36 protein-coding genes are annotated in these 43,038 nt (G+C 73.5%); 16 read left to right on the top strand and 20 right to left on the bottom strand.

The genetic code is table 11. The features are described from left to right. Positions 1-414: 414 nt before the first annotated feature. The 10 genes from pssA to SYYSPA8_RS36470 all read right to left on the bottom strand — a co-directional run bounded on the left by pssA (position 415) and on the right by SYYSPA8_RS36470 (position 14,838). On the bottom strand, positions 415-1,269 hold the full coding sequence (gene pssA / locus SYYSPA8_RS36515; protein WP_323451778.1) for a CDP-diacylglycerol--serine O-phosphatidyltransferase: 855 nt from the start codon (positions 1,267-1,269) through the stop codon (positions 415-417). Continuing rightward, on the bottom strand, positions 1,262-1,918 hold the full coding sequence (locus SYYSPA8_RS36510; protein ID WP_323451777.1) for a phosphatidylserine decarboxylase: 657 nt from the start codon (positions 1,916-1,918) through the stop codon (positions 1,262-1,264). The genes pssA and SYYSPA8_RS36510 overlap by 8 nt, the downstream gene beginning before the upstream one ends. Positions 1,919-2,087: 169 nt before the next feature. Continuing rightward, positions 2,088-3,293: an acyl-CoA dehydrogenase family protein gene (locus SYYSPA8_RS36505; RefSeq protein WP_323451776.1), complete on the bottom strand. Its 1,206-nt coding sequence runs from the start codon at positions 3,291-3,293 to the stop codon at positions 2,088-2,090. Positions 3,294-3,295: 2 nt separating this feature from the next. Then, a complete protein-coding gene (locus SYYSPA8_RS36500) occupies positions 3,296-3,871 on the bottom strand; it encodes a MaoC family dehydratase (protein ID WP_323451775.1) in 576 nt (191 codons plus the stop codon). Positions 3,872-3,876: 5 nt separating this feature from the next. Next, positions 3,877-4,845 carry an HpcH/HpaI aldolase/citrate lyase family protein gene (locus tag SYYSPA8_RS36495; RefSeq protein ID WP_323451774.1) on the bottom strand — a complete coding sequence of 323 codons (969 nt, stop codon included), beginning with the start codon at positions 4,843-4,845 and terminating at the stop codon, positions 3,877-3,879. Beyond that, the gene (locus tag SYYSPA8_RS36490; protein ID WP_323451773.1) at positions 4,842-6,866 is read right to left on the bottom strand and encodes a protein meaA; all 2,025 of its coding nucleotides are present in this window, start codon (positions 6,864-6,866) and stop codon (positions 4,842-4,844) included. The genes SYYSPA8_RS36495 and SYYSPA8_RS36490 overlap by 4 nt, the downstream gene beginning before the upstream one ends. Before the next feature lie 10 nt (positions 6,867-6,876). Then, positions 6,877-8,214 carry a crotonyl-CoA carboxylase/reductase gene (gene ccrA / locus SYYSPA8_RS36485; protein WP_323451772.1) on the bottom strand — a complete coding sequence of 446 codons (1,338 nt, stop codon included), beginning with the start codon at positions 8,212-8,214 and terminating at the stop codon, positions 6,877-6,879. Between the two features lie 365 nt (positions 8,215-8,579). Beyond that, positions 8,580-11,333, bottom strand: a complete 2,754-nt coding sequence (locus SYYSPA8_RS36480; protein ID WP_323451780.1) for a glycosyl hydrolase family 95 catalytic domain-containing protein — start codon at positions 11,331-11,333, stop codon at positions 8,580-8,582. Positions 11,334-11,720: 387 nt separating this feature from the next. After that, entirely contained in the window at positions 11,721-12,653 is a 933-nt protein-coding gene (locus tag SYYSPA8_RS36475; RefSeq protein ID WP_323451771.1) for a TetR family transcriptional regulator, read from the bottom strand. A 403-nt stretch (positions 12,654-13,056) separates the two neighbouring features. After that, positions 13,057-14,838, bottom strand: coding sequence for a 3-hydroxyacyl-CoA dehydrogenase family protein (locus SYYSPA8_RS36470; RefSeq protein WP_323451770.1), 1,782 nt, complete (start codon positions 14,836-14,838; stop codon positions 13,057-13,059). A gap of 487 nt (positions 14,839-15,325) precedes the next feature. On the opposite strand from SYYSPA8_RS36470, the gene SYYSPA8_RS36465 reads away from it, so the two are divergent. Further along, positions 15,326-15,892, top strand: a complete 567-nt coding sequence (locus SYYSPA8_RS36465) for a HEAT repeat domain-containing protein (protein WP_323451769.1) — start codon at positions 15,326-15,328, stop codon at positions 15,890-15,892. Positions 15,893-16,008: 116 nt separating this feature from the next. Here SYYSPA8_RS36465 and SYYSPA8_RS36460 read toward each other — a convergent pair whose 3' ends face one another. Continuing rightward, entirely contained in the window at positions 16,009-16,614 is a 606-nt protein-coding gene (locus tag SYYSPA8_RS36460; RefSeq protein WP_323451768.1) for a hypothetical protein, read from the bottom strand. 179 nt (positions 16,615-16,793) lie between these two features. Here SYYSPA8_RS36460 and SYYSPA8_RS36455 point away from each other — a divergent pair, with 179 nt between their 5' ends. Beyond that, complete coding sequence (locus SYYSPA8_RS36455; protein WP_323451767.1) at positions 16,794-18,320, top strand: helix-turn-helix domain-containing protein; 1,527 nt, start codon at positions 16,794-16,796, stop codon at positions 18,318-18,320. Between the two features lie 26 nt (positions 18,321-18,346). On the opposite strand, the gene SYYSPA8_RS36450 is transcribed toward SYYSPA8_RS36455, so the two are convergent. Next, a complete protein-coding gene (locus SYYSPA8_RS36450) occupies positions 18,347-18,766 on the bottom strand; it encodes a RidA family protein (protein WP_323451766.1) in 420 nt (139 codons plus the stop codon). A 32-nt stretch (positions 18,767-18,798) separates the two neighbouring features. After that, positions 18,799-19,881: an Rv2578c family radical SAM protein gene (locus tag SYYSPA8_RS36445; protein ID WP_323451765.1), complete on the bottom strand. Its 1,083-nt coding sequence runs from the start codon at positions 19,879-19,881 to the stop codon at positions 18,799-18,801. Positions 19,882-20,074: 193 nt separating this feature from the next. Here SYYSPA8_RS36445 and SYYSPA8_RS36440 point away from each other — a divergent pair, with 193 nt between their 5' ends. The 8 genes from SYYSPA8_RS36440 (at position 20,075) to SYYSPA8_RS36405 (ending at position 28,295) form a co-directional block, all read left to right on the top strand. Next, positions 20,075-20,530: an SRPBCC family protein gene (locus tag SYYSPA8_RS36440; RefSeq protein ID WP_323451764.1), complete on the top strand. Its 456-nt coding sequence runs from the start codon at positions 20,075-20,077 to the stop codon at positions 20,528-20,530. Between the two features lie 167 nt (positions 20,531-20,697). After that, a complete protein-coding gene (locus SYYSPA8_RS36435) occupies positions 20,698-21,441 on the top strand; it encodes a class I SAM-dependent methyltransferase (protein WP_323451763.1) in 744 nt (247 codons plus the stop codon). A gap of 249 nt (positions 21,442-21,690) precedes the next feature. Further along, on the top strand, positions 21,691-21,924 hold the full coding sequence (locus SYYSPA8_RS36430) for a hypothetical protein (protein ID WP_323451762.1): 234 nt from the start codon (positions 21,691-21,693) through the stop codon (positions 21,922-21,924). Continuing rightward, on the top strand, positions 21,917-23,023 hold the full coding sequence (locus SYYSPA8_RS36425) for a response regulator (RefSeq protein ID WP_323451761.1): 1,107 nt from the start codon (positions 21,917-21,919) through the stop codon (positions 23,021-23,023). The genes SYYSPA8_RS36430 and SYYSPA8_RS36425 overlap by 8 nt, the downstream gene beginning before the upstream one ends. Positions 23,024-23,118: 95 nt before the next feature. Next, positions 23,119-23,952, top strand: a complete 834-nt coding sequence (locus SYYSPA8_RS36420) for a M55 family metallopeptidase (RefSeq protein WP_323451760.1) — start codon at positions 23,119-23,121, stop codon at positions 23,950-23,952. Next, on the top strand, positions 23,945-25,306 hold the full coding sequence (locus SYYSPA8_RS36415; RefSeq protein WP_323451759.1) for a M20/M25/M40 family metallo-hydrolase: 1,362 nt from the start codon (positions 23,945-23,947) through the stop codon (positions 25,304-25,306). Before SYYSPA8_RS36420 ends, SYYSPA8_RS36415 begins: the two co-directional genes overlap by 8 nt. A 14-nt stretch (positions 25,307-25,320) precedes the next feature. Then, entirely contained in the window at positions 25,321-27,366 is a 2,046-nt protein-coding gene (locus SYYSPA8_RS36410; protein WP_323451758.1) for a S9 family peptidase, read from the top strand. Continuing rightward, positions 27,363-28,295 carry a S66 peptidase family protein gene (locus SYYSPA8_RS36405; protein WP_323451757.1) on the top strand — a complete coding sequence of 311 codons (933 nt, stop codon included), beginning with the start codon at positions 27,363-27,365 and terminating at the stop codon, positions 28,293-28,295. The genes SYYSPA8_RS36410 and SYYSPA8_RS36405 overlap by 4 nt, the downstream gene beginning before the upstream one ends. A 106-nt stretch (positions 28,296-28,401) precedes the next feature. On the opposite strand, the gene SYYSPA8_RS36400 is transcribed toward SYYSPA8_RS36405, so the two are convergent. Both SYYSPA8_RS36400 and SYYSPA8_RS36395 read right to left on the bottom strand, forming a co-directional pair. Continuing rightward, positions 28,402-29,472, bottom strand: coding sequence for an adenosine deaminase (locus SYYSPA8_RS36400; protein ID WP_323451756.1), 1,071 nt, complete (start codon positions 29,470-29,472; stop codon positions 28,402-28,404). A gap of 148 nt (positions 29,473-29,620) precedes the next feature. Then, positions 29,621-30,367, bottom strand: a complete 747-nt coding sequence (locus tag SYYSPA8_RS36395) for a GntR family transcriptional regulator (RefSeq protein WP_323451755.1) — start codon at positions 30,365-30,367, stop codon at positions 29,621-29,623. A gap of 226 nt (positions 30,368-30,593) precedes the next feature. On the opposite strand from SYYSPA8_RS36395, the gene SYYSPA8_RS36390 reads away from it, so the two are divergent. The 3 genes from SYYSPA8_RS36390 to SYYSPA8_RS36380 all read left to right on the top strand — a co-directional run bounded on the left by SYYSPA8_RS36390 (position 30,594) and on the right by SYYSPA8_RS36380 (position 33,708). Next, entirely contained in the window at positions 30,594-30,851 is a 258-nt protein-coding gene (locus SYYSPA8_RS36390; protein WP_323451754.1) for a LapA family protein, read from the top strand. Between the two features lie 32 nt (positions 30,852-30,883). Next, positions 30,884-31,615, top strand: coding sequence for a GNAT family N-acetyltransferase (locus SYYSPA8_RS36385; protein ID WP_323451753.1), 732 nt, complete (start codon positions 30,884-30,886; stop codon positions 31,613-31,615). Between the two features lie 98 nt (positions 31,616-31,713). Further along, on the top strand, positions 31,714-33,708 hold the full coding sequence (locus SYYSPA8_RS36380) for a DUF5107 domain-containing protein (RefSeq protein ID WP_323451752.1): 1,995 nt from the start codon (positions 31,714-31,716) through the stop codon (positions 33,706-33,708). Here SYYSPA8_RS36380 and SYYSPA8_RS36375 read toward each other — a convergent pair. The 3 genes from SYYSPA8_RS36375 to SYYSPA8_RS36365 form a co-directional block, all read right to left on the bottom strand. Continuing rightward, entirely contained in the window at positions 33,705-34,076 is a 372-nt protein-coding gene (locus tag SYYSPA8_RS36375) for a VOC family protein (RefSeq protein WP_323451751.1), read from the bottom strand. The genes SYYSPA8_RS36380 and SYYSPA8_RS36375 overlap by 4 nt on opposite strands. A 107-nt stretch (positions 34,077-34,183) precedes the next feature. After that, a complete protein-coding gene (locus tag SYYSPA8_RS36370; protein WP_323451750.1) occupies positions 34,184-35,062 on the bottom strand; it encodes a methyltransferase domain-containing protein in 879 nt (292 codons plus the stop codon). A gap of 122 nt (positions 35,063-35,184) precedes the next feature. Then, positions 35,185-36,807: a bifunctional phosphatase PAP2/diacylglycerol kinase family protein gene (locus SYYSPA8_RS36365; protein WP_323451749.1), complete on the bottom strand. Its 1,623-nt coding sequence runs from the start codon at positions 36,805-36,807 to the stop codon at positions 35,185-35,187. 247 nt (positions 36,808-37,054) lie between these two features. On the opposite strand from SYYSPA8_RS36365, the gene SYYSPA8_RS36360 reads away from it, so the two are divergent. After that, positions 37,055-38,281, top strand: a complete 1,227-nt coding sequence (locus tag SYYSPA8_RS36360) for a sulfite oxidase (protein ID WP_407706165.1) — start codon at positions 37,055-37,057, stop codon at positions 38,279-38,281. A 60-nt stretch (positions 38,282-38,341) separates the two neighbouring features. Here SYYSPA8_RS36360 and SYYSPA8_RS36355 read toward each other — a convergent pair whose 3' ends face one another. Both SYYSPA8_RS36355 and SYYSPA8_RS36350 read right to left on the bottom strand, forming a co-directional pair. Continuing rightward, the gene (locus tag SYYSPA8_RS36355; protein ID WP_323451779.1) at positions 38,342-38,977 is read right to left on the bottom strand and encodes a DedA family protein; all 636 of its coding nucleotides are present in this window, start codon (positions 38,975-38,977) and stop codon (positions 38,342-38,344) included. A 41-nt stretch (positions 38,978-39,018) separates the two neighbouring features. Next, positions 39,019-39,789 carry an MBL fold metallo-hydrolase gene (locus tag SYYSPA8_RS36350; protein WP_323451747.1) on the bottom strand — a complete coding sequence of 257 codons (771 nt, stop codon included), beginning with the start codon at positions 39,787-39,789 and terminating at the stop codon, positions 39,019-39,021. Between the two features lie 136 nt (positions 39,790-39,925). On the opposite strand from SYYSPA8_RS36350, the gene SYYSPA8_RS36345 reads away from it, so the two are divergent. Together SYYSPA8_RS36345 and SYYSPA8_RS36340 are read left to right on the top strand one after the other, a co-directional pair. Then, on the top strand, positions 39,926-40,330 hold the full coding sequence (locus SYYSPA8_RS36345) for a hypothetical protein (RefSeq protein WP_323451746.1): 405 nt from the start codon (positions 39,926-39,928) through the stop codon (positions 40,328-40,330). Between the two features lie 124 nt (positions 40,331-40,454). Beyond that, the gene (locus SYYSPA8_RS36340; protein WP_323451745.1) at positions 40,455-42,527 is read left to right on the top strand and encodes a phage holin family protein; all 2,073 of its coding nucleotides are present in this window, start codon (positions 40,455-40,457) and stop codon (positions 42,525-42,527) included. The last annotated feature ends 511 nt before the right edge of the window (positions 42,528-43,038 follow it).

Below are 43,038 nucleotides of genomic sequence, written 5' to 3'. Positions count from 1 at the left end.
GGAACGAACACCCCAGACCGTTCATCTGGACCAAGACCGCCGACGAGATCCTCGACAAAGTCGCCCACTACTGCCGACGAATCTCCGACTCAGGTCACTAGGTCGTTTCTTACGGATCAGGCTGGGTCAGGGAGCGGGGTCTGGTGCATGGGGTCTCCCCAGGCCCGCCAGGGCCGTGGGGACGCATCGCAAGGCGGAGGAATGAGTCCATGCGGTGGGGGTACCTCCCGGGCCGCCAGGCCCAGGGGGCCAGCGGCGATTGACGACAACGCGGCGTGGGGGTACCTCCCGGGCCGCAAGGCCCAGGGGGAGTGCGGTGCCAGGGCACGCGAGCCCCAGCAAGATCCGTAAGAGACGGCCTAAGGCCCGGACGTGGATACGTCCGGGCCTCGTCCCGTCATGGGCGGTACGGCGTCAGGAGTGCTGCGCCGCCCGCGCCTCCCGGCGGTTGTACCGGAAGGTGTTCACCCGTCGTGCCGTGGCGAAGAGCGGGATCACCGCGCCCAGCACCACCTGGAGCGCGCAGCCCGTCTGGAGCAGCAGATGGCCGCCGGGCGCGTCGAACGCCCAGGCCGCCAGCAGCCCCATCGCGGATACGATCCAGCCGAGCATCGCCACCGCCAGGACCCCGCGCGGCTTCGGGTACTCCACCCGGCTCACCATCAGCCAGGCCGTGCCGATGATCGCCAGCAGGGTCGGGATGAACGGCAGCTCCAACAGGACGATGGAGACCACGGTGAGCGCGCCGAAGGGGCTCGGCATGCCCTGGAACATGCCGTCCTTCATGGTGACGCAGGAGAATCTGGCCAGCCTCAGCACCACAGCCAGTAGCACCACGATCGCGGCGAGTGCCGAGACCTTCTCCACGGCGGTGGTGTCGACCATGCCCCAGACCAGGACGAAGTAGGCCGGCGCGAGTCCGAAGCTGATGAGGTCGGAGAGGTTGTCCAGCTCCGCGCCCATCGGCGAGCTGCGCAGCTTGCGTGCGACGAGCCCGTCGAAGAGGTCGAATACCGCAGCCGCGAGCATCAGGATCACGGCGGTGGCGGCGCTGTGCCGCGCCATGCCGGTCTCCTGGCTGCCCTCCAGATGCGGGATGAGGATTCCGGTGGTGGTGAAGTACACCGCCATGAATCCGCAGGTCGCGTTGCCGAGGGTGAGCGTGTCCGCTATCGAGAGCCGGAGCGAGAGGGGCATTTCCTCCGCTTCGTCCTCGGCTTCCTTCTCCGCCTCGGCCACCCAGCCGGCCTGTGTATCAGGATCAATCACGGTCAATGCGAGTCACCCCCGCGGTCGTGGTCTGCCCGACCTCGACCGCGACCTCGACACCTTCCGGAAGGTAGATGTCGACGCGCGAGCCGAAGCGGATCAGACCGATACGATCGCCCTGCTCGACCTTGGTGCCCTGCGGCACGTAGGGCACGATGCGCCGCGCGACCGCTCCGGCGATCTGCACCATCTCGATGTCGCCCAGCTCGGTGTCGAAGTGCCAGACGACGCGCTCGTTGTTCTCGCTCTCCTTGTTGAAAGCCGGAACAAAGCCGCCGGGCACATGCTCGACCGAGGTGACCGTGCCCGCCAGCGGGGCACGGTTGACATGGACATTCAGCGGGCTCATGAAGATCGCGACGCGGGTGCGTCCGTCCTTCCACGGCATGATGCTCTGCACCACGCCGTCGGCGGGCGAGATGACGCGGCCCTGGGCGATCTCGCGCTCGGGGTCGCGGAAGAACCACAGCATGCCCGCCGCGAGCGCGGTGGTGGGCACGGCGATGGCCGCGGCGCGCCGGGACCGACCGGCACGGGCCAGGCTGAGCGCGGCCGTGGCGACGGTCGGCAGAAGCCACGGCGATGCTCCGCGTGCGATCCGTACGCCGGCGAGGCTGTCGCGGTGTGCAGAGGTTTGGCTGTGGGGCATGGATGACCTTCGTAGCGGACAATGCCGCGCTGATTGACGGGGACGGCGACTTTCCATCGATGTTATCGGGTGCAAGCGGTAACTGGGAAAGCCAGAAGCCGAGTCGACGGCCGGAAGGCGATGACGCGGTGTGATCTTCTTCGCTGACAAATTGCCTTAAATCCGACAATCAGCCCTGGATTCGATACTCCTCAAGGAGCCTCCGGCCAATGATCATTTTCTGGATCTCGGCGGTTCCCTCACCGATCAACAGCATGGGCGCCTCCCGGTAGAGCCGCTCGATCTCGTACTCCTTCGAGAAACCGTAGCCGCCGTGGATCCGGAAGGCGTCCTCGACGACCTCTTTGCAGTATTCGGCGGCCAGGTACTTCGCCATCCCTGCCTCCAGGTCGTTTCGTTCCCCGGAGTCCTTTTTGCGGGCCGCATTCACCATCATCGCATGCGCGGCCTCCACCTTGGTGGCCATCTCCGCCAGCCGGAACTGGATCGCCTGATGGCCCGCGATCGCGCGGCCGAAGGCATGCCGCTGCTGGGCGTAGGAGATCCCCAGCTCAAAGGCGCGCTGCGCGACCCCGCACCCCCGCGCGGCCACATTGACCCGGCCGACCTCGACGCCGTCCATCATCTGGTAAAAACCGCGGCCGGTGGCCCCGCCGAGCACCCGGTCCGCGGGCACCCGCAGACCGTCCATGATCATCTCGGTGGTGTCGACCCCCTTGTACCCCATCTTCTCGATCTTCCCGGGGATGGTCAGCCCCGGCCGGACCTCGCCGAAGCCGGGTTCCTTCTCGATCAGGAAGGTCGTCATCGACCGATGGGGCGGAGCGTCGGCGGGGTGTCCTTCGTCACTGCGCACCAGCACGGCCACCAGCGAGGAGGTCCCGCCGTTGGTCAGCCACATCTTCTGGCCGGTGAGGAGATAGCCGTCACCGTCCCGGACCGCCTTGGACGTGATCGCCGACACATCCGAGCCGAGCCCCGGCTCCGACATCGAGAACGCCCCGCGCACCTCGCCCCGCGCCATCCTGGGCAGGAAGGTCTCCTTCTGCTCCCGGGTGCCGTGCTGCTTGAGCATGTACGCGACGATGAAGTGGGTGTTGATGATCCCCGAGACGGACATCCACCCCCGGGCGATCTCCTCCACGCACAGCGCGTAGGTGAGCAGCGACTCGCCGAGACCGCCGTACTCCTCCGGGATCATCAGCCCGAAGACGCCCAGCTCCTTCAGCCCCTCCACGATCCGGGTGGGGTACTCGTCCCGGTGTTCCAGCTCGGTGGCGACCGGGAGGATCTCCCTGTCGACGAAGTCCCGGACGGTCGCCAGGATCTCCTGCTGGACCTCGGTCAGGTCATGTGTCCGGGCGAGTCGCGCCATGATCAGTTCTCCGTGGTCGAGGACGGGGACGGGGACGGGGAGGCGGAGGCGGAGGAAGAGCGGGGAGTGGCCGGGAAGCCGGCGGGCAGCGGCCGGCCCGGCTGCTCCCCGCCCCGCGCGTCGATGTACTCCCGGGTCGGGACCATCACCTTGCGCCGGAAGACGCAGACCAGCGTCCCGTCCTGCTTGAGACCCCGGGTCTCCACGTGCACGATCCCCCGGTCGCTCTTCGACCGCGACGGCGTCTTGTCCAGCACCGTGGTCTCGCCGTAGACCGTGTCGCCGTGGAAGGTCGGCGCCACGTGCCGCAGCGACTCGACCTCCAGATTGGCGATGGCCTTGCCCGACACGTCCGGCACGGACATGCCGAGGAGCAGCGAGTAGACGTAGTTCCCCACCACGACATTGCGGCCGAAGTCGGTCGTGTGCTCCGCGTAGTGGGCGTCCAGGTGGAGCGGGTGGTGGTTCATCGTCAGCAGACAGAAGAGGTGGTCGTCGTACTCGGTGACCGTCTTCCCCGGCCAGTGCCGGTAGACGTCCCCGACGGTGAATTCCTCGTAGGTGCGGCCGAACTGCATGGCGATCAGGCCTCCGGGGGCAGGAAGACGGATGTACGGGTCATGGCGGCCGCGCGGCCCTTGCCGGAGACGACCAGCGCCATCTTCCGGCTGGCCTCGTCGATCATCTCGTCGCCGAGCATCACCGAGCCCTTGCGCCCGCCGGCCTCGGAGGTGTGCCACGCGTACGCGTCCAGGATCAGTTCCGCGCGGTCGAAGTCCTCCTGGGAGGGGGCGAAGACCTCGTTGGCGGCCTCGACCTGGCCCGGGTGCAGCACCCACTTGCCGTCAAAGCCCAGTGCGGCGGCCCGCCCCGCGACCTCGCGGAAGCCGTCCACGTTCCGGATCTGGAGATAGGGGCCGTCGATGGCCTGGAGGTCGTGCATCCGGGCGGCCATCAGGATGCGCATGAGGATGTAGTGGTAGGCGTCCGCGGGATAGCCGGGCGGCTGCTCGCCCACGACCAGGGTCTTCATATTGATCGAGGCCATGAAGTCGGCCGGGCCGAAGATGATGGTCTCGATGCGGGGCGACGCGGCGGCGATGGCGTCCACGTTCACCAGGCCGGCGGCGTTCTCGATCTGCGCCTCGATGCCGATCCGGCCCACCTCGAAGCCCATGGCCTTCTCGATCTGGGTGAGCAGCAGGTCCAGGGCGGTGATCTGCTGGGCGTCCTGCACCTTCGGCAGCATGACGCAGTCCAGGTTCTGGCCGGCGCCCTCGACCACGGTGACGACGTCGCGGTAGGTCCACTCGGTGGTCCAGTCGTTGACCCGGACCACCCGGGTCTTGCCGGTCCAGTCGCCCTCGTTGAGGAATTTCACGATGGTGTGCCGGGCCTCCGGCTTGGCGAGCGGGGCGCAGGCGTCCTCCAGGTCGAGGAAGACCTGGTCGGCGGCGAGGCCCTGGGCCTTCTCCAGGAACCGGGGGTTGGACCCGGGCACCGCCAGGCAGGAGCGGCGCGGGCGCAGGCGGTTCACGGTCGGGCGGGTCATGCGGGGACCTCCAGGGGGTCGAGCCGGTTGGCGGTGCGGATCTCGTCGACGATACGGCCGATGATCTCCGTGATGCCGAAGTCCTTCGGGGTGAACACCGCGGCCACTCCGGCGGCGCGCAGGGCGGCGGCGTCGGCGCCGGGGATGATGCCGCCGACGACGACGGGCAGCTCGTCGGCGCCGGCCGCGCGCAGCCGCTCCAGGACCTCGGGGACCAGCTCGCCGTGCGAGCCGGAGAGGATGGAGAGTCCGACGCAGTGCACGTCCTCGGCGAGGGCCGCGGCGACGATCTGTTCGGGGGTGAGCCGGATGCCCTGGTAGACCACCTCGAACCCGGCGTCCCTGGCCCGTACGGCGATCTGTTCGGCGCCGTTGGAGTGGCCGTCCAGGCCCGGTTTGCCCACGAGCAGCCGCAGCCGGCCGCAGCCCAGGTCGGCGGCGGTGCGCGCGACCTTCTCCCGGACGGCGGCGAGCGGGGAGCCGGCCTCGGCGGTGCCGGTCAGCGGCGCGGCGGAGACCCCGGTGGGCGCGCGGAACTCGCCGAACACATCGCGCAGGGCCCAGGCCCACTCGCCGGTGGTGACGCCGGCGCGGGCGCACTCCAGGGTGGCGGGCATCAGGTTCGCGGTCCCCGCCGCCGCCTTCTTCAGGGCGGTGAGCGCCTCGGTGGCCCGGACCTCGTCGCGGTCGTCGCGCCAGGTGTGCAGGCCGGCCACCACCTCGGCCTCGTTCGCCGGGTCCACGGTCAGGATCGCGGTGTCGAGGTCGGCGGTGAGCGGGCTCGGCTCGCTCGCGGCGTGGACGTTGACGCCGACGATCTTCTCCTCGCCCGACTCGATCCGGGCCCGCCGCTCGGCGTGCGAGGCGACCAGCCGGGACTTGAGATAGCCGGACTCCACGGCGGCGAGCACCCCGCCCATGTCCTCGATCCGGTCCAGCTCGGCCAGGCAGCGGCCGGTCAGGGCGTCCACCTCGGCCTCGATGACATGCGATCCGGCGAAGATGTCGTCGTACTCCAGCAGGTCCGACTCATGGGCGAGCACCTGCTGGATCCGCAGGGACCACTGCTGGTCCCAGGGGCGGGGCAGGCCCAGTGCCTCGTTCCAGGCGGGGAGCTGTACGGCGCGGGCGCGCGCGTCCTTGGAGAGGGTGACGGCCAGCATCTCCAGGACGATCCGCTGGACGTTGTTCTCCGGCTGGGCCTCGGTCAGCCCCAGCGAGTTGACCTGGACGCCGTAGCGGAACCGCCGCCGGCGGGGGTCCTCGATGCCGTACCGCTCCCGGGTGATCCGGTCCCAGAGCCGGGAGAACGCGCGCATCTTGCACATCTCCTCGATGAACCGGACGCCCGCGTTCACGAAGAAGGAGATCCGGCCCACGACCTCGTCCCGGCGCTCGGGCGGGATCTGTCCGGTGGCGAAGACGGCGTCGAGCACGGCCGTGGCGGTGGCGAGGGCGTAGCTGATCTCCTGGACCGGGGTCGCCCCGGCCTCCTGGAGGTGGTAACTGCAGATGTTGATCGGGTTCCACCGGGGGATGTGCGCCACGGTGTAGGCGATCATGTCGGTGGTCAGCCGGAGCGAGGGGCCGGGCGGGAAGACATGCGTCCCGCGGGACAGGTACTCCTTGACGATGTCGTTCTGGGTGGTCCCCGTCAGGGCCGTGAGGTCCGCCCCCTGCTCCTCGGCGACCACCTGGTAGAGCGCCAGCAGCCACATCGCGGTGGCGTTGATCGTCATCGAGGTGTTCATGCGTTCCAGGGGGATGTCCCTCAGGAGCGCGCGCATGTCCCCGAGATGGGCGACGGGCACCCCGACCCGGCCCACCTCGCCGCGGGCGAGGACGTGGTCGGGGTCGTACCCCGTCTGGGTGGGCAGGTCGAAGGCGACCGACAGGCCGGTCTGGCCCTTGGCGAGGTTGCGGCGGTACAGCTCGTTGGACGCCTCGGCGGTGGAGTGCCCCGCGTAGGTCCGCATGAGCCATGGCCGGTCCTTCGGACGCTTCGGACGTGAGGGTGTCATCGCGGGGACCTCAGCGATCGCGGAACAGGTTGATGGCGTCGAGATGCTTCTCGCGCAGCTCGTGGTCGCGCACGCCCAGGCCCTCCCGGGGGGCGAGGGCGAGCACGCCGACCTTGCCCTGGTGGAGATTGCGGTGGACGTCGTAGGCGGCCTGCCCGGTCTGCTCCAGGGGGTAGACCTTGGAGAGCGTGGGGTGGATCCTCCCCTTCGCGATCAGCCGGTTGGCCTCCCACGCCTCGCGGTAGTTGGCGAAGTGGGAGCCGATGATCCGCTTCAGTGACATCCAGAGATAGCGGTTGTCGTACTCGTGGGTGTAGCCGGAGGTGGAGGCGCAGGTGACGATCGTGCCGCCCTTGCGGGTCACGAAGACGCTGGCGCCGAAGGTCTCCCGGCCGGGGTGCTCGAAGACGATGTCCACGTCCTCGCCGCCGGTGAGTTCACGGATCCGCTTGCCGAACCGCTTCCACTCCCGGGGGTCCTGCCGGTGCTCGTCCGGCCAGAAGCGGTAGCCCTCGGCGCTGCGGTCGATGACGGCCTGCGCGCCCATCGCCCGGCACAGCTGTGCCTTCTGCTCGCTGGAGACCACACAGATCGGGTTGGCGCCGCCGGCCAGCGCGAACTGGGTGGCGTACGAGCCGAGTCCGCCGCTCGCGCCCCAGATGAGGACGTTGTCGCCCTGCTTCATCCCGGCCCCGTTGCGGGAGACGAGCTGACGGTACGCGGTGGAGTTCACCAGCCCCGGGGCCGCCGCCTCCTCCCAGCTGAGGTGGGCCGGCTTGGGCATCAGCTGGTTGGACTTGACGAGCGCGATCTCGGCGAGGCCGCCGAAGTTGGTCTCGAAGCCCCAGATCCGCTGCTCGGGGTCGAGCATGGTGTCGTTGTGGCCGTCGGAGGACTCCAGCTCCACCGACAGGCAGTGGGCCACCACCTCGTCGCCGGGCTGCCAGGCGTTGACCCCGGGGCCGGTGCGCAGCACCACGCCCGCCAGGTCGGAGCCGATGACGTGGTACGGCAGGTCGTGCCGCCGGGTCAGCTCGGAGAGGCGTCCGTACCGCTCCAGGAAGCCGAAGGTGGAGAGCGGCTCGAAGATCGAGGTCCAGACGGAGTTGTAATTCACCGAGCTGGCCATGACGGCCACCAGCGCCTCGCCGGGGCCGAGTTCGGGCACGGCCACGTCCTCGACGTGCAGTGACTTACGGGGGTCCTTCTCCCGGGTGGGCAGCCCGGCGAACATCTCGGTCTCGTCCTTGTGCACCGTCACGGCGCGGTAGGACTCGGGCACCGGCAGCGCGGCGAAGTCGGCCGGCGTGGTGTCCGCCGACTGGATCGCGTCCAGGATTTCCTTCACGGTGGGGCCTCCGGCGAAGCGCGTCGGGGCACCCTTGAGGGCCCCGGCGGGAGTGAGGGTCGAATGCGTGCTGCTGCTGTGGAGGTGGCCGTCGGTTCGGCGCGGGTGCTGCGGTGGCGCTGGTGGGCGCTGCGGTACGGAGCCTGTGACGCAGGCGTCCGGGCGCACGGGCACGATGGCCCGAGGGGACAGCCGGCGCACGCGGTGGTCGCGCTGCCGGCCGCCCGGACGAGCCCAACGTATGGCACTCCGTGTCACTTGACAAGACACTGCGTGCCAGGAAATTCCCTCATCTGTTCGGTTGATCTCACGCATGAGCGGTACGGGCTCGTGTGCGCACGAATCCGTACCGCTCATATGGCCGTTCAGCCGACCGGCGCCTCCAGGGAGAGGGCGAAGACATGCGCCCGCGCCGCCCCCGACGGACGCCCCAGCACCACGGAGACCAGCCGCTTCGCCGGATCCACCGGCACCCGCTGATGGAAGATCGCCGCCTTGGTGCCCAGCGGCCCCGCACGCGTGTGGATCTGACCGGTCCGCACCGCCTCCGTCTCCCCGTACGCCGGACCGGAGAGCCAGCCCGTCAGCCGCACCGGCACCGCCCGCACCGACCCGTCCGCGTACGACAGCACCGCCGGGACGGTCGCGTTCCCGGTGTCGCCCGCGCCCAGGACATGCAGCCGGACGTACGCCCCGGGCGGCACCGCGACCGTCTGGCCCGCAGCGATCACGTTGTTCGGCGTCCCCTCGCTCCCGTTGGCGACCGTGAACACGATTCCGTCGTCCGTGGTCCGGCCCGTCTGCGGCAGCTGCGCCATCGGATACGTCCGCCCGTCGCCGTCGAAGTCCCCGTCCGCGAAGAACATCTCCGTGGTGATGCCGTCGTTGTCGAAGTGCGCGCCCAGATCGACCGGGGTCACCCCGCCGGCCGGGCTCAGAGCCGGCAGCCCCCAGGGCTCGGCGGGCCGGGTGATCCGCACCGGCTCCACGACCGTACGGGGACGGCTCCCCACCGGATGGATCAGCGCCTCCGCCCGCCGCGGCAGCTCCAGCTCCACCTCGCCGCCGCCCAGATCGCGCCACGGCGGCGGCGGGCCGCCGATGCCCGACACCGTCACCGGGCCCGCGATCGAGTGCCGCACCCGGCACCGGTCCCCGTCCGCCACCCGGTGCGCGGGCGGCGCACCCACCGCCCGCACCCGCACCCAGCGGGTCGCCCCGCCCCGGCGGACCGCGCTGACCAGGAAGGCACCCTCGGTACGGAAGTCGTGGAGCGTCACATCCGCCCACTCGCCCGGCACCCCGGGGAAGATCCGCACCACCCCGCCCCAGCTCTGGCAGACCATGTCGTGCAGGGACATCGCCCCCGACAGCGGGGTCTCGATCACCGGACCCGCCTCGTAGTACATCGTGTTCGGCTGGATGAACCGGGCCACCAGCTCCCGCAGCAGACGCAGCGCGTCGTCCCCCCGGCCCATCTGCGCCGAGATGGACGCCGCCCCGGTGAAGCTGTAGCCCCGCAGCGCGCCCTCGAAGCCGATCCAGTGCTGGAGCGAGCGCGCGATCAGCTCCCGGTGCTCCTCCTGGTCCCAGGTGACCAGATACAGCGGATAGACGGCGAGCAGATGGGAGTAGTGCCGGTGGGACGGCACCCCGGCCCCGACCATGAACCCCTTGTCGTCCACCGGGTAGTCGGCCAGCCGCGCCAGCACCTCGCGCCAGCGCGACTCCAGCGGATCGGACCGCTTCAGCAGCCGCACCGTCTCCAGCAGGGTCGCGCAGCTCCACCTCAGCAGCGCCAGATCGTAGTGGCAGTCCGGAGCGCTGCCGTACTCCGGCGAGAACGTCTTCGGCAGATGCAGCCGGCCGTCCGCGCCGGGCGTGAGGAAGTGCAGGTAGTAGTTGGTGGAGCGGCGCAGCAGCGGATAGAGCACGTCCGCCAGGATCCGGCGGTCCAGAGTGTGCCGGTAGGACAGCCAGACGTTGTGGAGCGCCCAGGGCAGATTGCCCACCTCCGGGTCGCCGACTCCCGGCACGCCCACCCAGCCGGCGTCGTCGCACCGCGCGTCGGTGGAGCGGCGCAGCCCCGCCGAGTCGTGCCGGTAGGGCGCCCGGAGCGCCCCGACGAGGATGCCGGTGTTCTCCGCGAGGGTCCGGGGGAGGGCGTCCAGCTCCAGATGGTTGGAGCCGTACACGGGCCAGTACTCCAGCTGCGCGTTGAGGTTCCACCACACGCTCGGCCAGGGCGTCGGCTCCAGCCAGGGACCGGTGGTCGCCATCACGGGGGCATGGGCGCGGGCCGCGCTGCCCAGCTTGTAGAGCTGGATCCAGTAGAAGCTCTGGAGCAGCTGGTCGGGGACGGACAGGAAGCTCTTGCGGTAGAACCGGTGCCACCCGTCGCGGTGGGTGCGCCGCAGCGCCGCCGGGGGCAGGGCCGCCGCCCTGCGGACGGTGGCGGCCGCCCGCGCCGCCGCGTCCGTGCCCGGGTGGGAGTGCGCCACCGACAGCAGGAAGGAGCGCTCCCGGCCCCGGCGGCGCTCCCGGTGCGCGGTGGCGGTGAGGCCGCCCGCGTACAGCTCCTGGGTGACGAGGGTCAGCCCGTCCTCCTGGCGGGTGGTGGGCGGCGGGTTGGGCGGGAAGTCCGCCGGCGGAGGTTCGCGCACGATCCGGGGGCTGACGGCAGGCGACGGCCGGAAATCGAAGCGGAAGCCCTCCTCGCCCTTGCTCGGGCGGACGGTCAGGACCAGCAGATCGCGATCGTCGTGGACCAGGGCGCGCAGCCGCAGGGTGCCCCGGTCGGTGGTGATCACGCCGGTGGCCTCGGCGTTCCAGAGGTCGAGCCGCAGCTCCGCGCCGGTGATGGCGCCCACGGGGACGAGCACCGCGTTGCCGACGGGGAGCCGGGCGACGCCCCACTCGTTGCCGAACTCCGGCCGGTGGTCCTGGACCTCGCTGTGGTGGACGGTGAAGCGCACCGCGTTCTCACCGGGTTCGGCGTACAGGATCGAGCCGAGCAGCCCGTTGCCCAGGAAGGGGCCCTCGTACCAGGTGCGCGGCAGGCGTTTCCAGATCAGGTCCTGCCCGCCGAGGAAGTCCTGCCACTCCTGGTCGGTGCGCATGCCGCGCAGCGGTCCCGCGCGGCCCTCCCGGTACGGGCCGGGGTGGGGTCCGGCGGGCGGGGCGGCGGCCGGGGCGGCTGCGGCGGGCGCGGCCGCGGCGGGGGTTCCGGCGGCCACCCCGCCCGCTGTTCCGGCCGCGACCCGCCCCAGAAATCCCCGCCTGCTCACGGCCACGACCGATCAACTCCGTCCAAGGACGTGCACAGTGATCCGATGGCTGAACGGTGTGGAGCGTAGGAAGAGACCTCTGGTGCGTCAAGGGGGAGTAAACACCGGGGGATTGGGGCCCTATGGATACGGGCCACGCAGTGGATCACGCCCGCCGTGCAACGCGAGACGGCCCCGGCTCGCCAGAACATCGGGCGGCCGGGGGGGCCGGAGGGGTGCTCAGGCGCGGTGGGCCTGGAGGGCGCGTTCGATCGTCCGCATCACATCGTCCAGCGGCGCGTCGGTACGGGCCACCGCGACCAGTACCTCGCCGTCCTGGCCCAGCACCACGGGGGCGGCCGGCGCCGCAGCCGTCACGGAGTCCCGGGCGGTGCTCTCGGCCCCGGCGGGGGCGGTCGCCTCCCCGGCGGCCCCGGCGGCGGCCCCGGTGGTCCCGGAGGCCGCGTGGTCACCGGGGCGGGCCGCGCCGATCCCCGTGCCGAAGGTGTCCCGGACGATCGCGAACGCGTGGTCGAGCTGTGACTCGACATCGCCCTCGCCGCCCGCCCGCAGCCAGCGCCGCAGCACATGGTTGTGCGCGGTCACCACCGCCGACGCGGCCACCTCCGCCAGCAGCGGATCATCGTTGCCGTCGTGGTGGTCGCGCTCGTCGAAGTGCCCCAGCAGATAACGGGTGAACAGCCGCTCGTACCGGGCCACGGAGGCGATCTCCCGCTCCCGCAGCGTCGGCACCTCACGGGTGAGCCGGTAGCGCTCCACGGAGACCGCGGGCGACGCGGCGTACATCCGCATCACCTCCTTGATCCCCCGGCACACCGTGTCCAGCGGCTGCTCGTGCGCGGGAGCCGCGTTCAGCACCGCCTCCGCCCGGACGAGGGTGTCGTCGTGGTCCGGGAAGATCGCCTCCTCCTTGGACCGGAAGTGGCGGAAGAACGTGCGCCGGGCCACCCCGGCGGCGGCCGCGATCTCGTCGACGGTCGTCGCCTCGTACCCCTTGGTCGCGAACAGCTCCATCGCCGCCGCCGCCAGTTCGCGGCGCATCTTGAGCCGCTGGGCGGCGGCACGGGTGCCTGCGGCGCTCCCGGGAACGTCGGCGGAAGTCTTCGGACGGGCGGGCCTGGCGGGCTGGGACATGACCCGAACGTACTGCATCGGCGCAGGAGAGCGCGCCTGTGGGTGGTCCACGCCCCCGTTCCCGCCGGGGGCCGCGACCGGGCGCCGACCGGCGCACACGCACCCCGGTCGGGCGCCGCCCGGGAACTCCCCGGCCGGGTGAACCCCGCCGGGCCCCATGGCACCGAGCGCCCAGGGGCGGTTCCCCTGGCCCGAACCGGAACCCGGCGTGGGGGTGGGACCGGTGGTGGGTGCGCGCTCGGTGACGGGGCCCGGCGGGTGCCCCCGATCCGGAACGGAATCCGCCGCGGAATCCCCTGCGGAATCCGTCGCGGGATTCACCGCGGGATCCGCTGCGGGATTCACTGCGGGATCCGTTCCGGGGGGCGGGCCCGGCCCGTGCGCGGACGGCGGCCGCGCCGGACCGGGAGCCGTCGGCCGGTCAGCGCCGGGCATGCTCGCGGAAGCCGCGCCCCGTCTTGCGGCCCAGGCAGCCCGCCGCCACCAGCTGTTCGAGCAGCGGCGCCGGTGCGAGCCCCGGGTCGCGGAACTCCCGGTGCAGCACCCTCTCGATCGCCAGGGAGACATCGAGACCGACCACGTCGAGCAGTTCGAACGGCCCCATCGGATAGCCGCCGCCCAGCTTCATCGCCGCGTCGATCTCGTCCGGCGACGCGTAGTGGTTCTCCACCATCTTCACCGCGTTGTTCAGATACGGGAACAGCAGTGCGTTGACGATGAACCCGGCCCGGTCGCCGCAGTCCACCGGGTGCTTCTTGATCGTCGCCGTCACCGCACGCACGGTGGCATGGACATCGTCCGAGGTGAGGACCGTACGGACGATCTCGACCAGCTTCATCGCGGGCGCCGGGTTGAAGAAGTGCATCCCGATGACATCGCCGGGGCGGTCCGTGGCCCGGGCGCACACCACCACCGGCAGCGAGGACGTCGTCGTCGCCAGAACGGCGCCCGGCTTGCACACCGCGTCCAGCGTGGCGAAGAGCGCCCGCTTGACCGCCAGGTCCTCGGCCACCGCCTCCAGCACCAGATCCGCCCCGGCGAACGCGCCCAGCGCACCGGCGGGCGCGATCCGCTCCAGCGTCCCCGCCGCCGCCTCGGCCGTCATCCGGCCCTTGGCCACCGAGCGCTCCAGCGACCGTTCGACCCGGCCCCGGGCCGCCGCCGCCTTCGCGGTCGACCGGGCGGCGAGCACCACCCCGTAACCGGACCGGGCGAACACCTCGGCGATCCCCGCCGCCATCGTCCCCGAGCCGGCGATCCCCACCGTACGGACCTCGCGGCCGATGGTCGGGAAGCCGGACGGCTGGGGGGTGAGGGCGTCCGGCACCACGGCGGCGGTGCCGGGACCGGCGTACGTGTAGAAGCCGCGCCCCGCCTTGCGCCCGGTCAGACCGGCGTCGCTGAGCTGCCGCAGCACCGGGGCGGGGGCGTGCAGCCGGTCCCCGGACTCCGCGTACATCGCCTCCAGGACGGTGCGCGCGGTGTCCACGCCGACCAGGTCGAGCAGGGCCAGCGGGCCCATCGGCAGCCCGCAGCCGAGCCGCATCGCCGCGTCGATGTCCTCGCGGGAGGCGTACTTCGACTCGTACATCGCCGCGGCCTGGTTGAGATAGCCGAACAGCAGGCCGTCGGCGACGAAACCGGTGCGGTCCCCGGCGGTGACCGGCTCCTTGCCCAGGTCGCGGGCGAGCGCGGTGACCGCCGCCACGGCGGAGGGCGCGGTCAGCACCGAGGAGACGATCTCGACCAGGCGCATGGCGGGCGCCGGGTTGAAGAAGTGCATCCCCAGCACTCGTTCGGGGTACTGGGAGTCGGCGGCCAGCCGGGTCACCGACAGGGCGTTGGTGCCGGTGGCCAGGATCGTGCCCGGCCGGACCACGCCGTCCAGCTCGCGCAGCACCTGCCGCTTGACCTCGTAGGACTCGGGGACGACCTCGATCACCAGATCGGCGTCCGCGGCGGCGCCGAGGTCGCGGTGGGTGCGGAAGCGGGCGAGGACCCGGGCCCGCTCCGCCTCGGTGAGCCGGCCGCGCGCCACACAGCGGGCGGTGGCCGCCTCCAGCGCGGCGACGGCGGCGCGGGCGGCGGAGTCGCTGATGTCGACGCCGACGACGGTACGGCCCGAACGGGCGAGGACTTCCGCGATGCCGGTACCCATGGTGCCGAGGCCGACGACGGCGACGGTGGGGAGAGGAGTGTCCATCGGGGGACTCCAGGTGAGTGACGACTGAAGAGGAGGAGGGCGGTGAGCGGGAGTGCGGACACGCCACGAGCACATCGAGCACATCGAGCACGGCGAGCGTGTCGAGCACATCGAGCACGGCGGGCGCGTCAAGGACCGGGCGCGCCGGGCACGCCGCGCGCAACGGGTGGGGAAGAAGAAAAAGGGGGGAACGGGCGGTACCGGGGCGGAACCACGTCCGGGCGGGCGCCCGGCCGGGCCTGGTGCGGGGCGGGCCCTGTCCCGGGGCCGCGCCGGTCCGGCACACGGATGGTGCGTACGCGTGCCGGGAACTTTCACCGAACCGACGGCGATTCCCGGCGGCTGCGTCACCAGGCCACCGGGAGAGAGGCGGGGGTTGCCCGCTCACTTGAGGTTAACTGGCGGGTAACGAGCGCGCCATACCCGTGCGGGTGTGATCTGGGTCGCCCGTACAGCGCCGGCGGCGCCCCGGGCTACGCTGATCGTCATGGACGAGGAATTACGCTCCCTGGCCCAGCGGTTGAGGTCCGAGTCCGGTGGCCCGGCCGCGTTCGAGCGACTGCTGACGACCGGGGACCACGAGGAACTGGCGGCCGTCCTCACCGCACCGGAACGCCCGCTGTGGGCCCGCGAGACGGCGGCCTTCCGGCTGGGCTGCGCGGGGGACCGCCGGGCCTTCGAATCGCTGGTGCTGCTGCTCAACCACCGCGACCCGGAGCGCTGTGTCTCCGCCGCACACGCCCTCCACGAACTCGCCGACCCCCGGACCGCCCGCGCCGCCGCCGCGCTCGCCACCAACGAACTGCGGGTCGCCTACGCCCTGGTGCCGGTACGGCTGCTCACCCGGCTGCGGGCACCCGAGTCCGTACCGGCGCTGATCACCGTGCTCCGCCGCAGACTGACGCCCCGGGATCCCTACGGCCGGGTGGCGCTGGCCTGCGTCGAAGGGCTGGGCGCGCTCGGCGACCCCCGGGCGGCCGGGGTGCTCGGCGACGCCCGCGGTGTGCCCCGGCTGCGGGCGGCGGCGGAAGCGGCCCTCGCCCGCCTCGGCTGAGAGTGCCCCCGGGGTACGCGTACGGGCCCGCCGGCCGGCAGGGTGCCGGCCGGCGGACCCGGTCGTTCAGTGCGGGCGCCCCGGCGCCAGGGCGCCCTGCGGGCTCAGGCCCAGGCTCAGTAGAGCTTGGCGACCGCGGTCTTCGTGGTCTTCTTGAACGCCTTCACGGGAGCGCTCTTGAGCGTGCCGAACTCCCCCCAGCCCACCACGGTGACCGTGCGGCCGTCCCGGCCGACGGAGAACAGGTTCACGTCGTACGCCGAGTTCGGGCGCACGGTGGCGACGCCGTAGACGTGGGCACCCTCCTCGACGCCGACCTTGCCGTAGTACTTCTCCTGGCCCTTGAGCTTCTTGTCCTCCTTCTTCAGCCGCTCCAGGCAGTTCGCGATCCGGTCGCGGACCGAGGAGACGAGCTTCTTGGCCTGGGCCGTGGAGGAGGCGACGGTGGTCGTCTGCTCGGCGCCGGTCTCCTTGTTCGTGACGCGGAAGGTCCGGTACGAGCTGCCCTTCGTCGGCAGGGCCTTGCTGTAGCAGGTGTCGAAGGTCTTGCCCGGCTTCACCTTGTCGGCCTTCCAGCCCTTGCCGGGCAGTTCCTTCGCCGCGAGGAACTTCGGCTTCGGCTGCGGGGCGCTCTGCGCCGGAGCGGCGGTGGCCATCGCGAAGGAGGCGGTGGCGAGGGCGACGGCCACGGAGGTGGCGGCGGTCGTGCGGAGCTTGTTCATGGAAGTGCGTTCCCCCAGGTCGGGTCGGTCGGTTGAACAGGCATCAGCTTCCGCACACCGCCGGGGGTGGGACAACCGTCCCACCCCCTCCGCCTGCCATGGAACCATTCCACCCTTTCTGACGTGGGATTATGTGCAGGGGTGGAACGCCGCTCCGGGACGACGGGGGAGCTGGAACGGTGGGGACGCAGAGCCAGGGTCCGGGCACGGAGGCATTCGCCCGGCGGCTGCGGGAGATACGCGAGGCTTCGGGGCGCAGCTACGGGGCACTCGCCCGCAGGATCGGGGTCAGCGGCTCCACGCTGCACCGCTACTGCTCCGGGCACACGGTGCCGATGGAGTTCGCGCCGGTCGAGAGGTTCGCCCGGTTCTGCGGCTGCCAGGGGGAGGAACTGGTGGCGCTGCACAGCCTCTGGCTGGCCGCCGACCGGGAACGGACCCTGCGCCAGGAGGCGGCGGGCACCTTGCCGAAGTCCGCGCCGAGGCCTGTGCGGGAGTCCGAGCGGGAGTCCGTGCCGGATTCTGTGCCGGAGCCCGCTCCGGCGGCCGGTACGGAAGCGGGTACGGAGCCGGCCATGGCCGCCGACGTGCTGGCGGGGCCGGCGGGGCCCGTGACGGCGGGGGAGCCCAGGCAGCCCGAGGTCACCGTCGTACTCGCCGAGCGCCCGCGACCGGGTGCCCGGGACCGCCGTCGCCCCCGGCCCCTCCTGATCGGCGCGGCCGCCGTCGTCACCGCCGTCTGTGTCCTCGTCACCCTGCTGACCCTCGACGGATCGCTGTTCGGCAACAGCGGTGACAGCCGTGAGCCCGGCACCGCCCTGGTACCCGACGGCGGCCGGGCATCCGCACCGGACCCCGACCCGGACCCGGACCCCGACCCGTCCCCGGACCGTTCGGCACCCACGGCCTCGCCGTCCGGGAAACCCTCGCCGTCCGCTTCCGCCTCGGCACCGCCGCGCCCGACGGCCTCGCGCGGCCCGTCCGCCGGGGCGGTGACGGCCACCGGCGCCGCAGGCGGGGCCACCGGCCCCCGGGCCTCCACCGGACCCCCGGCGCCGGTCCGGAAACCGGACGGACCCCTCCCGTTCACGGTCTCCACCGACCAGCACGCCTGGGAAGCCGGGTGCAACCACACCTATCTCGTGGACCGGAAGCCCGGGGCCGTCCCCCCGCCGCCCGTCGCGGCCGACGCCCGCCCGTGGGCCAGCGCCCTCGGCGCCGTGCACGGCCGCGACACCCTGGTGCGCTTCACCGTGCAGGGCCGCGGTGAAGAGGCCGTCGTCCTCCAGGCGCTGCGCGTCCGGGTCGTCGCACGGCGGGCGCCCCTCCCGTACAACGCCTTCCGGATGGACTCCGGCTGCGGCGGCGCGCTGACCGAGCGGACCTTCGCCGTCGATCTCGACAAGCCCCGGCCCGTCGCCCGCCCGGTGCCCGGCGTCGACGGGGAGAAGGACATCCCGGCCGTCTCCTTCCCGTACCGGGTCTCCGCGAAGGACCCCGAGGTACTGCTCGCCACCGCGACCACCGCAGGCTGCGACTGCGAGTGGTATCTCGAACTGGAGTGGAGCAGCGGGGACCGCTCGGGGACGACCCGGATCGACAACGGCGGCCGCCCGTTCAGAACCAGCGCGGCCGGGGGCCGGCCGAGCTACGACTACGACCACGGCGCCCGCCGCTGGGCCCCGTCGACCTGGACGAAGGACTAGGCCGTCTCTGACGGATCCTGCCGGGCTCAGCCGCCGCGCGGGCCCTCCTCCGGCAGCAGCGCGTACGCCTCGATCTCGACCAGCAGCTCGGGCAGGATCAGCGCGGACACCTGCACCGCCGAACTGGCCGGCAGCCGCTCCGGGTCGAGTACTTCGTCCCGGGCCGTCCGCACCTGTGCCAGATGGTCGATGTCGGTGACGAAGTAGGTCAGCTTGACGATGTCGTCGAAGGTCGCGCCCGCCGCCGCGAGAGCGCGCCGGATGTTCTCGAACACCCGGCGCGACTGGGCGAGGGGGTCGCCGACGCCCACCACCTCGCGCCGCTCGTCGAAGGCGCACTGCCCGGACACGGCCACGAAGCGGCCGGTGCCCCAGACGACATGGCTGTAGCCGGTGCCGGGAGCGAGCCCCTCGGGGGCCTTCACATAAGTCGGTCGATCGGTCATCCGCCCATGATCACTCGCCGGGCCGGGCGGGTTCACAGCAGGGTCAGCTGAGTGGGCCCCGCCGTCCCGCCGCTCCCGCCTGCCCCTCCCATGTCCTCCATGCGCTCTGTCCCCTCTGCCGCCTCCGGGTCGCCCCGCCGGATCCGCCGGGGCAGCGCGGGCCCGGCCGGGCCGATCCCGTACTCCGCCGCCAGCTCGTGGACCTGGCGGGTGATCCGCCTCTGGTACCAGGTGGGGGCGTACGCGCCGGCCGCGTACAGCCGCTCGTACCGCCCCACGAGCTGTGGATGGCGCTGCCGCAGCCACTCCATGAACCACTCCCGGGCCCCGGGCCGCAGATGGAGGACGAGCGGGGTCACCGAGGTCGCTCCGGCGGCGGCGATCGCGCGGACCGTGGCCCGCAGCTGGTCCGGGTGGTCGCCGAGGAAGGGGATCACCGGGGCCATCAGGACCCCGCAGCCGATGCCGCGCTCGCCCAGCGCGCGGACCACGTCGAGCCGGCGGGCGGGTGCGGGGGTGCCCGGTTCGACCGTCCGCCACAGGTCGTCGTCGACGAAGCCGACCGAGACGGAGATCCCGACCTCGCTCACGCGGGCGGCCTCGGTCAGCAGATCGAGATCGCGCAGGATCAGCGTGCCCTTGGTGAGGATCGAGAACGGGTTGGCGCGCTCGGTCAGTGCCTCGATGATCCCGGGCATGAGCCGGTAGCGGCCCTCGGCCCGCTGGTAGCAGTCGACGTTGGTGCCCATCGCCACATGCGCGCCCCGCCAGCCGGGCGCGGCCAGCTCGCGGCGGAGCACCTCGGGGGCGTTGATCTTGACGACGATCTGGGAGTCGAAGCCGTGTCCGGTGTCCAGGTCCAGATAGCTGTGCGTTTTGCGGGCGAAGCAGTACACGCAGGCGTGCGAGCAGCCCCGGTACGGATTCACGGTCCAGGTGAACGGGACCCGGGAGGCCCCGGGCACCCGGTTCAGCAGCGACCGGGCCCGGACCTCGTGGAAGGTCATGCCCCGGAACTCGGGGGTGTCGAAGGTCCGCGTGGTCACGGCGGACGTGCCGAAGAGCGCGGAATCCCGGGCCCGGACGGGGTTGTCGGCCAGCTGGTCCCAGCGCATGGACGTCTCCTCGGTCGTACGGAGCCCAAAGAATAGAACATGTGTTCGCATGATCGCAGGGGGTCGGCACGCGACCCCGTGACCAGGACCCGGGACAGGGGCCCCGGATTTGGGTGGTGGGTGGTGGGATGGTTGGCTAGGCCGGGCCCACGCGGCACCCCCACACCCAAAGTCGACTGCTGGAGGAAGAGTCATGGCGCAGGTCGAGGCCACGACGGAGCGGATCATCGCGGCGGACGCGGAGACCGTGATCGACACACTGGCCGACTACTCGGGCACACGCGCGAAGCTGCTCCCGGAGCAGTTCAGCGAGTACGAGGTCCGTGAGGGCGGCGACGGCGAGGGCACCCTCGTCCACTGGAAGCTCCAGGCCACCAAGAAGCGGGTGCGGGACTGCCTGCTGGAGGTCTCCGAGCCCACCGACGGGCAGCTCGTCGAGAAGGACCGCAACTCGTCCATGGTCACCACGTGGACCGTCACCCCGGCCGGGGAGAAGCGGAGCAAGGTCGTCGTCACCAGCGTGTGGAACGGCGCCGGCGGCATCGGCGGGTTCTTCGAGCGCACCTTCGCCCCCAAGGGCCTGGCCCGCATCTACGACCTGGTGCTCGACCGGCTGGCGGCCGAGGTCGCCCGCGACGCCGGAGCGTAGCGGCGGGGCGGCCGTACCGACGCGGCCGCCCCGCCGGGCACACCGGGCACCCTGGACACCCCGGGCACGCCGGGCACGGGCCAAAGTCCGTGAGCCGTTCTTGTGGAGAAACCCATCACGCGATAGACCACCTCTTGACGCGAAGTCAACATATTCGGGAGCCGGTCATGAGTGTCACTGATGGATACATGCATGCCTGGGAGGGTTTCTGGAGCGAGGTGTCCGGGGCGCGCGGCGAGGTCTTCTGGGACACCGAGCCCGAGCTGACCGTGGCCCTGCACCTCGCCCTCTTCGAACCCCATGTGGACGACCACCGGCTCACCCTGGTGGACATCGGCTGCGGCAACGGCACCCAGACCCTCTTCCTCGCCGACCGCTTCCCCGGCGTCCTCGGGGTCGACCTGTCCGCCGCCGCCATCGCGCTGGCCCTGCGGCGGGAGCGCCCCGAACCCCTGGGGGAGATCCGGTTCCGGCAGCTCGACGCCGTCGACAGCGCCGGGATCGCCCGGCTGCGGGCGGAGACCGGCGACTGCAATGTCTATGTCCGCGGGGTGCTGCACCAGGCCGAGCCGCAGGACCGGCAGGCCCTCGCGGACGCGATAGCGGTCCTCGTCGGCACCCGGGGCCGCGCCTTCGTGGTGGAGCCCGCCGAGGCGGCGGGCCGGCGCCTCGCCGAACTGGCCGCCGCGCCGGCCGGGCCACCCCCCAAGCTCCAGCCCGTGCTGCGGCACTGCGTCGCCCCGCGGACCATGTCCGACGACGAGCCGACCGCGCTCTTCGCCGCGGCCTCGCTCCCGGTCCTCGCCGAGGGCGAGCTGCCGCTGACGACCACCGAGTACGAGCCCGACGGCTCACGGATCGCGCTCCCGTCGAAGTGGCTCGTCCTGGGCCGGCGGCCCGAGCGGCCCTGAGCACCCCCGGTGACGGGCGACGGGTGACGGGATGGGGCGACGCGCGGCCCGCGCGCGGGCGCGTACCAGCCGGAGCCGCACGCGCTGGTGTTGCGCCGCCAACGCCTGTCAACGTTGCCGGTGTGACGGTTGTCCGGTGCAACGCCCGCCCCCCGTTCCATGCTGGGCCACGCCCTCCGGCGGACATCGCCCGGAGGAGTGGGGTCCGGCCCGTGTGGCCGGGTGGGGAAAGGGGCGTGAAGGGGCGTGATGGAACGTTCACTGCTCTCCGTACGGGCGGCCCTGGTGCTGGCCCTCGCGGTGCTCGCGGGGATCGGGGCGGGTGTGCTGACCGCGCTGGCCGGGGACGGTGCCGCGCGCAGCGTGCTGTACGGACTGGCGGCCGCGGGGGTCGCCGTACCGTTCTTCGACCGGCTGGTGGAGCCGGGTGTTCCGCAGGACGCCGGGCGCGGCCCGGCCGCGGGAGGCGGCGGCGATGACTGAGCTGCGTCCCCTGGCGGGGGACCTCAGGGAGCCGTCGCGGGCCCTGGCCCAGGCCCTGCGGGAGCTGTTCGCCGGTCTGGAGGTGTCGGTGCGCCGGTACGCGGCCCGCCGCAACCGGGACGCGGGCACCTTCTCCCGCTATCTCAGCGGGACCCGGGTGCCGCCGTGGGAGGTGGTGATGGACCTGTTCACGGACCTCGCCGAGCACCGGGGCACCCCGGCGACCCCGGAGGCCATCGAGCTGATACGCGGCCTGCACCGGGCGGCCGTCGAGGCGGGCACCTCCCCGCAGCACGCCGTGGAGGTGCTGGAGCAGCAGCTCGCCGACGCCGACCGGGTCTCCCGCCGGTCCACCGTGCGCGGGGACGTCCTCGGCGAGGCCCTGCTCGACCGCCAGCACCAGATCGCCGACCTGGAGGTGCGGCTGAGCCAGCTGGAGGCGGAGTGGCAGGCCGAGCGGGAGCGCGCCGACCGGCTCGCCGAGGCGTGTCCCGACCTCACCGCCCTGCTGTGCGAACGGGACACCCTGCGGGGCGAGGTGGCCCGGCTGGCGGCCGAGTTGGAGGCCACCCGCCGCTGCCGGGAGCAGGCCGAGGAACGCTGCTTACTCCTCGAACGGCAGCTGGAGTCCGTCGAGCGCGCCCACCGGGGCACCGGGCTCGCCGCCGTCGCCCCCGACCCGGTGCCGCTGGTGCGGACCCTGCCCAAGGTGCTGATCGTGGACGACCAGCCGGACAACCTGCTCGCCATGGCGGCCGTCCTGTCCACCCTCGACCAGGAGCTGGTGCCCGTCTCCTCCGGGCGCGACGCGCTGAAAGCCCTCCTGGACCACGACGACTTCGCGGTCATCCTCATGGATGTGCAGATGCCGCACATGGACGGCTACGAGACGGCGGCCCACATCAAACGCCGCCACCGCAACCGGGACGTGCCCATCATCTTCCTCACCGCGATGGGCGACGACCCCGAGCACTCCGCGCGCGGCTACGCGGCCGGTGCCGTCGACTACATCGGCAAGCCCTTCGACCCGTGGGTGCTGCGCGCCAAGGTCGCCGTGTTCACCGGGATCCATCTGGAACGCCGCTGTGCGGCGCACTGAACGGCCGCACAGCCGCCACAGGCCGCACCCGGGGGATCCGTGAGGTTGTCCACAGGTCCTCGGGGCGCCGTGGCCGGGAGGGTTACAGTGAGCCGATGAAGATCCTGATCAGCGCCGATATGGAAGGCGCCACCGGAGTCACGTGGCCGGCGGACGTGCTGCCGGGCAATCCCCAGTGGGAGCGCTGCCGCCCGATGTTCACGTCCGACGTGAACGCCGCCGCGCTCGGTTTCTTCGACGGCGGCGCCGACGCGGTGCTCGTCAACGAGGCCCACTGGTCGATGCGCAACCTCCTCCTGGAGCGGATGGACGAGCGGGTCGAGATGCTCACCGGACGGCACAAGTCGCTCTCCATGGTGGAGGGGGTGCAGCACGGCGACATCGACGGCATCGCGTTCATCGGCTACCACACCGGCGCGGGCACCGAGGGCGTGCTCGCCCATACCTATCTCGCCAACCAGCTCACCGGCGTCTGGCTGAACGGCGTCCGCGCGAGCGAGGGCCTGCTGAACGCCCACGTCGTCGCGGAGTACGGCGTTCCTGTCATCCTCGTCACCGGCGATGACCTGACCTGTGTCGATGCCGGGGGGTACGCGCCGCGGGCCCGTACGGTCGCGGTGAAGGACCACGTCTCGCGGTACGCGGCGGTCTGCCGCACCCCCGCCCGTACGGCCGCCGACATCCGGGCCGAGGCCAAGGAGGCCGCCGCCCTCGCCGTGCGGCACGAGCCGGTGACGGCGGGCCCCCACACCATGGAGCTGGAGTTCGACGCGGAGCACCTGGCCGCCGCCGCGACCGTGGTGCCCGGAGTGCAGCGTTCCGGCGAGCGCCGGACCGCGTACACCAGCGACACCATGTACGAGGCCATCCGCACCTTCAAGGCCGTGACCACGATCGTTTCCGCAGCCGTGGAGGAGCAGTATGGCTGAGCACGTGTACCCCCACCCCCAGGAGCCGTCCCCCGGCCCGGTCGACGCGACCGCGCTCGACGAGGTGGTCGCCTTCACCTCCGAGCTGATCCGTATCGACACCACCAACCGGGGCGGCGGGGAGTGCCGGGAGCGGCCCGCCGCCGAGTACGTGGCCGAGCGCCTGGCCGCCGCCGGGCTCGAACCGGCCCTCCTGGAGCGCGTCCCCGGGCGGACCAACGTGGTCGCCCGCATCGAGGGCACCGACCCCTCGGCCGACGCCCTGCTGGTCCACGGCCATCTCGACGTCGTCCCCGCCGAGCCCGCCGACTGGACCGTCCACCCCTTCTCGGGCGAGGTCAGGGACGGCGTCGTCTGGGGCCGGGGCGCCGTCGACATGAAGAACATGGACGCGATGATCCTCTCGGTCGTCCGGGCGTGGGCCCGCGCGGGCGTGCGGCCCCGCCGGGACATCGTCATCGCGTACACCGCCGACGAGGAGGCCAGCGCCGAGGACGGCTCCGGCTTCCTCGTCGCCCGGCACCCGGAGCTGTTCGAGGGCTGTACCGAGGGCATCAGCGAGTCCGGGGCGTACTCCTTCCACGCCGGGGGCGGCATGACGCTCTACCCCGTCGGCGCCGGGGAGCGCGGCACCGCCTGGCTCCGGCTCACCGCCCACGGCCGGGCCGGGCACGGCTCCCGCGTCAACCGGGAGAACGCGGTCAGCAGACTCGCCGCCGCCGTCACCCGCATCGGTGAGTACCAGTGGCCCGTCCGGATCACCCCCACCGTCCGCGCGGCCCTCGCCGAACTCGCCGTCCTGCACGGCATCGACACCGACACCACCGCCGACGACTTCGACCCCGACGAACTCATCGCCAAGCTGGGCCCCGCCGCCGCCCTGGTCGAGGCGACCGTGCGCAACAGCTCCAACCCGACCATGCTGGAGGCCGGGTACAAGGTCAACGTCATCCCCGGGCAGGCCACCGCCTACATCGACGGCCGGATGCTGCCCGGCACCGAGCAGGAGTTCGCGGACACCCTGGACCGGCTCACCGGGCCCGGCGTGGAGTGGGAGTTCCACCACCGGGAGGTGCCGCTGCTGGCCCCCGTCGACTCGCCGACCTTCGCCAAGCTCCGCGCCGCCATCGAGCGCTTCGACCCCGACGGCCACGTCCTGCCGTACTGCATGGCCGGCGGCACCGACGCCAAGCAGTTCTCCCGGCTCGGCATCACCGGCTACGGCTTCTCCCCGCTGAAGCTGCCCGAGGGCTACGACTACTCCGCGATGTTCCACGGCGTCGACGAGCGGGTCCCGGTGGACGCCCTGCACTTCGGCGTCCGTGTGCTCGACCACTACCTGCGCTCTGCCTGAGGGGGATCCGTCCAATGGCGAACCAGCCCGCCACCACCGGTGGCACCGTCCGCATCGCGCCCTACGGCACCTGGCCGTCGCCCGTCGACGCGGCGACCGCCGCCTCCCACGACGGCCGGCCCGAGTTCCCCGGGACCGTCGGCGCGGAGATCTGGTGGACCGCGCCCCGCCCCGACGAGGGCGGCCGGCGCACCCTGGTGCGCTGCCGCGCCGACGGCACCGAGGAGAGCGTCCTGCCCGCCCCGTGGAACGTGCGCAGCCGCGTCATAGAGTACGGGGGCCACCCCTGGGCCGGGTCGGTGCGCGCCGACGGGACCCCGCTGGTGGTCTTCGTCCACTTCCCCGACCAGCGGCTGTACGGGTACGAGCCGGACACCCCCGGCGCCCGGCCCCGGCCGCTGACGCCCCTCTCGGCCACCGGCGGCGGGCTGCGCTGGGCCGATCTGCGGATCCACCCCGGGCGGGGCGAGGTCTGGGGGGTGCTGGAGGAGTTCACCGGGCCCGCGCCCACCGACGTCCGCCGGATCATCGCCGCCGTACCGCTGGACGGCTCCGCCGCCGACGACCGGGGCGCGGTACGGGAGCTGGCCAACGCCGGGGACGGCGCGCACCGCTTCGTCACCGGCCCCCGGCTCTCCCCCGACGGGCGGCGGGCCGCCTGGATCGCCTGGGACCACCCCCGGATGCCCTGGGACGGCACCGAGGTGATCCTCGCCGCCGTACCGGACGGCCCGGGGCCCTTCACCGGCGCCCGCCCGGTCCACGGCGGGCCCGACGAATCCGTCTGCCAGGTCGACTGGGCGCCCGACGGCTCCCTGCTCCACCTCGGCGACGCCACCGGCTGGTGGGCCCCGTACCGCACCGCGCCCGAGGAGCTGGACGCGCCCCGCCCGGCCGCCGTGCCGCTCGCGCCGGGCCGGGCCGAGGAGTTCGGCGGCGCCCTGTGGAAGCCGGGCCTGAAGTGGCTGCACCCGCTGGACGACGGGCTGATCGCCGTCGTCCACGGCAAGGGCTCCACCGCCCTCGGCATCCTGGACCCGCAGACCGGCGAGGTCGTCGACGCGGCCGGGCCGTGGACCGAGTGGGCGCCCTCCCTCGCCGTCCACGGCGAGCGGGTCATCGGCGTCGCCGCCTCCCCCCGCAGCGGGTACGAGGTCGTCGAGCTGGACACCCGCACCGGGCACACCCGCGTCATCGGCGCCCGCCACCGGGACCCCGTCGACCCCGCCCACTACCCGAAGCCCCGCGAGCGCGTCTTCACCGGCCCCGACGGGCGGGAGATCCACGTCCAGGTGTACCCGCCGCACCACCCGGACCACACCGCCCCCGAAGGGGAACTGCCGCCCTATGTGATCTGGGCGCACGGCGGCCCCACCGGGCACGCACCCCTCGTCCTCGATCTGGAGATCGCCTACTTCACCTCCCGGGGCATCGGCGTCGCCGAGGTCAACTACGGCGGCTCCACCGGCTACGGCCGCGCGTACCGCAACCGGCTGCGCGGACAGTGGGGCGTGGTCGATGTCGAGGACTGCGCGGCCGTCGCCCGCGCCCTGGCCGACGAGGGCACGGCGGACCCGGCGCGGCTGGCCGTCCGGGGCGGCAGCGCCGGCGGCTGGACCACGGCCGCCTCCCTCGCCGGAACCGACGTCTACGCCTGCGGCACCATCATCTTCCCTGTCCTGGACCTCCTCGGGTGGGCCACCGGCGAGACCCACGACTTTGAATCGCGGTATCTGGACACCCTGATCGGGCCCCTGGACGAGGTGCCCGAGCGCTACCGCGACCGCTCGCCCCTCGGCCACGCCGACCGGATCACCGCCCCGTTCCTGCTGCTCCAGGGGCTGGACGACGTCATCTGCCCGCCGGCGCAGGCCGAGCGGTTCCTCGCCGAGATGGCGGGCCGGGGCGTACCGCACGCGTATCTCGCCTTCGCGGGCGAGGGCCACGGCTTCCGGATGGCCGAGACCATGATCCGCGCCCTGGAGGCCGAGCTGTCCCTCTACGTCCGCACCTTCGGCATCGACCGGCCCGACACCGCACCCCTGGAGCTGAGGAAATGACCCTGACCCCGCTCACCCGACCGCGCCGGCTGCGGCCCGGGTCCAGGGTCGCCGTCGTCGCCCCCTGCGGGCCCGTGCCCGAGGACCGGCTGGAGGACGGGCTCGCCGTCCTGCGCTCCTGGGAGCTGGAGCCGGTGGTCCTGCCGCACGTCCTCGACCGGCACGGACAGTTCGGCTATCTCGCCGCGTACGACGGCGACCGGGCCCGGGACCTCACCGAGGCGTGGTGCGACCCCACCGTCGACGCCGTCATCTGCGCCCGCGGCGGCTACGGCGCCCAGCGCATGGTGGACCGCCTCGACTGGGGCTCCATGCGGGCCGCCGGGCCGAAGGTCTTCGTCGGCTACAGCGACGTCACCGCGCTGCACGAGGCGTTCGCCGCCCGGATGGGCCTGGCCACCCTGCACGGGCCGATGGTCGCCGCCCTGACCTTCCTCAAGGACGAGACCACCCGGGAGCATCTGCGGGCCACCCTCTTCGAGCCGGAGTCGGTCCTCGGCATCGGCCTGGAGACGGCCCGGCCCCTGATACCGGGACGGGCCCGGGGCGTCACCTTCGGCGGCTGCGCCAGCCTCCTCGCCGCCGACCTGGGCACCCCGGCCGCCCGTGCCACCTCCGCCGGCGGACTGCTGGTCCTGGAGGACGTGGGGGAGGAGGACTACCGGCTCGACCGGGTCCTCACCCAGCTGCTGCGCGGCGGCTTCTTCGACGGGGTGAGCGGGATCGCCCTCGGCTCCTGGGCGGAGTGCGGACCCTACGAGACCATCCGCGAGGTGCTCCGGGACCGGCTGGGCGGGCTGTGCGTGCCCGTGGTCGAGGAGCTGGGCTTTGGCCACGGCGACCGCAACCTGACCGTGCCGCTGGGGCTCCCCGCCGTCCTCGACGCGGACGCGGGGACGCTGACCCTGGAGCAGCCCGCGCTGCTCTGACCGCGCTCCGACCGTCCGGCCGGTCCCGATCCCTGTGACCTGCCGTCCCGCCCCCGGAACACGGGGGCGGGACGGCAGGACGGCGGACCGGCGAAGGTGCGGCCCCTCAGCCCTGGCGCAGGGCCGCGTAACCGGGGCGGACGACCTCGTCGATCAGCCGGCGGCGCTCCGGCAGCGGCAGGAACGCCGACTCCAGCGCCGCGACCGTGAACTCCTCGAAGACCTCCGGGCCATACCCGAACGCCTCCACCATGTGCGCGAACTCGCGGCTCATCGTCGTCCCCGACACCAGACGGTTGTCCGTGTTGAGGGTGATCCGGAAGCCGAGGCGGCGCAGCAGGTCGATCGGGTGGGAGGCGTAGTCCTTCGCCGCGCCCGTCTGGAGGTTCGAGGTCGGACAGACCTCCAGCGCGATCCCGTTGTCCCGGACGTAGGCCGCGAGGTGCCCGAGGGTCGCCGTGCCGTCCTCGTGGACGGTGATGTCGTCGGTGATCCGCACGCCGTGCCCGATCCGCTCGGCGCCGCAGACCTGCACCGCCTCGTGGATCGACTCCGCGCCGACGGCCTCGCCCGCGTGGATGGTGAAGTGGCAGTTGTGCCGCTTCAGGTGCTGGAAGGCGGGCAGGTGGCGGGCGGGCGGGTTGCCGATCTCGCCGCCGGCGATGTCGAAGCCCACCACGCCCCGGTCGCGGTGCGCGACGGTCAGCTCGGCTATCTCGGCGGAGCGGTCGGTGTGCCGCATGCCGGTGAGCAGGGTGCCGACGGTGATCCGGCCGCCGCTGCGGCGCTCGCCCTCACGGAAGCCCGTGTTCACGGCGTCGACGACCTCGTCGAGGGTCAGCCCGCGCTCCAGGTGCTGCTCGGGCGCGTACCGGATCTCGGCATAGACGACACCGTCCGCCGCCAGGTCCTCCGCGCACTCCGCCGCCACCCGCTCCAGGGCCTCGCGGGTCTGCATGACCGCGCAGGTGTGGGCGAAGGTCTCCAGATACCGCTCCAGCGAACCCGAGTCGGCCGCGTCCCGGAACCAGGTGCCGAGGGCGGCCGGATCCTGGGTGGGCAGCTTGTCGTAGCCGTGCTCCCGGGCGAGTTCGATGATGGTGGCGGGGCGCAGGCCGCCGTCGAGGTGGTCGTGGAGGACTGCCTTGGGCGCGCGGAGGATGTCAGACAAGTGCATGCCCCGGGAGTGTACGGCACGGTGACGGCGGCCGGGGAGCGGGCCGCCCGGCCCGCCCCCTGTGCTCCCCTTGTGCCCCGATTTCGCCCCCCGGGGAGTACCCTCGCTCCCGGCGCCGGCCCGGGGGCCCGGGAGTGGCTTGGCCTCGTCAGCCCGACTGGAGCAGGGGCAGCGCGGGCGCCCCCGTCGGCAGCATGTGCTTCGCGGCGAGCACCGGCGCGGACCCCACCCGCACCACCTGGGTGACCAGGACGGCGGGGGTGTCCGGCGCCCGGTCCAGCTGCTTGCCGCGCCGCCGCCCCAGCAGGGTCGCGCTCACCTGGCTGTGCGCGCTCAGGGTCACCCCGCGCGAGGCCCCGGCCAGCACCGCCAGCATCGAGCCGCCGCCCGCCCCGGGGGAGCCCAGCGCGTCGGCGAAGGCCGGATGGACCGCCGCGAGCACGTCGTCGGGGGCCGCCCACTCCTGGCTCAGCACCCCCGCCGCGCCCGGCGCCGTCAGCACCGACTCCCAGAAGCGCAGCTCGGAGGAGGCCGGCACGAGCAGATGCTGGGTGGTGAAGTCGGTCGGCTCCTCCACCGCCCGCAGCAGCGCCGAGACCCGGACCGGATCGCCGCCCGCCAGCAGCTCCTCCAGCGGGCGCAGCCGCTCGAAGCCGCGCCGGGGCGGGCTGTCGCTGACCGTCCTGCCCACCCCGCGCCGCACCGTGACCAGGCCGTCCTCCTGGAGCAGCAGCAGCGCCTCCCGCAGGGCGGGCCGGCTCACGCCCAGCTCGGTGGCGAGCCGGGGCTCGGACGGCAGGGTCGACCCGGGCGGATAGGTGCCGTCGTGGACGGCGTCGGCGATCCGCTCGTACAGGGCGACGACCGGTCTGCGCTGCGGCCGGCTGGCTGCCACGGTTCCTCCTGGGCTCGCTGTCGGGGTGGTCCCGGAAATCCGGTGCGGTGGGCGCCGTCGCACGGCCGATCCCCGGACCCAGCTTGTCAGACAAGAGCGGGTCGGGATCGGGTCGAGGGGTGCCGGTGGCCCGGCCCTGTGGCCGAACGCGCCGAGAGCCAGGGCCTCTCACCCGTACGGCCCGCTCCACCGCTCGCCGGGCGGGACCACGGCCCATTCTGGTGCCATGAACGCCAGGGAGAGATCGCGGGGTGCCCGGACCGGACGCGGAGCCGACGGCATCAGGGAGTGGTTCACGCCCGGCCGCATCGCCTTCACCGTGCTCGCGGTCCTCGCGATCGTGTTCATCTTCGAGAACACCGAGCGGGTCGAGATCCGGGTACTGATCCCCGTGGTCACCATGCCGCTCTATCTGGCGCTCCTCGCGATGTTCGTCGTCGGCGCGCTGTGCGGCGGCTATCTCTTCCGCCGCAAAACCCGTTAGCCGCCCCGACGGCACCGCTCTAACCTGGCCCGATGCCCGAACAGCACCGGCAGGCCGCCCCGGACCCGACGGCCATCCCGGACCTGCCCGCGACCGGCTCCGAGTCCGAGTCCGAGTCCGCGACCGGCTCCGGCTCCGGGCCCGAGTCCTGGACCGCGATCGGGCCCCGGACCGCCCTGCGGCCCGTCCGTCCCGGCGACGCGGCCGCGTTCACGGCCGCCGCGCGGGCCAGCACCGCACTCCACCACCCCTGGCTCTTCCCGCCGCTCACGGCCGCCGACTTCGCCGAGTGGGCGGGCCGGCTCACCGACGACCCGGCGCGGGCGGGATTCCTCCTCTGCGAGCGGGACTCCGGCCGGATCGCGGGCTTCGTCAACATCAACAACATCGTCCTGGGCGGCTTCCGCTGCGGCGCGCTCGGCTACGGCGCCTTCGCCCACGCGGCCGGGCGCGGACTGATGGGCGAAGGGCTGCGGCTGGTCGTCGCCCACGCCTTCGGACCCCTCGGCCTGCACCGCCTCGAAGCCAATGTGCAGCCCGGCAACACCGCCTCGCTCCGGCTGGTGCGCGGCGCCGGATTCCGCCGGGAGGGCTTCTCGCCCGCGTTCCTGCGGATCGACGGCCGGTGGCGGGACCACGAGCGCTGGGCGATCACCGCCGACATGCCCGTCCTGCCCGCCCCCGGCCCGCCCGTCCTGCCCGTCCCCGGCCCGGCGGCCACGCCCGCTGCCCCGGCAGCGCCGGGCGACTTTGCCGAAGAGTGACGCGCCCGGCCCCTGTCCGCGGAGCCACCGAACCTGTTCCATGGTCGTCGGGCCGCCCAACAGGAGCCGGCGGCCCCGAGAAGTGAAGCGAGGTTGCCTTGGCCACGACCGCCACGACCGTGCGGCGCACCGTACTGACCCTGCCCGTGGCGCCGGTGGGCCCCGCCAATCCGCTGCCCCCGCTGCGGCCCCTCCCCGTCCACCACTCCCTCGACGACCGCTCCCGCGCCGAACTCCCGCGCGACATGGCCCGGCAGCTCGGCCACGGCCGGCCCCGCACCCTCCTGCCGGTCCGGCTGCTCGACGGCTACGGCCGCGACCGCGCCCCCGCCGACCTCGACGCGATCGTCATCGAGAACGACCACCTCAAGGTCACCGTCCTGCCCGGCCTCGGCGGCCGGATCCACTCCCTCCACCACAAGCCCACCGGCCGCGAACTGCTCTACCGCAACCCCGTCGTCCAGCCCGCCGGCTTCGCCCTCAACGGCGCCTGGTACTCCGGCGGCGTCGAATGGAACATCGGCACGACCGGCCACACCACCCTCGCCATGGCCCCGCTGCACGCCGCCGCCGTACCCGCCCCCGACGGCGGCGAGATGGTCCGCCTCTGGGAGTGGGAACGCCTGCGCGACCTCCCGTTCCAGATCGATCTGTGGCTCCCCGCCGACTCCGCCTTCCTCCGCGTCGGCGTACGCGTCCGCAACCCGCACGAGCGCGCCGTACCCCTGTACTGGTGGTCCAACATCGCCGTCGCGGAAACACCGACGACACGGGTCGTCGCCCCCGCCGACGAAGCCTGGCACTTCGGCTACGCCCGCGCCCTCACCCGCGTCCCCGTCCCCGACTACCGGGGCGAGGACCGCACCTACCCGCTGCGGAGCGAGCACGCCGCCGACTACTTCTACGAGATCCCGGCCGGCGGCCGGAAGTGGATCACCGCCCTGGACGGCCATGGCCACGGCCTCGCCCACACCTCCACCGACACCCTGCGTGGCCGCAAACTCTTCCTCTGGGGCTCCGGTCGCGGCGGCCGGCGCTGGCAGCGCTGGCTGACCGCACCCGACACCCCCGGATACGCGGAGATCCAGGCCGGACTCGCCCGTACCCAGCTCGAACACGTCCGGATCCCCGAAGGCGGCGACATCAGCTGGCTGGAGTGCTACGGCCCGCTCGACGCCGACTCCGGCACCGTCCACGGCAACAACTGGGCCGCCGCCTGTGCCGAGGTCGAGAGCCGGCTCGCCGCCGCGCTGCCCCGCGCCGAGGTCGACACCGCCTACCGGGAATGGCTGCCCGCCGCCGACACCGAACCCGTCCGCACCCTCGCCACCGGCTCCGGCTGGGGCGCCCTCGAACAGCTCCGCTCCGGCGTGAAACTCCCCGGCACCCCCTTCGACGCATCCACCCTCGGCGACGAACAGGCCCCCTGGCGTGCCCTGCTGACCACCGGGGCGCTCCCCGAACCCCGCAGGGTCACCCCGCCCGGCCCCACCCTCGTCGCCCCCCACTGGCGGGACATGCTGGAAACCGCGCCCGCCGACCCGCACACCGAGTACCACCTCGGCGTGGCCCAGTGGCACGCCGGCGACCGGGCCCAGGCCGTCCGCAGCTGGGAACGGGGACTGGCACTCGCACCGTCCCGCTGGCCGCTGCTGCGCGCCCTCGCCGTCGCGGACGACGAGGACGGCCACCCCGAACGCGCAGCCGACCGCTCCCTGGAGGCCTTCGACGACCTCTGCCAGGAACGCCGTGACGACGGCGAGACCTGGTCGGCGGCGACGGCGGCACTCGGCCGGGAGACGATCGAGATCCTGCTGCGCACCGGCCGCACCGGCGAAGCCCGCTCGGTGTGGGCCCGGCTGCGCCCGGCGGTCCAGCGGCGCGGACGCTTCCGGCTGCTCCTCGCACGCCTGCTGCTGGCGGAGGGCCGGCCCGCCGACGCCCGCGCCGTCTTCGACGAGGGCTTCGAGGTGGCGGACCTCCAGGAGGGCGCCGCCAGGGAACTGGGCACGGTGTGGGCGGCGCTCACCGACGAGCCGCTGCCCGAGGAGTACGACTACCGCATGAACCCCGGCGACCCCGACACCCCCTAGGGGACCGGCCCTTGAGCGGTGGCGGGCTTGAGATCCACGTACTCGAAGATCGAGCCGTCCGGGTGGACGGCGATCAAATTGCGGCCCGCCGGGGTCGGCACCGGGCCCGCGACGATCCGGGCGCCGACCTCGCTGAGCGTGGCGCACGCGTCGTCCACATCCGCGACGGCGATGGTCGCGGTGACCTTACGCAACACCTCCAACTCCGTTTCCGGGCCGCTCATCAGCAGGAAGCAGCCGACGGCCGCGACCTGGACCCCGCCGCGCTCGTACCGCTGCGGGGTCCTCCCGGTGATGCGTTCATAGACCGCCGCGGCCGAGTCCAGGTCGTCGACACAGATCCGCAGCGTGGTTCCGAGGATGTCCATGGGCCGAGCGTAGAGCTTCCGCGCGCACCCGGTCACCGGAAGTGCCGTGCCCCTGCCGGTGGGTGACGGGCCGTCGTCCACCGGTCCCGGGCGGGGTGTACGGGCCCTCAGGCGCGGCAGAGCAGTTCCCCGTGCGGGACCAGGAACCAGGCGTCGTCCCGGGCGCCCCACTCCCGCCAGCCGTCCGCGATGGCGGCGAGCCCGTCCGCCGTGGTGTGCCCGCCGTCCACCGCGATCCCGGCGTACTCCGACGCCGTGGTGCGCTCCGCCCACAGGCCGCTCCACCACTCCCGGTCGGCGCCGCTGTAGCACCAGGTGCCGGCGGTGGCCGTGATGTCGGTGAAGCCGGCGGCCCGCGCCCAGGAGAGCAGCCGCCGACCGGCGTCGGGCTCGCCGCCGTTGGCGCGGGCGACCCGCCGGTACAGCGCCAGCCAGTCGTCCAGCACCGGGACCTCCGGATACCAGGTGAACGCGCCGTAGTCGGCGTCCCGCACCGCGACAAGACCGCCCGGCCGGCACACCCGGCGCATCTCGCGCAGCGCGTGCACCGGGTCGCCCAGGTGCTGGAGGACCTGATGGGCGTGGACGACGTCGAAGGAGCCGTCCGGGAACGTCAGCGCGTTGACGTCGGCGACGGCGAAGTCGGTGTTGGCCGCACCGCGTTCGGCGGCGTGCGCCCGGGCCCGCTCCACGACCCCGGGGTCCCGGTCGACGCCGGTGACCCGGCCGTCGGGCACCAGTACGGCCAGGTCGGCGCTGATGGTGCCGGGTCCGCAGCCGATGTCCAGGATCCGGGCGCCGGGGGTCAGTTCGCCGACGAGGTACGCGGCCGAGTTGGCGGCGGTGCGCCAGGTGTGGGAGCGGAGCACGGAGGCGTGGTGGCCGTGGGTGTAGACGGCGGTCTCCCGGCGTGGCGCCCCGTGCGCCTCCCGACGTGCTTCCCGGAGCGTTTCCCGATGCGTTTCCTGGCGCGTTTCCTGTGGCATGGCAGGTCTGCCTCTCGTGCGTCTGTCACGGAGGCATATTCATATGCTGAGACTGATTGTCTTGTCATGTGGGATCCACTATGTGGAACCCGGAGTGGGTCCCGGAGGGGGTCCGGGCGGTGTCAGCGCAGGTTCCGGGGCCGGTAGACCGTCAGCGCCTCGCGCACCTTGTCCAGCGTCAGATCCGTGGGCGCGGGGACGACCTCGCCGTCGTACGCCATCGCCGTGCCGGGCCGCAGCCCCGAGATCCGCACCGCGCGCAGCTGTTCGGCGGCGTGCACCGGGGACCGGCTCAGCGGACCGGCCAGGGCCGCCGCCAGCAGCCGCAGCCCCGGCCACCGGCCGCCGTGCACCACCCGGACGTCGAGCAGGCCGTCGGCCAGGTCCTCGCGGTGGCCGGGGGTCGGGCCCACCGGCCGGTAGACCCCGTTCCCGGCGAACAGCAGCCACAGCGGCCGCCGCCGACCCTGGACGACGGCCTCCAGCGGACGGCCGTCGCGCAGCACCCGTACCGCCGCCAGCACCCCGGCGCTCCAGCCGCCGACCCGGGGGGACCAGCGTTCGCGGATGCGCACCAGATCCGGGTAGACGCCCAGGCTGAAGGTGTTGAGGAAGTACCCGGGACGTGCGCCGCGACTGGATCCGGCCGACCGGGACCCGTTCGTACCGGACCCGGGCGTACCGGACCCGTTCGCACCCGGTCCGGGCGGCGGTCCCGGTGTGAACCGGCCCAGGTCCACCCGGACCGCCTCCCCGCCCGCCAGCGCCCGGCAGGTGTCGTCCACGGTCTCCACCCCCAGGTCGTAGGCGAAGTGGTTGAACGTGCCGCCCGGGAACACCGCCAGCGGCAGCCCCCGCTCCACCGCCACCGCCGCCGCCAGATTGATCGTGCCGTCCCCGCCGAAGACCCCGAGCGCCCGCCCGCGCCGCGCCGCGCCCTCCAACTCCCCGGCCAGCTCCCGCGGCCCGCACTCCACGACCTCCGCCAGCGGCAGGGCATCCCGCAGCAGCGCGGCCGAATCCGCCGAACCCGACCGCTGATTGACCACGACCACCAGGCCCTCGCCCCGGGGCAGCGCCGGAGCCGCCGCCACCGCCCGGCCCGGCGACGGCAGCCGGTCCCGGGTCGGCACCAGCTCCCGTACCGCGAACGCCGCCCCCGCGCCCAGGGCCAGCCCCGCCAGGACATCGCTCGGATAGTGCACCCCGGTGTAGACCCGGGAGAAGGCCACCGACGCCGCCACCGGGGCGACCAGCGCGCCCCAGCCCCGCGACTCCAGGGCCACCCCCGTCGCGAACGCCGCCGCCGAGGCCGCGTGCCCCGACGGGAACGACGTCGTGAACGGCTGCCGCTCCAGCCGGCGGATCGCCGGGACCGCGTCGAGCAGCGGTCTGGCCCGGCGTACCGAACGTTTGCCCACGGTGTTGATGACGGCCGAGGCCACCGCCAGCGACGCCACCCCGCGCAGCGCCGCCCGGCGGGAGCGGACCCCGCGCCCCAGCACCGTGATCCCGGCCGCCGTGCCGAACCAGAGCAGCCCGTGGTTCGCGGCCCGGCTCAGCCGTGGCAGCACCGGTTCCGCGCCGGGCCAGCGGCGGGTCGCCACCGTGTGGAAGAGCCGCCGGTCCCAGTGGCTGAGCAGCCCGGCGGCGCCCTGCCCGAGGAGAGCGGCCGCCACCGGCCCGGGGCGCGCGGTCGTGCGTCGTCCGGGGAACGCGGCACCCGGTGTGTACGGAGTCGACATGGGTCGCGGGTACCCCGTCGGCACCCCGGCCACGCCCCCGGGCCCTCGTGTGCCGATCACCCGCGCCGCGCCGGTGACGCCCTACCAGCCCGTCGGCCGTCCCCCTAGGATCACCCGCATGGCCGTCGTCACCGCAGCCCTGTCCCACCGGGCCCGCCCCTGTCGCCGCTGACATCCCGCCGCGCAGCCCCCTCCCGTACCCCGGCCAGCTCCCGCCCGCACAGCCGCCCAGGAGGCTTTCTTGTCCATGGCACCCGGCCGCCGTGATCTGCTCCGGCTCCTGACCGCCGCACCGCTCGCCGCGACCGCCCTGGGCACCGCCGGGCCCGCGCGGGCCGCCACCGCACCGTCCACCACCGCACTGTCCGCCACCCGCGCCGCCGTCCCTGCTGTCGCCCCCGGGATCGAGAAGCCCCTGCCGGGCGACGTGTTCACCATCCGGGGCACCAACGCGGAGACCCGGTTCCCGGCCCTGAGCCACACCGGGAACCTGACCCCCGCCTCCCTCTTCTTCGTCCGCAACCACACCCGCAGCCCGATCCTGGACGAGAACGACTGGCGGCTGACGGTCTGGGGCGGCGGACTGCGCGGCGGCCCGGTCCACTTCGGCTACGGCGAGCTGCGGTCGATGCCCTCCGTGACCCGTACCGCCGTCATCGAGTGCGCGGGCAACGGCCGCAGCCTCTTCACCACCCAGCAGGGCGAGGAGGTCAGCGGCACCTCCTGGACCATGGGCGCCATCGGCGCGGCCCGCTGGCGCGGGGTGCGGCTGCGGGACGTGCTCCACCGCGCCGGACTGACCTCCGCCGCCGTCGACGTGATGCCGCGCGGCCTGGACGACGACTTCGTCACCGGCGGCGAGAACCTGGGCCGGGTGCGCCGCCCGCTGCCCGTCGCCAAGGCCCTCGACGACGTGATCCTGGCGTACGAGATGAACGGCGAGCCGCTCCCGTACGACCACGGCTTCCCCGTCCGGGTGGTCGTCCCCGCCTGGATCGGGATCGCCTCCGTCAAATGGGTCGGCGACATCGAGGTGAGCGACACCCCGCTCGCCTCCCCCTGGAACACCCGCTTCTACCGGCTCTTCGGACCCGGCCACCCGCCGGGCGGCAGCGCCCCGCTGACCCGGCAGACCATCAAGAGCGCCCTGGAACTGCCCTGGGAGGAGCGGGTACCGGCGGGCACCCCGCTCCGGCTCACCGGGCGGGCCTGGTCGGCCGCCGCACCGATCCGCCGCGTCGACGTCAGCACCGACGGCGGCGCGCGCTGGCACCCCGCCCGGCTGCACGACGCCCCCCGCCGCCACGGCTGGACGCGCTGGAGCGCCGAGTGGACCCCCCGGAGCGCCGGGCCCGCGACCCTGCTCAGCCGGGCCACCGATCTGCGCGGCAACGTGCAGCCGGTCCGGGCCGCCCACAACACCCAGGGCTATCTGTTCGACGCCGTGGTCCGGCACCCGGTCACCGTCGTCTGACCCCCGCCGGCGGCACGGCCCGGCCGGGCGGTACGGGAGAATCAGGCCGGGCCGCGCCGCTCAGGCGGTGCTGCCCGGCGAGTCGGGCCGTCCCCGGCCCCGTCCCCGCCGCAGCCGGCGCCAGAGCGCCGGCCCCGCGCTGATCAGCACCGTCAGCCCCACGGCCACCGCCACGCCCTGCCACGGCTGTGCGAAGAGCGACCCGCCGAGGATCCCGATCAGCTGGTACGTCACCGCCCAGGCCAGACAGGCGGGCAGATTCCCCCGGGCGAAGGCCGCCAGCGGCATCCGGGCCAGCAGACACGCCAGCATCACCGGTATCCGCCCCGCCGGGATCAGCCGGGAGAGCACCAGCACCGTCGTGCCGTTCTCGGCGAGCCGCGCCTGCGCCTGCTCCAGCCGGTCCGGCGCGGCGTGCCCGCGCAGCTGTTCCAGCCAGCGGGAGCCGTTCCTCGACCGGACCCCGCGCTGCCCCAGCCAGTACAGCGTCATGTCCCCGGCGAAGGCGGCCGCCGCCGCCACCGCGAAGACCTGGACCAGCGCCAGCGGGGCCGTCTGGTGCAGGGCGACCACCGTCGCCGAGCTGACCACCGCCCCCGTCGGCACCACCGGCACCAGTGCCCCCAGGGCCACCAGCAGAAAGAGCGAGGGATAGCCCACGGCCCGCTGCGTCGACTCCGGCGGCACCCCCGCCATCAGCTCCGACAGCCGTCCGAGCGCCTCCGGCACCAGCGACGTCACCGCGTCGCCCCCGGCCGCACCCGCTCGCCGTGGCCCAGCCGGTGCACCGCCACCGCGGGCGCCAGCCGGGCGGCCTTCCGGACGAACTCGTCCCCCGGCGAGTGGAACTCGTGCGGCCGGATCCCGTCCAGCCCTATCGGCCAGTACGTGCCGTAGTGCACCGGCACCGCCGCCCGGGGCGCCAGCGCGGCCAGCGCCTGCGCCGCCCGGTCCGGATCCAGATGGCCATGGCCCAGGAACGGACCCCAGCCGCCCACCGGCAGCAGTGCCACATCCACCGGGCCGACCTCGTCGGCCATCGCGTCGAACAGACCCGTGTCCCCGGCGAAGTACGTGCGCGACTCACCGCGGACGACGAAACCCAGCGCGGGCGAGCGGTGCGGCCCCACCGGCAGCCGCCGGCCGTCGTGCAGCGCGGACACCACCCGTACCGTCAGCGGCCCCACGGCCACCTCGTCCCCGGGCGCCACCTCCGTCACCCGCAGCCCCAGTCGGGCCAGCCCCGGCACCGACCGCACGGCCCCGCGCGGCACCAGCACCCGCGTACCGGGCGCCAGCCGCGCCAGCGACGGCAGATGCAGATGATCGGAGTGGAGATGCGACACCAGCACCGCGTCCGCGACGGCCGCCTCCGGCGGGGGCAGCTCCCCGCGCCGCCGGCGCAGATGCGCGAGCCGGCGCGCGAACAGCGGATCGGTGAGCACCCGCGTACCGGAGTCCTCGACCGTGCACGTGGCATGACCCCACCAGGTGACCTCCACCGGCACGCGCCCGCTCCTCTCCCACGGCCCCGGCGTCCCCGGCGGCTCCTCCCGGGGCCGCCGCGCCGACCGTACGCGTACGAGCCTATGCCCTGAGCGGAGTAGGGTCTGCGGCGAACGATCGAGAGCAGGGTGAACGACCATGAACGGCTTACGTGTGGCGGCCATCGCCAGCCTGACCCCCCTGGAGGAGCTGGACCGGGAACCCTTCCTGGTCGACACCCGGGGCCAGCAGGCCATGTGCGCCCGCTGGGCGGCGGACCGGGGGCACACCGTCACCCGGCAGCTCCTCGTGTACGGGCTCCGCCCCGACCACCGCGGCCTGTGGACCGACGTGGACGAGGGCCACGTCGACCTCTTCGTCGTCCCCAACGAACGCGTCCTCGCCCGCGCGATGGCCTCCGTCACCGGCTTCCTCGCCGAATGCCGGCGGCGCGGCATCCCCCTGGAGACCGCCGGTCTCGACGAACCGGTGTACGACGCGGCCATGAAGGCGGACGTCCACCGCAGGCTCTCCATGCCCACCGCCGGCTACGACGGCTGCTGAGCCCGCCCGCCCCGGCACCGGGGCCGCCCGCGCGGCCCCCGGCCCGAAACGCCCGGCCGTCCGGACCGTCCCCGCCGCTGTGCCAGGCTGGACGTCCGATCCCGAGGACGAGGTGAGTCAAGGCGTGCACAACGGCCGATGGCGCGGCGCGGGCCGCGCCCTGCTGCGGGTGATCGTCGTCTGGGCGGTCTCCACCCTGACCATGCTGGCGCTGGCCGCGCTGCTGCCCGACTTCCGGCTCCAGTCCCCCGACGGGGACAGCGTCACCCGCACCGCCCTCACCGCCGCCTGGGGCGCCGGCGTCTTCGGCCTGCTCACCGCCCTGGTGTGGCCGCTGATCGTCCGGGCGCTGCTCCTGGTCCCCGCGTTCGTCCTCGGCCTCCTCGTCTTCTTCCTCAACGGCTCCCTGCTGCTGCTCGCCCTGCGGCTCACCCCCGACGGCCGCGGCGGCGCGGCCCCCGAGACCGCCGTCGTCGTGGCCGCCGTCATGTCCGCCGTCGCCTCCGCCACCTCCACCGCGCTCGCCGTCCGCGACGACGACGCCTACCGCCGCAGGCTCTCCCGGCTCGCCACCCGGCGAAGACGCCGCACCGGCGACCGCACCACCGGCCGGGACCACCCCGGCATGGTCTTCCTCCAGCTCGACGGCGTGGGCCACGAGGTGCTGCTGCGGGCCGCCAAGGACGGCCTCATGCCCACCGTCGCCGGCTGGCTCGCCGACGGGCACCGGCTCGTCCCCTGGCGCACCGACTGGTCCAGCCAGACCGGCTCCAGCCAGCTCGGCATCCTGCACGGCAGCAACCACGACGTACCGGCGTTCCGCTGGTACGAGAAGGACACCGGCCGGCTGATGGTCAGCAACCGGCCCGCCAGCGCGATCGAACTCCAGCGCAGGGCGATCGAACGCACCGGCGACGGCGGACTCCTCACCCTCGACGGCGCCAGCCGGGGCAACCTCTTCAGCGGCGGCGCCGACCAGGTCGCCCTCGTCCTGACCGTCTCCACCCGGCGCGGCCGCGCCAACCGCTCCCGCGCGGGCTACTTCGCCTACTTCTCCGACCCCGCGAACGCGGTCCGCACCGCCGGCTCCTTCGTCGCCGAGGTCTGCCGCGAGATCGGCCAGTCGACCCGCGCCCGGCTGCGCGGCACCGGACCCCGCGTGCCCCGGGGCGGGCTCTACCCCCTCATCCGGGCCTTCGCCACCGTCGTCTCCCGCGACGTCGTCGTCGCGGCCGTCCTCGGCGACATGCTCGCCGGGCGCAGCGCCGTCTACGCCGATCTCGTCGCCTACGACGAGGTCGCCCACCACTCCGGGCCGCACAGCACCGACGCCGCCCAGGTCCTCGCCTCCCTCGACCGCTCCCTGGCACTCATCGCCCAGGTCGCCGAGCACGCCCCGCGCGCCTACCGGATCGTGCTCCTCTCCGACCACGGCCAGAGCCCCGGGGAGACCTTCGAGAGCGCGTACGGGCTCGACATCAAGGACCTGGTCCGCGCCGGCTGCGGACTGCCCGTCTCCCGCCGCGCCGAACGCACCCGCAGCGGCGCGGAGGCACGGGCCGCCGCCGGGGACGCCCTGCGCGGCGCCCTGCACCGGCGCGCCACCGGGGGCGAGCCGCCCCCACCGGCCACCGGCCCCGGCGGCGAACCCGTCGTCCTCGCCTCCGGCAACCTCGCGCTCGTCTCCTTCCCCGACGTCCCCACCCGGCTGAGCCGGGAGGAGATCGACGCCCGCCACCCCACGCTGCTCGCCACCCTCGCCGCCCACCCGGGAATCGGGTTCCTGCTGGTCCGCAGCGAACGCCACGGCTCGGTCGTCCTCGGCCCCGGCGGCGCGGAGGTGCCCGTGGGCGAACTCACCGACGACGGTCCGCTGGCGGTCTTCGGCAAGGGCGCCGCCGACGCCGTCCGCCGCGCCGACACCTTCCCCCATGTCGCCGACATCATGATCAACTCGCGGTACGACCCGGAGACCGGCGAGGTGCACGCCTTTGAACGCCAGATCGGCTCCCACGGTGGGCTCGGCGGGGAACAGGCCCAGCCGTTCCTGCTGGCGCCGGGCGAACTGTCGGCGCCGGTGGCGGACGGGGGGGAACTGGTCGGCGCGGAACGGGTCCACCGTGTCCTGCGCCGCTGGCTGCGGGAGTGCGGCCCGCAGGTCCCGGTCCCGGACGCGACCCACGCGGGCCCGTCCTGACGCCGGGCGCGGCCTTGCGCTGCCTGACCCGCGTCGGTACGTGTGCGGTGCGCTCGTCCGGGGCCCCGACTGTCCGGCCCGCGTCGGTACGAGGACGTCGTGCTCGTCCGGGGTCCCGCCCTGCCGGACCCGTGTCGGTACGGTGTCCCGCACCCCCTTTTCCCCCGGCGGGGGTACGGTCCGGCCTCGCTTGCTGCGTGGGTGGGGGTGCAGGGTCGCCCCCGCAGGGGATCGGCGGAGGCAGGCCCGCACGGGACCTGGTGAGTACGCTCGCCGACCCCGAGGAGGTGAGCCCGGAGGCCCCGCCAACCCGCACCACCACCCGGGCCCGGGTCGACCCGCACACAAACCAGCCTGTCCGGCGCTTGAGGACGGACCCGTACCCCGCCCAGGGGTGACCGAAGCAGCCGCACGGCCACCCCTGGGGGGCCGGCAACCCGAGCAAATTCAGCCTCGCCGGCGGTTGAGGCGCCGGGGTTCGGGGACTGGTCCCCGACGACGGCCCCGCCGG

This window comes from Streptomyces yaizuensis, from assembly GCF_034961445.1.
Taxonomy (GTDB): domain Bacteria; phylum Actinomycetota; class Actinomycetes; order Streptomycetales; family Streptomycetaceae; genus Streptomyces; species Streptomyces yaizuensis.
The sequence above is the reverse complement of the archived record's forward strand: the minus strand, read 5'-3'. Positions and strand labels throughout refer to the sequence as shown.

Excerpts from the sequence above, each read along its gene's own strand:
- SYYSPA8_RS36510 (WP_323451777.1), bottom strand. The coding sequence starts at position 1,918 with ATGCCCCACAGCCAAACCTCTGCACACCGCGACAGCCTCGCCGGCGTA.
- SYYSPA8_RS36505 (WP_323451776.1), bottom strand. The coding sequence starts at position 3,293 with ATGGCGCGACTCGCCCGGACACATGACCTGACCGAGGTCCAGCAGGAG.
- SYYSPA8_RS36500 (WP_323451775.1), bottom strand. The coding sequence starts at position 3,871 with ATGCAGTTCGGCCGCACCTACGAGGAATTCACCGTCGGGGACGTCTAC.
- SYYSPA8_RS36495 (WP_323451774.1), bottom strand. The coding sequence starts at position 4,845 with ATGACCCGCCCGACCGTGAACCGCCTGCGCCCGCGCCGCTCCTGCCTG.
- SYYSPA8_RS36490 (WP_323451773.1), bottom strand. The coding sequence starts at position 6,866 with ATGACACCCTCACGTCCGAAGCGTCCGAAGGACCGGCCATGGCTCATG.
- SYYSPA8_RS36480 (WP_323451780.1), bottom strand. The coding sequence starts at position 11,333 with ATGCGCACCGACCAGGAGTGGCAGGACTTCCTCGGCGGGCAGGACCTG.
- SYYSPA8_RS36475 (WP_323451771.1), bottom strand. The coding sequence starts at position 12,653 with ATGCAGTACGTTCGGGTCATGTCCCAGCCCGCCAGGCCCGCCCGTCCG.
- SYYSPA8_RS36470 (WP_323451770.1), bottom strand. The coding sequence starts at position 14,838 with ATGGACACTCCTCTCCCCACCGTCGCCGTCGTCGGCCTCGGCACCATG.
- SYYSPA8_RS36465 (WP_323451769.1), top strand. The coding sequence starts at position 15,326 with ATGGACGAGGAATTACGCTCCCTGGCCCAGCGGTTGAGGTCCGAGTCC.
- SYYSPA8_RS36460 (WP_323451768.1), bottom strand. The coding sequence starts at position 16,614 with ATGAACAAGCTCCGCACGACCGCCGCCACCTCCGTGGCCGTCGCCCTC.
- SYYSPA8_RS36450 (WP_323451766.1), bottom strand. The coding sequence starts at position 18,766 with ATGACCGATCGACCGACTTATGTGAAGGCCCCCGAGGGGCTCGCTCCC.
- SYYSPA8_RS36445 (WP_323451765.1), bottom strand. The coding sequence starts at position 19,881 with ATGCGCTGGGACCAGCTGGCCGACAACCCCGTCCGGGCCCGGGATTCC.
- SYYSPA8_RS36440 (WP_323451764.1), top strand. The coding sequence starts at position 20,075 with ATGGCGCAGGTCGAGGCCACGACGGAGCGGATCATCGCGGCGGACGCG.
- SYYSPA8_RS36435 (WP_323451763.1), top strand. The coding sequence starts at position 20,698 with ATGAGTGTCACTGATGGATACATGCATGCCTGGGAGGGTTTCTGGAGC.
- SYYSPA8_RS36430 (WP_323451762.1), top strand. The coding sequence starts at position 21,691 with ATGGAACGTTCACTGCTCTCCGTACGGGCGGCCCTGGTGCTGGCCCTC.
- SYYSPA8_RS36425 (WP_323451761.1), top strand. The coding sequence starts at position 21,917 with ATGACTGAGCTGCGTCCCCTGGCGGGGGACCTCAGGGAGCCGTCGCGG.
- SYYSPA8_RS36420 (WP_323451760.1), top strand. The coding sequence starts at position 23,119 with ATGAAGATCCTGATCAGCGCCGATATGGAAGGCGCCACCGGAGTCACG.
- SYYSPA8_RS36415 (WP_323451759.1), top strand. The coding sequence starts at position 23,945 with ATGGCTGAGCACGTGTACCCCCACCCCCAGGAGCCGTCCCCCGGCCCG.
- SYYSPA8_RS36410 (WP_323451758.1), top strand. The coding sequence starts at position 25,321 with ATGGCGAACCAGCCCGCCACCACCGGTGGCACCGTCCGCATCGCGCCC.
- SYYSPA8_RS36405 (WP_323451757.1), top strand. The coding sequence starts at position 27,363 with ATGACCCTGACCCCGCTCACCCGACCGCGCCGGCTGCGGCCCGGGTCC.
- SYYSPA8_RS36400 (WP_323451756.1), bottom strand. The coding sequence starts at position 29,472 with ATGCACTTGTCTGACATCCTCCGCGCGCCCAAGGCAGTCCTCCACGAC.
- SYYSPA8_RS36390 (WP_323451754.1), top strand. The coding sequence starts at position 30,594 with ATGAACGCCAGGGAGAGATCGCGGGGTGCCCGGACCGGACGCGGAGCC.
- SYYSPA8_RS36385 (WP_323451753.1), top strand. The coding sequence starts at position 30,884 with ATGCCCGAACAGCACCGGCAGGCCGCCCCGGACCCGACGGCCATCCCG.
- SYYSPA8_RS36375 (WP_323451751.1), bottom strand. The coding sequence starts at position 34,076 with ATGGACATCCTCGGAACCACGCTGCGGATCTGTGTCGACGACCTGGAC.
- SYYSPA8_RS36370 (WP_323451750.1), bottom strand. The coding sequence starts at position 35,062 with ATGCCACAGGAAACGCGCCAGGAAACGCATCGGGAAACGCTCCGGGAA.
- SYYSPA8_RS36365 (WP_323451749.1), bottom strand. The coding sequence starts at position 36,807 with ATGTCGACTCCGTACACACCGGGTGCCGCGTTCCCCGGACGACGCACG.
- SYYSPA8_RS36360 (WP_407706165.1), top strand. The coding sequence starts at position 37,055 with ATGGCACCCGGCCGCCGTGATCTGCTCCGGCTCCTGACCGCCGCACCG.
- SYYSPA8_RS36355 (WP_323451779.1), bottom strand. The coding sequence starts at position 38,977 with ATGGCGGGGGTGCCGCCGGAGTCGACGCAGCGGGCCGTGGGCTATCCC.
- SYYSPA8_RS36345 (WP_323451746.1), top strand. The coding sequence starts at position 39,926 with ATGAACGGCTTACGTGTGGCGGCCATCGCCAGCCTGACCCCCCTGGAG.